Source organism: Hallella mizrahii (genome assembly GCF_009695775.1).
Lineage (GTDB): Bacteria > Bacteroidota > Bacteroidia > Bacteroidales > Bacteroidaceae > Prevotella > Prevotella mizrahii.
Map to the genome: position 1 here is coordinate 1 of NZ_VUNG01000006.1, position 57,671 is coordinate 57,671.

The window sequence follows — 57,671 nt, forward strand, 5'->3', positions numbered from 1 at the left end:
TTCTTGTGTACGAACATGATGCAAAGATAGCTTGCGCCACCCAAAAATCCAAATACAAAGTGTCACTTTATTGATTTTTAATGATTTACGGCCGTTAACGGCTATTAACGTGGAAAACAGGAAAAAGTTACCACTGACTGGACAACGGTCAGCTGGACTTTCACTACTACGTTCCCACACGACCGTCTGCAGTTCTGTTTCGGAAAGTTGGTGGGCTCTATCGACTTCGATGATCTCGTGCTGACAAAGGACGGATCTACGGACAATCTGGTTGCCAATGGCGATTTTGCTACTCCTTCTTTGAAGGGATGGAATTCTAACTGGAATGGTCCGACCTACGCTATCGTGAAGGTTGCCTCACCAACAACTGCTATCAAGTCTATCAATACGCAAGCCAAGAAGGCTCAGCAGCCGGCATACAATCTTAGCGGGCAGCGTGTCAATGAGAGCTACAAGGGTCTTGTCATTGTGGATGGCAAGAAGATGATGAGAAAGTAACTACGGAATGATATAAACAAAAAAGCCACTGCACATCTTGTGCAGCGGTTTTTTTTCTAAACGCACCATCTTCGATGGTATCGAAGGTAATTTGTAATCCTCCTTATTGAAATTAATTTGTTTTGCGGGGTTAGGGTGGGGATAAACCCCACCCCTACGGTGGATGACATCCACATACCCTGTTAACGTATTGGTGGGTTCGTAAGGGGGGGGTATCGAAGCTGCTGAAAAAGTCCTGACTACTATCAATTGGAAAGCAAAGTGCTTTGGGGTGGTTCATGTCCCTTTCAGGGACATGATACGGAGAAAAAAATTAGTTACTTGCAATCTGTAACATGTGAGAGACTTTTTCAGCAGCTTCGATAACCCCCACCCCTACGGTGGATGACATCCACATACCTTGTTAACGTATTGGTGGGTTCGTAGGGGTGGGGTTTATCCCCACCCTAACCCCCGGCATGGTAATTAACGCTTTGACTCCGAAAAAGTGACGAAAACAGGAAAAAACCGTTGCACATCAGGTGCAGCGGCTTTTTTAATCTTGCACAGCGGTCTCTTGTATGGTCGTTATTTCACGATTTTCTTACCACCTATTATATATATACCATGTGGCAGGGCGTTGAAGTCCTGACCGACATAGCGGCCGTCGAGCGTATAGATGCGCTTTGTTGCTGCTCCCGTATGCGCTATGCCCTTGATGCCTGTCGTGGTGTCGTGAACATAGTTAAAGGAGACAATACCCGTAGAGCTGTCGTAGGTGATGTTGCGGAGAGCCTTGTTGGTATTTTCGTAACCGCTGTTTCCAGTCTTATACCAGTGCCAGTTGGGACGGTAATGATCGTCGCTAAGCTCTGTGACGTTCAGCGTCTGTAAGCGGCTAAATGTGCCGGGGAAGAGATCACCACGCAGTAGCTCTATATAGTATGATTCTTTTTTCCCGTTTATTTCTACATTTCCTCCATTTTCTTTTAAGTCAGCTGATGCGCACAGGCTGTCAGCCGGTACGATCGCCATGCCTGGATAGCCTTCGATGTCATTGAGTCTGGTACCCATGTAGATGGTTCCGTTTGATGGCTCGTTGACGTGGTAGACCATCAGTCCTTCAGCATATTGATGTGTACTCCAACCTTTTTTCTGGATACTCTCCAGCATGAAGTACTCGTTACTGTTGTTTGGGTTGACAATCTTATAGGCAGTGCCACCCTGCTCTGTGGATGTAGACATCGTCACAGATTGACTCTGGTCGAGTGTCTGAATGTCTACCTGCCATCCCAACTGCTCTTTCTCCCATGCTGTGTAAGGGGTCGGGCAGCAGCCGCCTTTGTAGGTATATTCGCCGCCATCCATCAAATCCCAATACTCCATATTCTGGTTGTTCTTAGCATAACCGGAAGATGTGCCAACAGAAGGGTAGATATCAGGGAGACCCAAAGCGTGGCTGAACTCATGACAAGAGACTCCTACGCCGGCAATCATTGCAGAGTCTTCTGATGCTTTCAATCCACTGAGTTCACTGGCCATGCTGTACCAACGTATACGTTTGCTTACCAGTTTGTTTCCGCTTGCACTTCCTGTCTTAGCCCAAACCGTAGTGTTGGCACCACCGATGTTCTGTCCCAGTCCGGCATAGATGATATAAATACAATCTACGGTCGTGCCATCTTTACAGAACACCGTCGCATCTTTGATAGCCTCGTCGGATGCCTGGAGCTTATTGATAGCATCGTTGATGAGTTCATTGGGTTTTTCATCGCTTCCATTATTGCTGGTTCCTCCATAATAGGTTTCGTTCTTATCTAAGGTGACGGGGCCGTAGACTTTAAAAACGGGATTGAACGCTTTGCTGCTCATGGCTTGGAAGTACTGAGATACGGAACCATAGTTATACTGGTTGCCGTTTCCAAGATTCGCCTGCGTGGTTCCGTTGAAGAACTGCTCAAAGGCTTTTTGGGGTTTGTTGACGGAGAACTTCTGATCTTTGAACTCGACAAGGATGACAGGAATATTGATGGTACCTGTGTGAGGGACATAATTTGGCGACGTGCTCACAGCACGCGTCTGTCCATTCTTGCTGTTGCTGAGGCTTTCCATGTAAGTGCCGCACCGCTTCCGGGCGATGCTCTCAGCTTCGGGTGAGCCGAATACTGGCATGTCCATCAGGTTGCCATTCTTGTCAACAACCTTGGGAAGTTGCTGCTGTGCCATTCCTTGCACCGTCCACAGGCTGACAGCTGTCATTGAAAGCAGAAGTTTCTTCATTATCCTTGTCTTTTTTCAATTTCAATTGCAAAGTTAATTCTTTTTTCTTGTAGCGTCAAATTTTTGCTAAGTTTTTATGTATGAAACAGTTTCGACAATTATATGATACATATCATAAAGTCTGTTTGGACATTTCACCTTACCTTTGCAAAAATAAAAACTAAATCTATAATACACATGAACATCATTCCTTATTTCCGCCATCTTGGCTTGTTGCTGTTGGCACTGTGGCTCTTGCCCGGGAGCATGGAAGCGGCTCCTGATCCTAACTTCTATATCTTCCTCTGCTTCGGGCAAAGCAATATGGAGGGCAACGCCAAGATAGAACCACAAGATCTCACGGGTGTGGATCCGCGATTCCAGATGATGGCTGCCGTCGACGACCACAAGTTGGGACGTAAGATGGGGGAGTGGTATACTGCCACGCCGCCACTTTGCCGCGAGAATACAGGTCTTACTCCGGTGGATTATTTCGGACGTGAGATGGTAGCACGGCTGCCGAAGGACGTGCGCGTGGGCGTGATCACTGTGGCAGTAGGCGGATGTCATATCGAGACGTTTATGCGTGACTCGGTCGACAACTACGTCAAGACACGAGCACCTCAGTGGATGAAGGGTATGCTCGCCTGCTACGGCAACAATCCTTATAACCGTTTGGTGACCTTGGCACGCAAGGCTCAGCAGGTCGGCGTGATCAAAGGCATTCTGCTCCATCAGGGCGAGAGCAACACGGGAGATGTGCGCTGGCCCGAGAAGGTGGCGTGGGTCTATAACCAACTTATCGCTGACTTGCATCTGAAATCAGAAGACGTGCCCTTGCTCGCCGGTGAGGTTGTACGTGCGGACGGCCACGGACGCTGTGTGGCAATGAATGCGATCATCGACAAACTGCCTGAGACGATCCACACGGCACACGTGATCTCTTCCGAGGGCTGCACCAACGGTCCCGACAATCTCCACTTCGATGCTGCCGGCTACAGAGAACTTGGGCGGCGGTATGCTTATAAGATGTTGTCTCTGCTTGGCTATCCTGTATTCAAGAGTGTCGCAGTTCCGGCTGATGCCGTGACGAGCGAGACGGCAGAACCCGGCAATGAGTATCCGAAGATCGACAGCAGCCGACGTGCCTATTTCCGTCTGCACGCTCCTGCCGCACAGCATGTCGTGGCTGACATCTGCGGAAAGAAATACGATATGCAGCGTGACGAGACGGGTACATGGACGGGTGTCAGTGATCCGCTGCCGGTGGGATTCCACTATTATTTCTTCTGGGTAGACGGCGTGCAAGTGACAGATCCGGCTACTGACACGTATTTCGGATGCTGCCGCCAGGCCAGTGCCTTGGAAGTGCCGGAAGGATCTGAGGGCGACTACTATCGTCCGCAGCAGGGCGTGGCTAAAGGCCAGGTGCGCTCATTCCAGTATTATGCTGGTTCCACGCACCAGTGGCGTCGGGCAATGGTCTACACGCCGGCAGAATATGAACAGGGAAAGAAACGCTATCCGGTGCTCTATCTGCAGCATGGAATGGGTGAAGACGAGACTGGCTGGAGCCATCAGGGCAAGATGCAAAACATCATGGACAACCTGATAGCCGCTGGTAAGGCAGTGCCGATGATCGTCGTGATGGAGAGCGGCGACGTGAAAGCACCTTACCGTCCCGATAAGGATGGAGGCAACCAAGCCGGTCTGAGCCAGTATGGCGCTACGTTCTATCAGGTGCTCATCAATGATTTGATACCTACGATCGACAAGAACTTCCGTACAAAGACCGACCGGGACCACCGTGCAATGGCGGGTCTGTCATGGGGCGGGCACCAAACCTTCGACATGGTATTCACGCATCTCGACAAGTTCTCCTATTGCGGAGGCTTCAGCGGTGCCATCTTCGGGTTGGATGTCAACAAGACATACGATGGCATCTTCTCACGCCCTGACGAAGTGAACAGTAAGTTGCATACCCTCTTCCTCGGTTGTGGCAGTGAGGAAAACATGGGCACGTCGAAGCTGATCAAGGATCTCAGAGGCGCAGGCGTGAAGGTAGAGGACTATGTCTCGCCCGGAACAGCCCATGAGTGGCTGACCTGGCGCCGATGCCTCAAGGAGTTTGTAGTGAAGCTCTTTAAGAAATAGCGCACTTATTCGTGGTGGTAAGGCTCACCTTTGATGATCGTACAAGCCCGATAAAGCTGTTCGACAAAGATGAGTCTTACCATCTGATGACTGAAAGTCAACCGCGAAAGCGATATCTTGTCATTGGCGCGTGCGTATACTTCCGGTGAGAATCCATACGGACCACCGATGATGAATACCAGCCGTCGGGCTGTGTTCTGCTTGTGCAGCAACCAGTCGGCGAGTTCTATGGAGCGGAATTCCTTGCCATGCTCGTCAAGGAGCACCACTGTGTCGCTGTTTTGCAACTCTTGCAGGATCAGTTGGCCTTCCTTTTCTTTTTGTTGTGCCTCGGTGAGACTCTTGGTGTTTTTCAGTTCCGGAATGGTGCGGATCTCAAAAGGCATGTAGTGTGCGATGCGCTCAGTGTAGTCATTGATGCCCGCAATGAAATGTTTGTTTTGTGTCTTGCCGACGAGGATAAGGATGGTCTTCATGGTTATTCTCCTTTAGTGAGTGAAGCATCTTTGTCGCAGGAATCATTCTTTTCGAGGGTTGACTGATGCGCCTTGTCGTGCGTATCTTGCTCTTTGAGGCTTGAATATTGTGCCTTGCGTTTGGGATTCATGGGAAACCAGCCTTTCTCCACTCTTTTCTTTTGTTCAAAGAGTTCGCCGATCGACCACAGCAGACTGGCGCCAGTGACACCGACAATGGCTGAGAGTATGGTGTCGGCAATGCACAATGACGCGCCAATACATGCCAAACCGGCAATAAGAAACAGCCACCAGGGACGTGTGCCCCAATGGTATTCAGTCTTGATGACAACGGGATGGAAGACACCTATTATAATAAAGGTGCTGATAGCGAGAAGTAGTCCAGTGAAATGCATTCCTTTTTGTTTTGGTACAAATTTACAAATTTTTATCTGTAACGTGGCGTGTTTATCGCAAATATTTGCTATCTTTGCCCATAGAACTAATTATTTCTAACAAAGATATCATATCATGGAAAACAACGCAGCGCTCATAGCCCAATGTGAGGCTAAGGCAAAGGCATGGCTCTCGCCTTCGTTTGACGAGCAGACACGCAATGAAGTTCAGGCAATGCTTGACAATCCTGACAAGACACAACTCATAGAAAGCTTCTATAAAGACTTGGAGTTTGGTACCGGCGGACTGCGTGGTATCATGGGACCTGGCACCAACCGCATGAACATCTATGTTGTCGGTATGGCCACCCAAGGCTTTGCCAACTATCTGAAAAAGAACTTCAAGGATCGTGAACAGATCTCAGTGGTGGTCTGCCACGACTGCCGCAACAACAGTCGCCTGTATGCCGAGACAGTAGCAAACATCTTCTCTGCCAATGGCATCAAGGCTTATATCTTCGACGACCTGCGCCCAACGCCTGAGTGTTCCTTCGCTATCCGCTATCTAAAGGCCCAGGCCGGTGTGAATATCACGGCCAGCCATAACCCACGAGAGTACAACGGCTACAAGGCTTATTGGGAGGATGGCGCTCAGGTGCTGGCTCCTCACGACAAAGGTATTATCGACGAGGTGAACAAGGTGACAATCGATGACGTGAAGTTCCAACCCAACAAAGATCTCATTCAGATCATTGGCGAGGACATCGACGAGCCTTATCTGCGTCAGATCCGCACGATCTCTATCGACCGTGAGGTGATCCGTCGTCAGCACGATCTGAAGATCGTCTACACTCCGCTCCACGGTGCTGGTCGCGTGATGATTCCGCGTTCGCTGGCTTATTGGGGTTTTGACAATGTACACTGCGTTCCTGAGCAGATGATCAAGGACGGAAACTTCCCAACCGTCGACCGTCCAAACCCAGAGTTCGCCGAGGCGTTGACGCTCGGACTGCGTGACGCTAAAAAGCTCGATGCTGATATTCTCATGGCCTCTGACCCGGATGCAGACCGCGTCGGTATGGCTTGCAAGAACGATAAGGGTGAGTGGGTGCTGATCAACGGCAACCAGACCTGTCTGATCTTCTTGTGGTATATCATCACGAACCGCAAGGCTAAGGGCTTGCTCAAGCCGACGGACTTCATCGTGAAGACAATCGTTACGACAGAGGTGATCCGCAAGATCGCTGCAAAGCAAAACATCGAGATGCGTGACTGCTACACGGGCTTTAAGTGGATTGCCCGCGAGATTGCACTCTCAGAAGGCAAACAGCAGTATATCGGCGGCGGTGAGGAGAGCTACGGCTTCCTTGCTGAGGACTTCGTGCGCGATAAGGACGCTGTGTCTGCTTGCTCGCTGCTGGCAGAGATCTGCGCTTATGCCAAGGATCAGGGCAAGACGCTCTACGACATCCTCATGGGCATCTATCTCGAATATGGCTTCTCTAAGGAGTTCACCGTAAATGTGGAGCGTCCCGGAAAGAGTGGTGCTGAGGAGATCCAGAAGATGATGAGTGACTTCCGCGCTAACCCGCCGAAGGAGCTCGGTGGCTCTAAGGTAGTGCTGTGGAAGGACTATAAGACGTTGAAGGCTACTGCTGCTGATGGTAAGGTTACTGACCTTGTCATGCCGGAGGCCAGCAATGTGCTGCAGTGGTTCTGCGACGACGACACCAAAGTGAGTGTTCGTCCATCGGGAACAGAGCCTAAGATCAAGTTCTACATAGAGGTGAAGGATACTATGACGGATGCTTCACAGTATGAGGAACTGGACAAGAAAGGCATGAAGAAGATCGAGGCTATCAAGAAGAGCCTTGGTCTTGACAAGGACTAAGTATATTGCTTAGCTAACTCTAATTCCCCTTGCTGCTGATGTGTGGCAAGGGGATTTTTGTTGCGTGCTTGCTTTTGGTTTGACCGTTATTGTCATGTCCTATGTTTGTTGGGTATACTGACAATAATGGGCAGGGAATGCAATCTTTTTCTGCTTTCGTCATTGGGACACCCGAGTTCCAAGATTGGTGACTATATCGGTCCACTCATATGTTTTGCGGGGTTAGGGCGGGGTTCATCCCCGCCCTAACCCTCTTGTCTGTAATATTCTCACACCGAGAACACAGAGATCTCTACCCGTGAGAATGTTCACACAGATTCCACTCTCCACAGATCTTAACAGTCTCTCTGTGCTCTCCGTATTCTCTGTGTGAGATAAATCCAGTGCATTCATGCTTCGTTAATCTGTAATCTGTTAAATCTGTGTGAAAAAATCCTCCGTAACAAACAAAATCAATAATCCTGATGAGATCTGGACTATATATATGTTTTGTCCTTCTTAATGTCTTTATTGCGGATACACCATATTGGCATTTGTCATCTTCATGAGCACCTCGTCGAGGAACTTGCGTGCCTCCCATCGTGCCATCGGCAGGTCGTGGAGCAGGTAATTGCCGCAGTCGCGTGGTGCGGCCCCGGGGATTTCTCCTTCGAAGTCGGCGATGAAGCGGAAGGTGCGCTGCATGAGCGGCACGATGTCCTTAGGCTCGAGGTCACCGCGGAGCAAGAGATAGTTGCCCGTTAGGCAGCCCATCGGTCCCCAGTAGATCACGCGGTCCTTCCACTCCTCATCGTTTCTGAGGAAGGTGGCGGCGAGATGCTCGATAGTGTGCAGGGCACCGGCGTGGACAACGGGCTCGCGGTTGGGTTCTTTCATGCGTATGTCGAAGGTGGTGACCACCTCGTTGCCCACCTCGTCCTTGCGCGAGACGTAGATGCCGCGCAGGAGCTTTTCGTGGTTGATGGTAAAGGATGGAATCTTATTCATGTGTTTTTGTGTGTTTATGCTTTTGTCGTATCATTGCAGTCGGCGAGTTTTTTGAGAAAGTCGCGTGTCATCTCGAAGCTGCCCTCAGCCATGCGGTTCCAGAAATCGAAGTACTGCGAGGCATTGGTGTCCTTGAGCGGCACGTCGCTGATGATGCGGAACGAGATGAAAGGTGTCTTGTAGATGAAGCAAGTCTGAGCGATGGCACAGCTCTCCATGTCCACGGCAGTGGCATTGGGGAAGTGCTTCATGATGGCCTGCATCTTTTCGCGCTTGTCGACAAACCAGTCGCCGCTGACGGTGAGCCCCTTGACGACCTTGGTGCCCTCCGCCATCTTGATGCTCAAGGCGGTGTCTACGAGATCCTTGGGAGCCTTGAAGCTGGTGGGCATACCCATGACCTGACCGTAGGTGACGTCGTTGCCGCAGTAGACATCGTGGTAGACACATTCCGAGGCCACGACCACGTCGAGTGGGTTGAGCGCAACATCTGCACCGCCGGCGCAGCCCGTGGAGATGACTAAGTCAGGCGCGTAGTTGTCGATCATCTCCACGGCACCAATGGCAGCATTGACTTTGCCAATGCCACACTGTTGCATGATGATCTCGGTCTGACCAATATATCCCCGGATGAAATCCTTGTGATGATGACGCTCGGTCTGCGTCTCGTCGAGCAATGTCTTGAGTTGCGTGAACTCCTTGTCCATTGCGACAATGATGCCAATCTTTTTCACTTGTCGATGATTTTTGTTAGTCTCTGCGCTTGCAATATCGTGGGCGGGGGCAGAAATGCTGTGCAAAGTTACAAAAAAAAGGTATTATCACCACTTTTAACGCCTGCTTTTTAACTATCAGCGAAAAAATATGTAACTTTGCCCATAGAATAAACGTTTATAGAATATTATGTTATGGAAACATTGAAGAAGTGGTTGCCGGACATTCTGGCCGTCATTCTCTTTGCCGTCATCGGCTTTGTCTATTTCATGCCTGCTGACATCGACGGCAGAGTCCTTTACCGCGAAGACTCCTCGGCGGGCCGCGGACTCGGTCAGGAGAGTAAGCTCTATCTTGAGAAAACCGGCGAGCGCACCCGTTGGACCAATTCCGCTTTCAGCGGTATGCCCACCTATCAGGTCTCGCCGTCCTACACCTCGACCACTGTCTTGGGTAAGATGGAGGATGCCTACCACCTGTGGCTGCCCGAAAACGTGTGGTATGTCTTTGCCTATCTCTTGGGCTTCTACATTCTGCTGCGTGCTTTCGACTTCAAACAGTACCTCGCTGTGCTGGGCTCCATCCTCTGGGCTTTCTCCAGCTATTTCTTCATCATCATTGCCGCAGGACATATCTGGAAGGTCATGGCACTGGCCTATCTGCCGCCGATGATCGCCGGCATGGTGCTCAGCTACCGTGGTAAATATCTGTGGGGATTGATCGTCACGGCGATCTTCACTGCCTTTGAGATCAATGCCAACCACGTGCAGATGACCTATTACTATCTTTTCATCATCCTCTTCATGGTCATCGCCTGGCTTGTCATGGCCATCCGCGACAAGAAGTTGCCGCAGTTTGTCAAGGGCTCGGTGGTCTGCGCCGTCGGTGCCCTGCTCGGCGTGCTGATCAACATCTCCAATCTCTATCACACGTGGGAATATACCAAGGAGAGTATGCGTGGAAAGAGCGAGCTGGTAAAGAAAAACTCCAGCAACCAGACCAGCAGCGGACTCGACCGCGACTACATCACGCAGTGGAGCTACGGCATCGGCGAGACCTGGACGCTGCTCGTGCCCAACACCAAGGGCGGTGCCTCCGTGCCACTGGCGCAGAACGCCAAGGCCATGGAGAAAGCTGATCCTAACTTCATGCAGATCTATCAGCAGATGGGACAGTACTGGGGCGATCAGCCCGGAACGAGCGGCCCGGTGTATGTCGGGGCCTTCGTGCTGATGCTCTTCATCCTCGGATTGTTCATCGTGAAAGGCCCGATGAAGTGGGCTCTCTTAGGAGCTACCATCCTGAGCATCCTGCTCTCGTGGGGCCGCAACTTCATGGGCTTCACCAATTTCTTCCTCGACTACATCCCGATGTACGCCAAGTTCCGCACGGTGGCTTCCATCCTCGTTATCGCTGAGTTCACGATACCTCTGCTCGCCATGATGGCTTTGAAGAAGATCGTCGACGAGCCGGAGATCCTCAAGACCAAGATTCGTTGGGTGTGGGTGAGCTTCGCGCTGACGGGCGGCATTGCCCTGCTCTTCTGGCTGATGCCTTCGGTGTTCTTCCCCGACTATATCTCGGCGCAGGAAAACCAGGCCCTGGCACAGATCCCGGCAGAATATCTCGGGCCGCTGAAATCCAATCTGACGGCGATCCGCGAGTATATCTTCTCTTCCGATGCCCTGCGCTCGTTCATCATCGTGGCTCTCGGCATGGCACTGCTCATGCTCTATAAGTATAAGAAGCTCAACGCCAAGATGCTCGTAGGCTGTGTGACGGTGCTCTGCCTCGTGGATATGTGGCAGGTCAACAAGCGCTATCTCAACGATGGCATGTTTGTGGAGGCCAGCGTGCGCAACAGCGACCAGCCGATGACAGCCACGGACCGGCAGATCCTCAAGGACAAAGGACTGGACTATCGCGTGCTGAACCTCGCGTCGAACACGTTCAACGAGAACGAGACCTCGTACTATCACAAGAGCATCGGTGGCTATCATCCTGCCAAGCTGCGCCGCTATCAGGAGATGATCGACGCCTATATCGCTCCCGAGATGCAGAAGATGATGCCCGCCATCTCCAAGGCTGGCGGCGACATGACCAAGGTCGACGGATCGAAAGAGTGGCCGGTGCTGAACATGCTCAATGCCAAATACTTCATCCTGCCCTTGCAGAGTGGACAGACGGTGCCCTTGCAGAATCCTTATGTTCAGGGCAACGCGTGGTTTGTGGACAAGGTCGACTATGTCGACAATGCCAACCAGGAGATCGACCGCGTAGGTAAGATCGACTTGCACCATGAGGCTGTCGCCGACAAGAAGTTCAGCGAGCAACTCGGCAAAGCCGTCAAGCAGGACGGTACCTCCTTGGCGGTCATCAAAAGCTACGAACCCAACCACCTGACCTACGAGGTGAACTCCGACAAGGGCGGCGTGCTCGTGTTCTCTGAGATCTATTATCCCGAGTGGACAGCGACCGTCGACGGACAGAAGGCTGAGCTGGGACGTGTGAACTATATCCTGCGCGCCTTGAACGTGAAACCGGGCAAGCACGAGGTCGTCCTTGACTTCCATCCTGCTTCCATCCGCACGACCGAGACACTGGCCTACTGCTCTTATGGCATCCTCGCCCTGCTGATTGCGGCAGGAGCCTTCATGGCGCGCCGCAAGAACAAGGAGAAGGCATAATACATTTACCACCTTATTATATATAGCATATTGATCAGATCACTGTTTTTCGACATCGACGGCACCTTGGTGAGCTTTCGCACGCATCGCATCCCACAGGCTACTGTTGACGCACTCACAGAGGCGAAGACCCGTGGCGTGAAGATTTTCATCTCCACGGGTCGTCCCATACAGTTTATCACAAACCTTTCCCAGATCGAACATCTCCTCGACGGCTACATCACGACCAATGGCGCTTACTGCTTTGTGGGCGACCAAACGGTGTGCTGCCACCCTATCGATCCCGCTGACGTGCAGAAGATCCTGCAGGCTTGCGACCGTTTCGACCGGGCAGCCATCGTCGTTGGGCGGAAGACCATTGCCGTCTACAACCGTCAGCCTATCGTGGACAAGAGCTTCGGGGAAGGGCTGGGACTGACAGACCTCCACTTCGACGAGCTCAGCAATGTGTTCCGGCAGGACATCCTGCAGGTGACGCCTTTCATCACTGACGAGGAAGAGGCTCAACTCATGCCCATGATTCCCCACTGCGTCGGTGGCCGATGGACCAAGGAGTTTGTAGACATCACGCAGGAAAATGCCGACAAGGGCAAGGGACTCGTGGCCATGGCAGCCTATGAGCACTTCCGCATCGACGAGACAATGGCATTCGGCGATGGGGGCAACGACATTCCTATCATCCGGCAGGCCGGTATCGGCGTGGCAATGGGCAACGGCGGTGACAATGTCAAAGCGGCAGCCGACTACGTTACCGCGGCTGTCGACGATGAGGGCGTGAGAAAGGCGCTCATACATTTTGGAGTCATCAAAGGCTGAAAACAGCGCTTTAGAAATGTATATTCGTCGAAAATAACATGAAAACGATGTTTCTTTAAGAAAAAAACAGTAATTTTGCGAGTAAAATCATTAGATTAGGACATACATGGAAAAACTTGTTATCAATTCCTATGAGGAGTTTGCTGCTCACGAGGGACAACAATTAGGTATATCGGACTGGTTGCAGGTGGATCAGGACCGCATCAACCAGTTTGCTGACGCTACACTCGACCATCAGTGGATACACGTCGACGTGGAGCGTGCCAAGAAGGAAAGTCCCTATAAGAGCACCATCGCACATGGTTACCTGACCCTTTCGCTGCTGCCTCATCTGTGGGGACAGATCATCGAGGTCAACAACCTGAAGATGATGGTCAACTATGGCATGGACAAGATGCGCTTTGGCGTGCCCGTCATCACAGGCAGCCGCATCAGACTGAATGCCAAACTCGACAAGATCGAAAACCTGCGCGGTATCTGCAAAGCTTATATCGGCTTCAAAATAGAAATCGAGGGACAGCGCAAGCCTGCTCTGCAGGGTGAGGCACAGTTCCTCTATTACTTTGAATAACTATGGATCATTTACCAAAGGATCCGGCAATGCTGGTCTCAGCGGTGAACATGCTGTTGCGCGACGAAGAGTTTGATTCCCTGTCAGAACTCTGCTATTGCTTCAATAGTGACCCCGACCATCTCAAGAGCTATCTGCTGGATCATGGTTTTTCATGGAATGAAGACCAGAAACAGTTTAAGGAGTGCTGAGCTGTCCTCGGCAAATATGGACTGAAGAATTCAACGATTTCTTAATTCGGAATTATTTATGTGTGGAATAGTAGGATACATCGGCCAACGTCAGGCCTATGACATATTGATCGGTGGACTTCACCGCTTGGAATACCGTGGTTACGATTCTGCCGGTGTGGCACTGATCAATGCTGAGGACCAACTCAATGTCTACAAAGCCAAGGGCAAGGTTGCTGACTTGGAGACGGCGGCAGCCGGAAAGGACTGCTCTGGAACGGTGGGCATCGCCCATACTCGCTGGGCTACTCATGGTGAGCCCTCTGTGCGCAACGCCCATCCTCATGTGTCGGACTCCGGCAATCTCGTCATCGTGCACAATGGTATCATTGAGAACTATACCATCCTGCGCAAGCAGCTTGCCAAGAAGGGATTTACCTTTAAGAGTGACACGGATACCGAGGTGCTTGTGCAACTCATTCAGTATGCACAGGACAAGCACAAGTGTCCCTTGGCCGAAGCTGTGCGCCATGCGCTGAACAAATGTATCGGTGCCTACGCCATCGCCGTGCTCGACCGCCGCGATCCCGGCACGCTGGTGGTGGCACGCAAAGGATCACCGCTCGTCGTGGGCATCGGCAAGGACAATAGTGAATTTTTTGTCGCCTCAGACGCTACACCGATTGCCGGTTATACGCAAAACGTCGTATACCTCGACGATGAGCAGATCGCTGTGTGCCAGCCTGGCAAGGAACTAAAGATCATCGACTTGAAAAACAAGAAGGTGGATGTCAGCGTCAAGCAGATTGATATGGATCTCGACATGCTCGACCGTGGTGGTTTCCCCCATTTCATGCTCAAGGAGATCTTTGACCAGCCGCGTTGCCTGCGTGACTGCATGAGCGGCCGCCTCTTCGACGACAAGGTCATCCTTTCCGCTGTACGCAACAACCGCGCCCGGCTGCTCTCGGCAACACGCTTCATCATCGTGGCCTGTGGTACGAGCTGGCATGCCGGACTTATCGGCAAGCAGCTCATCGAGCACTATTGCAAGATTCCCGTGGAGGTGGACTATGCATCGGAGTTCCGCTACCGCGACCCCGTGATCCTGCCCACCGACGTGGTCATCGCCATCTCGCAGAGCGGTGAGACCGCTGACACGCTGGCAGCCATCAAGCTCGCCAAAGAGCGCGGCGCGTTTATCTTTGGCATCGTCAACGCTGTCGGCTCCAGCATCGCACGAGAGACCGACACTGGCATCTACATCCATGTGGGACCGGAGATCGGCGTGGCCTCGACAAAAGCCTTCACCGGTCAGCTCACCTGTCTGACGCTGCTCGCCCTGGCACTCGCCAACGCAAAGGGTACCGTAGACCACGATGAGTTCGTCAGTCTGACGAAAGAGCTGGGGCAGATTCCCGATAAGATCGATAAGCTGCTCAAGGAGAACGATTGCATCAAGCAGTTGGCTCGCACCTATACCTACGCCACCAACTTCCTCTACCTCGGTCGCGGATGGAACTATCCCGTGGCCTTGGAGGGAGCATTGAAGTTGAAGGAGATCAGCTATATACACGCTGAGGGCTATCCTGCTGCGGAGATGAAGCATGGTCCTATCGCATTGGTGGACAATATGATGCCAGTGCTCTTTGTGGCTACACATCACGAAGGATACGAGAAAGTGGTCTCCAACATGCAGGAGGTAAAGGCACGTGGCGGCCGCATCATTGCTGTAGTCACCGAGGGCGATACCGAGGTGCAAAAGATTGCTGATGAGGTGATCAATGTCCCATCGACATTAGCGCCATTGGCACCGCTGCTCACCGTGATCCCTTTACAGCTGCTCGCTTACCACATTGCCGTGGAGAAAGGATTGGATGTCGACCAGCCGCGCAACCTCGCCAAGAGTGTGACCGTGGAGTAGGGCAGAGCAACCACTCGCTTGCAACTCTTTGTGTTTATAAAAAAGCAATTTAGAATATGCAATATTTCATTGTTATCAACGACGTGCAGCAAGGTCCGTTCAGCATCGACGAACTGCGTCAGCGCAATATCACCTCTGACACGCTCGTGTGGGCAGAGGGCATGCCGCAATGGGTACCGGCCTGGCAGGTAGCGGAACTACGACCGCTCTTCTATGCCGATGCTCAGACGGCTCAGAGTACTGCTGCTCAGCAGACGCCGCCACCGCCTCCATACGGGATACAAAATGGTGCACAATCCTCCAACACTACGGGTGACAACTATCAGGGACCCGGTGCGGGAGATACTACGCAGCCGCCTTCTCAGCCGGGGAAAAACAACAGTAAGAAGGTGCTCACTTATGTGGGCATCGCACTTGCCATTCTGCTGCTGCTCATGGCGATTACCAATCCCTCTAAGGATGAGCACCGCCAGGTCATTAAAGACCATATCACTGCTGGGTTTAATCGGGGATTGAACGATGGCGATAACAGTGGATTGGCCTCACTGGCCTCTTCGATGATCTCGGCATTGGCAGGACCCGTCATCAACAATGCCATCGACAACCTGCTGCAATACCATAACTATGTCTTCTGGTCCACGACCACAATCGACATTCCGGGTGCCGGTGAGCAACGTACTTCCTTGGGCATCTTTGGAAAAGTATTCACCTCTGACGAGGCTACCATCGCTGAGGCTGTGGCAAAAGCCACGGATGACAAGGGCGACAAAGAAGACTCTACGTCTACAACCATCTTTACTGGTGGCGACAACAGCAGTGATGACGCAGGTGGTGATGTCACCCGGCAGGTCACCGACACCGTCGTGTCGATGGGCAACAAGGTCGGGCGTACGGTCGTGCGCCATGTCAGCAGTGTGGTCAGCAAGGAAATAAAAAAGGAAATCAACCAAAACGCCGACAGTGCGACGGTATCGGGAATCGACAAGATCATCAATGCTGTGGAGGATTTCCTCAAAGGTCTTTGATGTCTTTGTGCCTTGGTGACGCTTTATGATGTTACTTCGTTCCATAGATTTTCGTTCGTAACTATTCACCGAATACAGGTCGAAAGGCAGAAAAATAAAAAGATAATCCCCGCCTCTACGCCCTCACCGCATGCTGCGCCGTTAACAGGGTAATACTAGCAAAACGATTTGGATGCTATCCACCGAAAGGAATTTGCTGAATAGTTATGTTACTTCAAGATGGTTGCGGAATTGAGGGATAGTCTAAGTGATTCTAGGTAAAGTCAACATAAAATTCCGTTTGGAATTTTTCTAGCTGGCAAAAGGTCTTTCGCTGCGTAGGTTTTAATCATTCGCTACCTAGCGAAAGACCTTTTTCTATAGCATTACAACATTGGGAACATAGTTTCGACCCCACGAGAACATAGCTTCGACCCCACGAGAACATAGTTTCGATCCCACGAGAACATAGCTTCGACCCCACGAGAACACTGCTTCGACCCACCAAGAACATCGCTTCCCCAAATTTTGGCAAAAGTTCACAAAAACTGAGGACTGTATCAGAGCTGTTATTATATTCCTTCCCAAAAGTCTCATCCTTATCCTGTTGCTGCTGGGGCATGATATTTTCTTTGGTATCATCCATATGGTTATATAAGGCTTATTACAAGCAGCTTCCACACAGAGAGACATAGAAAACACAGCGAAGGCTTTGCCTTATTGAGTGTATACAGGGTGTGTACATGGGAAAAAAAGGAAGTAATTTTTCACGCTCATAATGCCATGAAATCCAAAAAAAATATGTAAGTTTGCAATATGAAATGGAAACTGAAAATTGATTGGCGCAAGGTCGTGCTGTTTCTCGTTATCTCAGCAGGACTGCTATATTTGACCCGCTCTGTGCTCATGGCGGCAGGAGTTATCATGCTGCTCTTCGTTGTTGACAGTCTGATCAGCGATTGGGAATACCGTCGCAAAACCCACGAACTGTTCAAGGACATCAGAGAGCAGCAGGAACAGAAAACCAAAGAGAAACAATCAGATGCCGACCGGAGACATTGAGAAAGCTATATCCATGGACCAACTTATACAACTCTATACCACATGGGCCGGGCAGGCTCCCGCCCATGTCGAGAAGCTTGCAGGAGCAGGCAGCAACAGACAATATTACCGGCTGACGGGATCAGACGGAAAGACCGTGATCGGCGTACTTGGCACCAGCAAGGACGAGGACCACGCCTTTGTGTACCTCGACCGGCATTTCACGCAACGCAAACTGCCGGTTCCCCGTGTGCTGGCCGTCAGCAGCGACGAGATGTGCTATCTCCAAACCGACTTGGGCAGCACGTCGCTCTTCGAGGCTATCCGTGGCGGGCGAGAGGCAGGTGGCAGATACAACCTTGCGGAGAAAGAACTGTTGAAGCGCACGATACGCCAACTGCCGAACCTGCAGATCCGCGGGGCCATCGGCTTGGACTGGAACAACTGCTATCCGCAACCTGAGTTCGACGAGGACAATGTGCTCTTTGACCTCAACTACTTCAAATACTGCTTCCTGAAACCCACAGAACTGGAGTTCCATGAAGTGAAACTTCAGGCCAGTTTCCGTCGCTTCGCCAAGGACTTGATAGCCGAACCGACGGAGAGTTTCATGTATCGCGACTTTCAGGCACGCAACATCATGCTTGACGCTGAGGGAAATCCGTTCTTCATCGACTTCCAGGGCGGTCGCAAAGGCCCATACTATTACGATTTGGCTTCGTTCCTGTGGCAGGCTTCGGCAAAGTATAGCTTCAAGTTGCGCCGAGATCTCATCGCGGAGTACTATCATGCCTTGAGCCATTACATCGAGGTGCCGTCGGTCCGCCACTTTGCCAGCAGGCTAAGCCTCTTCGTACTCTTCCGCACGCTGCAGGTGTTAGGTGCCTATGGCTTCCGTGGATACTTTGAGCATAAGCAGCATTTTATCGACAGCATACCTCCTGCCATACAAAATCTGCGTGACCTCCTTGCCCTGCGCGAGGATGTGTTGCCCTATCCCTATCTGCGTGAAGTGCTGACCGCTTTGGTCAACCTTCCGCAGTTTGCGCCTAAGAAAGACGAGATGCTGCCTCGAAAAGACGGTTTCAAGACCACAGACAGCAACATCTATCCCAAGAATCCGCAAGACGGACTGCCCACATTCTCGAAATACGATGGCAAGGGACCGCTCGTGGTGCGCGTGTATAGCTTCTCCTATAAAAAGGGAATCCCAGAGGATCCCTCGGGCAATGGAGGCGGCTATGTCTTCGACTGCCGTTCCACGCACAACCCCGGACGCTATGAACCTTATAAAAAACTGACGGGACTCGACGAGCCGGTGATTCGCTTCCTTGAGGACGACGGCGAGATCGTGGAGTTCCTGCAACATGTCTATGCCCTTGCCGACCATCATGTGGCGCGCTATATCCAGCGGGGCTTCACGAGTCTGATGTTTTGTTTCGGATGCACTGGCGGTCAGCATCGCAGCGTCTACAGTGCGCAGCATCTGGCAGAGCACATTCATGAGAAGTTCGGCATCGAGGTACAGATCGTACATCGTGAGCAGAACATCCGGCAAACCTTGGAAGCTGTGACAGACAAGTGACCCCTGTCTGTCGCACAGTGTCAACAAACTATCACGACAGTGCCTTGCCGCCCGCATGAGTGGCGGCCGCACTGCCGTCTACTGACAAATCAAATCTCAATAACAACTATAACTCTAAAGACAATCACCATGACAAAAAACTATCTGCTCCTCAGTCTTTTGCTCTGCTTAGGCTGGCATCAGACGCAGGCACAACCGTCAGGAGACAATCAAAGGGGTAGGGCAGACGTCACTTGCGCGTTCTCCTATTTTACCTATCAAGGCCAGGACCAGCGCTTCGCCACACCCTACGACCACAGCCGGCAGTATCTCAACCCGGTACGCTCGGGCTATTATCCTGATCCGAGTGTCTGTCGGGTAGGCAAGACCTTCTATATGGTCAACTCCTCCTTTGGCTCTTATCCCGGCGTGCCCATTGCTACCTCGCAAGATCTCGTCAGCTGGCAACCTGCCGGATATGTTCTTGACCGCCCGTCGCAACTGCCCTTGGCCAACCAGCCCATCGCACACGGAGGCATCTATGCACCGACGATCCGCTACAACAAACGCAACAAGACGTTCTACATGATCACGACCAACGTAGGACGCGGCAATTTCCTTGTCAAGACAAAGGATCCCTCCAAAGGCTGGAGCGACCCAATCTGGTTGCCGAAAGTGGTAGGTATCGATCCCGACCTGCTGTTCGACGATGATGGCAAAGCCTATATCGTGCACAATGCCTCGGTGACGGGGAAACAAGCCTACGAGGGGCAGACAGCCATTCGCCTCTTTGAGTTCGATGTCAAAGGCGACTCCACGCGGGGCAATTTCACGGAGATCGTCCGTGGTGGTACGCATGTAGAGGAGAAACCGATATGGATTGAGGGACCACATCTCTATAAACGGGGACACTATTATTACCTCATGTGTGCCGAAGGTGGTACGGCAGAGCACCATAGCGAGGTGATCTTCCGTGCCAAGAAGCCGCAGGGGCCTTGGGAGGAATACAGTGGTAACCCCATTCTTACCCAGCGTGATCTCGGTGAGGACCTTCTTGATCCCGTTACCTGCACCGGTCATGCCGACCTCGTAGAGGACGGTACCGGACAGTGGTGGGCTGTGTTCTTAGGCTGCCGTCCTTATGAGGGCAATCTCTACAACACAGGGCGTGAGACTTTCCTGCTGCCCGTCACTTGGAAAAACGACTGGCCTGCCATCCTCGAACACGGCAAGGCGGTTCAGACGTTCAACGCCAAGAAAGGTGTACAACTGAAGGTCCGCCCATCGCAAACGCCCGAGCAACTCGGCATCACGGGCAACTTCTCTTATACCGACCGCTTTGACAGCACAGCCCTGAACCAGCGTTGGACATTCGTCCGCAATCCGTCGGCATTCTATGCTACGGGAACCGGCGGACTTGTCATCAGCGGTTTGCCGACCAGCCTCTCTGTCAAAGAGAACCCCTTGGCTGTGTTTATACATCAGCAAAACGCCAGTTTCACGGCAGAGACCGAGATGACCCAGCAGTCCACAAGTGCCAAGACGGTAGCCGGCATGTTGCTCTTGCAGGGAGCCAACGCAAACATTGTCTTTGGAAAAACATTGCGTCACGGCAAACCTGTGCTTGTCTTGCAACGCACAGAGAAAGAGCCTGTGGTCATTGCCTCCGCGCCGATAGAGACGGGATCCGTCAAGCTTCGAGTTACAGGCGATGGACGTTGGTATTCGTTCTATTACCAGCCGCAAGGGCAGGACTGGAAAGTATTGGCCACAGGAGTCGATGCCAGTAACCTCAGCACTACCAAGGCAGGTGGATTCATCGGCACGCTCATCGGCTTGGGCATGTGCACTATCCGTGAATAGTCTTTTACCTCTCTAACTCTCTCCGGGGAGTTAGAGAGGCACTTGAAAAAATAATTTCCAGACTTCGTCAATGGGTCACCCTAAATCGAGAATAAGTTTTTGGAAAATAGTCACGTACAGACTTTAGCTCCTTGGGGAGCATAAGCATGGCCATGATTTTCTTTTTTCTTCATCATCTGGAGATGGCAAGGCAATATGAGTCAGGACAAAGACATTGACTGTCTGCCGGGCTGTTAAGGAGGGATATCATTCCATAATTCGTAATTGCGTCACCATCAATTGCTGAAATAAGCTTATAACTAACTGATAATCAATGATGACACTTCGTCCAACCAAAGATATGATGAAGTCAGGAATCTTTTACCTCTCTAACTCTCTCCGGGGAGTTAGAGAGGCATTGGAAAAATCATTTGTTGAGATAACAATCATCTATGAAATAAAAAAAGAGCTTCAAGCAAAAGCTTGAAGCTCTTTTTGTGACTCCGCTGGGATTCAAACCCGGAACCTTCTGATCCGTAGTCAGATGCTCTATTCAGTTGAGCTACGGAGCCAAACCCTAATTGTGTGCTAACTTAAGAAGTGACTCCGCTGGGATTCAAACCCGGAACCTTCTGATCCGTAGTCAGATGCTCTATTCAGTTGAGCTACGGAGCCATATCTTTTTGTAAGCGAGTGCAAAGGTACGACAATTATTTCATACTGCCAAACTTTTCATTGACTTTTTTCAAATTTTCTTTAATCTCTTGCTTTCTGCATACGATTTTACGCCTTGAGGAACGCCTTCCCAACCTATATAATAAGGTGTAGGCAAGATGAGAAAAAGGTATTCACAACTAAACATCTAACGACTATAGACAATCGTAATACTACAGATAAGAAACTATTGCTGTCCGATAAAAAATGTCAGGTAGCCAATTTTGAATTTCCTCTCTAAAAAAAGCGGGGAAAGCCCGCTGACTCTCCCCTAGAGTTTGCAATTTTGTATTGCAAACCCAAAAAATACAAACTCATGGGCAAAGGTACAACTAAAAAATTTCACCGTAGGGAACAATATTGTCGTATTTTATTGCTATCTTTGCCATGTCAAGTAGAATTGAGCTTCTTTTGTTTTGACACCATAAAGGTAGTGGAAATTCCGCATTTGACAAAACTCTGAGGAACTTATTGTCCTTCAGAAACTTATAAAATATATTAACAACAAATTAAGCATTTAGTTGCGGAATTAAGGCTATATATAAATAAGGTATTATTCCAGAAGCATGAATAAAAGAAAACATTTGAATATCTGTCTCGACATGAACTACCATCAAATACTTGAGAATATTTACATGGACATCCGTCCATATGCACAAGTGGGCAAGCAAGCCGACTACATTCCCGCTCTTGCCTCGGTAGACCCCGACCAATTCGGCATCTGCATCAACACACTGCAAGGCGATGAATATGCACTGGGGCAAGCCGACACGCGTTTCTCCATACAGAGCATTTCTAAAGTGTTCAGTCTTGCCTACTGCATGAGCATCCTTGGTGATAATATATGGCTGCGCATGGACAAAGAGCCATCGGGCACTGCGTTCAACTCACTCATACAACTAGAACTTGAGAAAGGCTATCCACGTAATCCCTTCATCAATGCCGGGGCCATCGTCATGTCCGACATTCTGCTCAGCCACCTCTCACATCCCCACGAAGACTACATCGCCTTCATCCGCGAGATCAGCCACAACGACACCATCAACTACAATGATGAGGTGGCGCGTTCTGAGGAAAGCCAAGGATACCTCAATGCGGCCATTGCCAATCTGCTGAAGTACTACCACAACATCGACAACGACATCGCCGACGTTCTGCATTTCTATTTCCTCACCTGCTCCGTTGAAATGAGCTGCAAAGAACTGTCGCAGGCATTTCTGGCCTTTGCCAACCATCGGCAGTCGTTCGACTATCATGGTGTGAGCCTCACCTCATCGCAAGTGAAGAGAATCAATGCCATCATGCAGACCTGTGGCTTCTACGACGAGGCTGGCGAGTTCTCCTACCTTGTAGGACTACCCGGAAAAAGCGGTGTGGGCGGAGGTATCGCCGCCATTTATCCATCCCGCTATTCCGTAGCGGTATGGAGTCCGCGACTCAACGAGAAAGGCAATTCGGTCATGGGAATGAAAGCACTTGAACTACTCACCACCGAAACGGAAGAGTCTATTTTCTAAGAGTGGATTGTGTTTTACTCAGCGAATGCAGGCCGAAAGGCAGAAAAAATAAAAAGGTAACGCTACAAAAGTATACTTCTAACGAATAACGACTTACTGACTTCTCCAGCGGTAGTGACATCATCCACCGTAGGGACGGGGTTTATCCCCGTCCTAACCCCCGTGACGGTAATCATTCCACCCTCCTGTGCCACATGTTTGTTTATCATTTGTGGGGTTAGGACAGGGATAAGCCCTGCCACTACGGTCTCACCACATGCGGTACCGTTAACAAGGTAATACTACCAAAACGATATGGACGCCAACCGCCGAAATGAATTCACAGAATGTCTTTTCCATTAAGAAGAGTCACTATTTGCTGCATGGTAGACGGTTAAATAGACCTTCGAATTCAACTATAATTTTCAAGCCGTTGATTATTAGATAGATAATATTGATAATCAAATAGAAGAAATAGACCTTTGATATTTGCTTCAATGATGATTATTGCGTAACTTTGTCGAAATTTAAGATTCATGAATAACAGGACTATCATATTTTTATTCGTTTTCGTTGCGCTTTTGATGACTGGTTGTAAGGAGAGGCACAACCAATCCATTGATGTCGCTTACCAATTATCGGCAACGGCACCGGACAGTGCTTTATCGGTACTGAATGATGTCAACCAGAAAAAACTTGGTAAAGCCGAAATGGCGCGATATGCGCTTGTCTACACAATAGCACAGGACAAGAGCGGGCTGGATGTTGACAACGACTCACTGTTAAGGACGGCCTATACCTATTATAATAATAGAGAGGATGACTCGCTCTATGCCAAGTGTGAATACTATATGGGCAAATACTACATGCTCAACGACAGCACAGAACTGGCTTTAGACTGTTTGCAGAAGGCAGCAGATGCTTCTGAAAAGAATGGGGACAGATACACGCAATGTATGGCATTGGAGAAATACTCTCGAGTGCTAAGGCAAACAAATCCTCGAAAGGCTGTAGAAGTGGCAAGGCATGCAGAAACGACATACGCAAGTATACCAGAAGCCTCAAAGTCAAATATAGTTTACACGAAACTAAACGTAAGTATGTGTTTACTTTTCGCAGATAGTGTAAACGAAGCGGAGAAGAAATGCAAAGAAGCCATGTCTGTAGCCTATGAGGTAAAAGATTCAGGCATTCTTTCTGATGTCTATCAGGACATGGCTTCTGTTTTGGCAGAAAAGAAGAACTACAAAGAATCTTTATGGTACTCCTATCAATCGTGCAAACTTGACAATGCAGATCAATCATCCAAAATGCTAAATCTGGCTTGGTCTTATCTGAATGCTGACTCAATTAAACAATGTAATGCCCTTCTGAACACAATACAAACAGAAAATCTCTCAGAGTTATACACAGCTTATTATATACGACATTTAGCTGCGATAAAGGAGCACGATTATTCTAAAGCTGTTTCATTGGCGGACTCAGCATATCACTATCTGGAGCAGATGTATGGCAATCAGCTGGATAGCAAACAAGAATATTATAATTCCTTAGTGAAAACAAAATATGAGGAGGGCATTGCTAAAGGTAAAACACGGGTCTTGTCTTGGCTCATAGTCATCGCATCCTTGCTCGGTCTGGCTATAATTGTATTTATTCTGCATTCTTACCGGCAATTTAAGTCAAATGCAAAATTCAAGCTAAAGACCGAGGAAGAAAAGTTGCTCCAAGAAGAAAAGATACACAATGAGGAATTGCATCACAAGGAGATTCAACTCTCCACAATGCGCAACTTCATTCTTAGGAGGATAGATACTGCCCAAAAGATTCAAGAATTGCGAGGCATCAAGACCGACAGCGTGCCGCTAACAGAAGAGGACTGGGAAGAAATAAGGCTGTTTGTAGATGGCGTCGAAGGCGACTTCGTTACCAGACTACATAGCACATTCCCCGACCTAAGCGATGATGACATTAGACTTATGATGCTTCTCCGTCTTAAAATGCCCACAAAGGCATTGGCTTTGATATATGGGATTAGCGAAAAATCGATCAAGCAAAAGTTGTTTGTCTATAAAGCTAAAGTAGGAATTAGCGGTGAAAAGACGTCTTTGCGTACGTTCATTGAAGCCTTTTAAAGTCTCTAACATTGCAGAAATAGACCTGGTATTTGGTGAGGAAAAGATAAGGACCTAATATACAACATGTTACAATTATAGCAAAATTAAAGAAATAGACCTCGTTTATTTGCAAGGCATCTCTAAAGTTCCTAACTTTGCAATAGAAACACGAAAATATTTTGATATGAAGAAGTTGTTTTTACTTTTTTCTATAGCAAATACTATATTGCTCCTTTTCCCAACAGCTCTGATGGCACAGCAGACGCATGTACTGGAGCCAAGCATCATGGAAGTGGCTTACCATGAAATATCCGGCAAATACAATGATGACTACGCGTTGCGTGTGGGAAAATCAATGAGCCAATATTTCAGTTATCATAAACTGCGCGACGACTCATTAAGCAGCAATGCACAGACATCCATGATCATTCTTCAGGAAATGCTTGATGAGGCAAACAACAGAAATGACGCCTCCAAGCAAAGGGCGAGTGGTCCGGACCACGGCGACTATTTCTATAGAAGCCAAGCCAACAATACCTTTGACACATATACCAGTTTTATGGGACAAGGGTATAAGATCACTGAACCCATACCCGTACAGGATTGGAACATCGTCACAGACAGCACACGCCAGATTCTTGGCTTCAACTGCTGCATGGCTACGACAACCTTCCGTGGCAGACAGTGGACGGTCTATTATACAGAGGACATTCCCGTGCCGTTAGGACCTTGGAAGCTGGGTGGTCTGCCAGGATTAATATTGTTTGCGGAAGTCAAAGGATTCATCACAATTGAAGCTTCTGGCATTAAGACCAAGAGTACATCGCCCGTCACTTTCTATAACTTCCTGAACAAAAAATACGAAGCCATTCAGCGAGACGCTTACATCAAAGAAAGAAGCAACCCCAAGGCATATCCCAAGAACACGATTGTAATCCCACAAATGGAACAGCAATGAAGATGTTGAAGATTATCTGTTTGCTCATCTTTCTGTCAGCCTTGTCAGTTTCTGCCCAGACTGTAGTCACAGGCAAAGTCGTCGATGATCACGGAGAACCTTTGCCTTCAGTCATTATCAAGCGATATACGCAGGGACATAAGTTGGGCGGATATGCCAGCAGTGGCAGCGACGGATCTTTCAGCATCAAAGCAGAGGCTGGTGATTCGTTGATATTCAGTATGCTTGGTTTCAAAAACCAGCACATTGCCGTCAGTAGCAACATGAAACCGCTAACGATCAGAATGAGCGACGGCGCAATAGAGCTGCGAGAGGTGAAGGTAAAGTCGGACAAAGTGCACGAGCATGGCGACACCATATCTTATATTGTAGGTGCTTACGCCAACGGCAATGACCGGAGTATCGGCGACGTGATTGCGAAGATGCCCGGTTTCGACGTGGACAAGTCAACAGGAAAAATCTCTTATGAGGGCAAGCCGATCAGCAAGTTCTATATAGAAGGTCTTGACATGCTTGGCGGTAAGTACGGTACAGCCACCAACACGCTGCCGCAGGGCGAGGTGGGCTCTGTGCAGGTCTTGCGCAACCATCAACCCATTCGAGTACTGGAAGATTTCACGTTTACGGACGATGCCGCCGTGAACATCAAGATGAAGAGCAGTGCCAAGACCCATTGGGTGACATCGTGGAAGGCCGGCGGAGGATATGGCAGCGCACACGACGGCTATGACAAAGGCAGATGGCTCTTCGAGGGATTCGGCTTGAGGTTGAAGTCGGACCTACAGACGATGCTGACCTACAAGACCAACAATACGGGTACGGATGTCAGCCGTGAGTCGACAAACCTATTCAGTCTTGACGAATTAATGGGTGAGCAACCTAAGAGTTTCATCCGGCTCTCCGTTCCCACAGCGTCAGGTCTTTCCCGTGAACGCAGTCTGCTGAACCGTAGCCATGCCTTTACGGCGAATGTCATGAAACGTATCAGCGAGGATTCACAGATAAACTTCCAACTTGTCTACAACAACGAGCGGGACAAGGCATGGGGAAGTCAACGGACGGAGTATGTCCTGACGGATGGCAACCGTATCATCAACAATGATCTCTCGTGGCGGTCGAACAGCAACAACCTTTATGCTCTGCTGAAATACGAGCATAACTCTTCGAAGAGCTATCTACGCAACTCACTCTCCAGCGACATGACGTGGCTGTCGCAGCATCTCAGTGAGACAGGTACGCACTCGCATGCTCAGCACTCACTGCTGCCGGTGTTTGACTTCCGCGATAATCTCTACGTCATCCGCCGGTATGGCAACACGCTCGTCTCCTTCTACTCCAACAACAGTGTTCAGCAGCGTCCTCAGCATCTGTATGTCGACTCCACCAAGCAGCAGAACTTGTTACAGCGGTTCTACTCCACCGACACGTATGCTTCCGGTGGATGGAAGTTGGGACTGCTTAGCCTAAGCATGAAGTTTGGTGTAAAAGGTTTGCTGCGCTACCTCACAGCCAATGCCTACGGCCTGCCGGACTCCATTGGCACGACAACCGGAAAGAGTCATTTTGGCTATGCCAAGCTATATGCCAGTCCGCAACTGGAGTACAACGCCAATGATTTCAAATTATCTCTTTCCGCACCTGTTGAAAGCTCGCATTACAAATACAGTGAGGACACAGGCAGAAACCGATTAGACATTTCTCCGTCGCTGCATATCCGTTGGGATGCCACCTCCCGGATCACCATGAACGTTCATGGCAGCTATAGCGTAGAGCCGCTGGACTTCAACCGCTTCTATGGCTCACTGATCATGCAGGACTATCTCTATCTTAACCAAGGCTATGCCGGATATGATGTAGCCAAGAGTAAGACGGTAAGCTATTCGCTATTTTACCGCAACAGCTTGAAGGGCACGCATTTCATGGGTCGCGTCTCCCGCTCGTTCGACACCACGCCGTATACCTTGTCGCGCGAGTTCTCCGGTGAATATATCATCATAGGAACGATTCCCGTCAAGACGAACAGCAACAGTTGGAACTCTACGCTGATGTATCAGCAAGGGCTGCCCTTCCTCAACGGAAAGTTCACCTTGCGCGGACTCTATAGCCACACGGACTCGAAGATGTATCAGGACGGTAGCGTTTCGCCGGCAAAATACAATGCACTCAGCACCAAGGCATCGCTGTATCTCTCCCCTTACACCGACATGTCCATCGACTATTCTGTACAATACGCCTACGACGACATGCTGCCCGAGAACGGCAACAGGTCTTCGTTCAACAACTGGCAGCACACGGCAAAGATCATCATACCCGCCGGCAAACTGCGTTTTACCCTCAAGGGTGAATATGACCACAATCAGCTGATGCCGTCGAAATACAAGGACATCTTCTTTGCTGACGCAATCATCGGACTCACATCCAGACATATCGACTATGAGTTGGGCCTGAGTAATCTGCTTAACGAGAAGTCCTATGTCCGTTCCACCGTTGCCAACCTCACAAAGATGCGCTCAGAGACCATCCTTCGAGGCCGGGAGTTATTACTGACACTTGTGTATAAGCCATAATATATGGAACTGAACTGATAAAACAAAATATGAGGAGGGCATTGCTAAAGGTAAAACACGGGTCTTGTCTTGGCTCATAGTCATCGCATCCTTGCTCGGTCTGGCTATAATTGTATTTATTCTGCATTCTTACCGACAATTTAAGTCAAATGCAAAATTCAAGCTGAAAACCGAGGAAAAAAAGTTGCTCCAAGAAGAAAAGATACACAACGAGGAATTGCATCACAAGGAGATTCAACTCTCCGCAATGCGCAATTTCATTCTTAGGAGGATAGATACTGCCCAAAAGATTCAAGAATTGCGAGGCAACAAGACCGACAGCGTGCCGCTAACAGAAGAGGACTGGGAGGAGATAAGACTGTTTGTAGATGGTGTAGAAGGCAACTTCGTGTCCAGACTACATAGCACATTCCCCGACCTAAGCGATGATGGCATTAGACTTATGATGCTTCTCCGTCTTAAAATGCCCACAAAGGCATTGGCTTTGATATATGGGATTAGCGAAAAATCGATCAAGCAAAAGTTGTTTGTCTATAAAGCTAAAGTAGGAATTAGCGGTGAAAAGACGTCTTTGCGTAAGTTCATTGAAGCCTTTTAGTGACTCCAAAATTGCAGAAATAGACCTACTTTATTGAATATAAATTATAATAGCTTAATATTTAGGATATTACAGAGACAATAGAAATAAAGAAATAGACCTGATTTATTTGCTTCATATCTCTAAAGTGGCTAAATTTGCAATCGAAAACCATAAAACGACTTTAATATGAAGATCGTCTAAAAAATAAATTTCAGAATGGGCATTATAATCTATGTTCTACATATCAAGACGGCAGTTTAGATATGGACTATCTGAACAGATGTTTAGAAGAACATTATAAAATGTCATCTTCTGTGATTAAACTTAATATAGACAAATGATGAAGAAATCTCTTCTAAACCTTATGCTTTGGTATGTTGCGTTTGGGTTGTTGTTTGCTGTTGTACATAATGAAATGTATGCTACGACAGTACATTCGCGTGTCATCATTGGTCATAATCATTTTGCATATATAGACTCTTTGGAACAAGATACCTTGAAAAAGGTGGAGCTTAATGAGGTCGTTGTCAAATCTAGTCAGAAGATTCATGAAATAAACAATGATGTTTATATTCCAACAGCATTGCAAAAGAAAGTGTCTATGGACGGCTATGACTTGCTCAGGAACATGGCAATTCCTCAACTGGACATTGACGCGATCACCTATGAGACAACCGTAAGGGGGAAAGCGGTGACCTTCGTTATTGACAATCATATTGTTACGAATCCCAGTGATGTCAAGACACTATCCCCTAACGATATTCTGAAAGTGGAATACGACGCCATGCCGACGGGAGAATATGCTCAATATGACTGCATTGTCAAGTTTACGACAAAGCGAAAAGATCGGGGCGGAAAGATCATGGCCAACGGGATGCATGGACTGAATAAGAATGTGGGGGATGGCAATGGCGTGGTAAGATTCTACAAGCAGAGATATGAGCATAGCCTGGCATATGCCGAGTCCCATTCCCATGACGAAGACTCTTATGCAGACCAAACCGAGCATTTTGTTTATCCGAATGGGGACGAACTGGAGAAAGGCCTTGTTTCCAACACTTCAAGTCATAAGAAGAGGAGTAGCAATCTGTTCTACAATTTTCACTATTATGGCGATTCCACGACTTTCAATGTGCGGTTAGGCTATCTGTTTCGCCGACCGGAGACAAGTGCTGGCTATCGGACCCGCTATCAAGGAGCTTTTGAAAGAACCACGACCTCATTGGAAACAAGCAATGAGTCTTCCTATTCGCCCTATTTGTCCTTCAGTAGCAGGTTTCAGCTAAGGGACAGCCAGCGACTGAGTTTCAGAGGATCTTTGGATTACTCCAACAACAGATTTGACTACCTGCTCAAGGAAGGGGCTTTCAATAATAGCAACTTCACGAAAGAGCACTACTACAGATTGGTCCTCGGGAGTAATTATACAAAGGTGATGGGCAAGAGCTGGACGTTGACGGGGGCTTTGTATAATTTCACAGAGAACTCAAGGATGAATTACCAGCTCAACCAAACGAAGGTGAAGGGTGGACTGACCTATTCTGAGACTTTGCTGGAAATGGGAGTCTCCAAACGCTGGCCGAAGATGTTCGCGTCTTTGGATGGCGGTATCAGCCAACTGGTATACAAGATTCGAGGAGACGCGAATAAATACCGTTATAGTCCACGCGTCTCGGCTACGGTGAAATACACGCTCACGCCGGGCCTCTACGTACAATATCGTGGCAGCTTGACGAACAGTTACCCGACAATGACGATGTACAACAACATCGAGCAGGACATCGACACAATTCAGAAAAGACGGGGAAATCCTAATCTGAAGCCCACGACCATCGTCTCCAACACACTGGATGTCAACTGCGATGTCGGCTCATGGTCGTTCTATGCCATGTATGACATGTTCATCAGTTGGAAAAACAATGCTGAGTTTGTCAGCTATGACAATGGCTATTTTATCCATTCGTTGCTGACGGAGGGTCATTATTATTACACCAATCCGGAGATAGGAGTGAGCTATTCGAAGAATGGCTTTCTGGTGAAGACACGTTTGGGTGCTGAGCACTATCAAGTGACCGGCAGAAATGGGCTGACGGATACGGAATGGTATAACAAGTCATCCATTTCGTATGCTATCAACGCCCTGAATATCGGCATGTATTACACAACCTACCGACATGGCGTTTATGCCACACTTGAGCAATGGTCCAACACTGCATTGTATGGACTGACGGTCTCTTACAAGTTTAAGGGTATTGGCTTGCAGGCCGGTTGCCAGAATCCGTTTACCGACTATCGTTCCCACAGTTCACTGCTCACGCGGGATTACAGCAAATTCCAATACCGCCTTGACAATCTCCGCGGGAAGTTCTTCTATCTGAAGGCATCCATATCCATGGACTTTGGTAACAAGAAACACGCATACTCTGATGTAGATACCGATAAAAGTATCAATTCTGCGATTATGAAGAATGGAATTAGTAATTAAAATATATCTTGTATGTAATTTCCTTTTTCAAGACAACATGCAATCTTGTCAAGAATCAGTTAGAATTAGGGAACTGACGAAAGTCATCTGCAATCATTTCCTTAGGGATAAAGACAAGAGTTACTCGTCTTTTGAGATATGTATGACAGTTTATGTCATATAAGATAAGAGCAGAGCGACAAATACTGTGCTCTGCTCCTTATATATCTGATTGCATGAAGTCGTTTACTTCTTCAGTTTGCTTTTGTAGGCTTTGTTCAGTCCAGCCACCACCTCGTTGGTGATGTCATAGGCTTTGTCGGCATAGAGCACGTTGTCGCCCTGCTTGGCAAAGATCATACCATACTTCTTATCCTTGTTGTAGATAGCCAAATAGTGCTGCAGAGAGTCGTGCAGTGCCTTGTTGTATTTGTTGGTCTCCTCCTGGAACTCACCGCTCAGTCGCTGGTTGAGTTGCTGCAGGTCATTGCTTTGTTTCTGCAGTCCGGCCTGTATAGCCTCAGCCTGCTCACGTGTGTATGCGTTCTGCTGTACTTTTTGCTGGAAGTTGGCAGCGGCGGCCTGCAGTTGTTGTTGTTTGCTGGCGAGCGTCTTTTGGATGTTGTTGCCCTTCTGCTCGAGGATCTTGCTATACTCCTTGCAGAACTGATACTGCGTCATGATGGAGTCTACCTCCACGAAAGCAATCTTGGAACTTGCGGCTTTCGTTGTTGTCTCAGGAGCCTTGTCGTCCATCTGAGGCTTGCTCTTGTCGCAGCTGACGAGCGTGAGAGCTGACATAGCCATCACGGCCAGCGTGCGTAATGCGTTTGTAGTTTTCATTGTCTTGTATTCTGTTTTGTTTTTAATTTCCGATAGCGTGCTGATCACATTGCCTGCGACTTCATGCGAGCCTCGCGGTCTTGGTCGATGACGCAATGAATGCCCTGCTTGCGTAGAGCCGCATTGTCGTGGATGTGCTGCGACTGAAACGAGCCGTTCTTCTTCAAGATGACGCGCGCACACAGCAGGATCATGGCAATAGCAATTATTAACACCGTGCAGAGTAATGTTTCTATCATTTTTTGTAATTTTGCAGTGCTTGCTTGCACAATTATAAGTGCAAAGATAGCACAATAAAGGCAAATGACAAAGAAAAAACACATAAACCTTATTAAAAAACGAACATCATGGCAGAATTGAAACCAGCTCGCGTGTTCGAGCAATTCGCAAAGATCAACCACATACCCCGCCCCTCGAAACACGAGGAACAAATGATCGCCTTCCTGAAGAAGTTTGGCGAGGATCACGGTTTGGAAACACTGGTCGACGAGACCGGCAACGTGCTGATCCGCAAACCGGCTACCAAAGGCTATGAGAACCGTCCTACCACGATTCTGCAAAGCCACATGGATATGGTCTGCGACAAACTCGTCGATGTGGACTTCGACTTCCATAAAGATGCCATTCAGACTTATGTCGACGGTGAGTGGCTCCATGCCAAAGGCACTACGTTGGGTGCCGACGACGGCATCGGCGATGCCATTGAGTTGGCCATCCTCGACTCCGACGACATCGAGCACGGTCCGCTGGAGTGTGTCTTCACCGTCGATGAGGAAACAAGTCTTGGCGGTGCCATCGGCATGAAACCCGGTTTCATGACCGGTAAGTATCTTGTCAACCTCGACTCTGAGGAGGAAGGTCAGATTTTCATCTCCTGTGCCGGTGGTATGTCGACAAAGGCTACCTTCCGCTTCCAGCGCGAGGATGCGCCTAAGGGCTACTTCTTCTTCGAGGGCAGTCTCAAAGGCCTCAAAGGCGGACACTCCGGCGACGACATCGAGAAGAAACGTGCCAACGCTATCAAGATCCTGGCCCGCTTCCTCTATATGGAGCAAAACAAGACTGACCTCAGACTGGCACAGTGGAACTCTGGCAAGATGCACAACGCCATCCCTCGCGACGGCAAGATCGTCTTCGCCGTTCCCGCTGACAAGAAAGAGGAGGTGAAGGCTGACTGGAACATCTTCTCCAAGGATGTTGAGGACGAGTTCCACGTTACGGATGTCAACATGGCATGGAGCCTGCAGAGTGCAGAGGCGCAGCAGGTGCTGCCCAAAGAGGTCAGCCGCAAACTGATAGCCGGACTTCAGGCTCTGGACAATGGCGTCTTCGCCATCTGCCAGGATCCGGCCCTGAACGATATGGTGGAGACTTCCAGCAATGTTGCCAGTGTGCATACCACCGACGACAGCGTCGTCTTCGTTGCCAGCCATCGCTCCAACGTAACAAGCAACCTTCGCAACATGGCCAACACGGTGCGTGCCGCCTTTGAACTGGCCGGTGCGGAAGTGGAGCAGGGCAGCGGCTACCCCGCGTGGAAGATGAACCCCAACTCCAAGATGGTGAAGGTGGCCGTCGATGCTTATAAGAAACTCTTCCATAAGGATCCCGTCGTTCGTGGCATTCATGCCGGTCTGGAGTGTGGCTTGTTCTCAGAGAAATATCCTGAGCTCGACATGGTCAGCTTCGGTCCTACGCTCCGCCACGTCCATACGCCCGACGAGTGCCTCCACATCCCCACGGTACAGATGGTGTGGGATCATCTGCTCGAAATTCTGAAGAATATTCCCGAGGAATAGTCTATGATCAGAACGTTGAAAACGACTTTGCTGCCTCTGCTGGCACTGGCCTTCCTGCTCTCGGGCTGTGGCGAGCGTCACGAGGCACGCAGTCTGGCTCGGGACTTCATGGAGGAGCACATGCCCATGCAGGACTATGAGGTGGTGCGCTGGTCGCGTCTCGACTCCACGTTCTTCGTCACGCCCGTAGCCTTAAAGGCTATGCATGCCGAGGCCGAGCACTCGAGGATCGTCATGCACCGCGTCAACTATCAGGGCTACACGCCCAAGTTGCTGTTCATGCACGGGTGGTTTGCCCATGATCGTGATACTGTCTCCCGCACGTTCTACTTCGACGACAAGCTTCAGGGCATCGTGGGAGTGAAGCGAAACTGATGACCTGCTGTCGAGACGGTATGTCTTTTTTATGCTCAATGCCCCGTCGCATCGTAACATACACGTGCCGATGCGTCGGGGCATTTGGCGTTTGATGGGTAAAAAAGGCTTGCAACCTTAGCGTATGAGAATGTGAGAGAAGCGAAAAACTGATGGCTCAAATGAAACAAATTGAAGCAGAAACTTGTAGAAATGATATCTTTTTATTATATTTGTACCCAATATACTCAAAAAGATAATTTCTAACTTAAAATCGTATTGATTATGAACATGGTTTCCGCTTTCCAGAAAGTTGTTTTTCACAACTATTGCAATTTCAACGGCCGTGCGCGTCGTCCCGAGTACTGGTGGTTTGCTCTTGACTCTTTCATCATTGGCATTGTGCTTGCTGCCATTAACGAGTGGGCGGTGTCGTCAGGTGATTTCGTTGCCATCGTGTTGACGAGTATCTTCTACTATGGCATCTCGTTGGCACTGTTGCTGCCGAGTCTCGGAGTAGCTTGGCGCCGTCTCCACGACATAGGTAAGGGTGGACAGTGGTACTGGATCTGCCTCATCCCCATCATTGGCTTCATTTGGCTCATCGTGTTGCTTTGCCAGCCGAGCGAACCGCAGGAGAACCGCTTCGGATCTGAGTTGGAAGAAGAATAAGAAATAAAAAACACAGCCCCGGAATCACTTCCAAGGCTGTGCTATCTTAATTGTGAAAAATCTAAAGATAAATTGAGCGACTCTCCGCTCAAAGTGTTATCACAATCTTAAAACCTAATAACTAAAAACCTAAATCTATTACTAACCTAAACAATCTATTAACCTTTTGACGATGCAAAGGTACTAAGTCCTTGGCAATCCCACAATTTATTTTCTACATAAAAACCGAATTTTGTTGTTTAATTGATTTATGTCAAATGCTGTGCGCGGTAACACTATAGGTAATTGTTATTAATACTTAAATCCCCAATAAATACTTTTATAAACTCTTGGCAGTAAGCGCAAAAAACACTAACTTTGTGATAGATAAAAAAAAGAAATGTAGAAGTAGTAAACGTCATTAAGTGACGTGTAACATAAGCAATAAGAAATTTTGATTTGTTTTAGTAGATTAGTTTTTAAGTAGTTTGTTTTTTGGGAATCGGTTGTCGTGAGACACCCGATTTTTTTTGTGTCTGACCACATCCTGCGTAGGTGGGGTGAGATTTGTCGGCTTTGTTATCCTTCGAAATGATATTTGTCCTTTAGCGCCTTGTAATCTTCTTGTGCCTTGTGAAGAAACTGCTGGTATTCGGCAGACTGAGGGTCGAAGGGGTGGTGCTCAAGGGCTTTGCGGATGGGGTGCCACTGCTCAAGGAAATGGAGCGTGGCAGGAGAGAAATAGGTGTCGGCCATGCGCTCGTAGATATAGCTGACAGCCTGCTCGGTGGGGTGGAGCATGTCTTGCTGATAGAATCGGTAGTCGCGGAGCTCATCGTTGACAATCTCGTAGGAAGGAAAATAGGCAACCGTCGGGTCATCAAACGTTTTGATGACCTGGTCGACAGCCAACAGCAGTGTGGCTTTGGACAGCTGACTGCCGTGATAGCCGTATTTTCGGTAGCGGATAGGACTCACGGTGAGCAGAAAACGCGTCAAGGGAAAGGAAGAGCGAATCTGTCGGATCGCCTCAGAAAGTGCATCGGCACACTGGCTGACAGTCAGCTGCTCTTCATGGAAAAGCTTTTGCGGCCGCTTCTGACAGTTATCCACGATCTCACCCGTGGCGATGAGCCGGTAGACGTGATTCGTGCCGAGCGTGAAGACAGCAGTACTTGGCTCATCAGTGCTGAAGGGCAGCTGACCGGCATCGCTAAGTCGCTTCACGGTATGGAGCACACTCACTGGATTGTACATCACACCGAAAGGATTGACCATCGCGCGGAATTTCTCTTCCTTGAACCGCTTGCCGATGTTGTCGGCAAAGCACGATCCCACGAAGAGCATCCGCTCGCAAGGATCGATCTGCCACGGTGAGGGCGAAATGGTGACGGGTGTGGTGAACTGCATGGCTGTGTTTCTTATCAAATCTTGTTGTCGGATTTTGCTTTCTCTAATATTGCCTTTAGGAACCGTGGTGTGTAGCCCAGTTTGCACTCGGCCACCTCTTCCGGCGTACCCTTGGAGAGCACCTGACCACCGCCACGTCCACCTTCCGGTCCCATGTCGATGATATAGTCGGCCAACTTGATCACGTCGAGGTTGTGCTCGATGATGATCACCGTGTTGCCACGGCTGACGAGTTTTTCCAAGACCGCCATGAGTATGCGGATGTCCTCGAAGTGCAGACCCGTTGTCGGCTCGTCGAGGATGTAGAGTGTCTTGCCTGTGTCGCGCTTGCTGAGCTCTGTAGCAAGTTTCACGCGTTGGCTCTCACCACCGGAGAGCGTCGTGGAGCTCTGTCCGAGTTTGATGTATCCGAGTCCCACGTCCTGCAGTGCTTTGATCTTAGGCAGGATGGTCGGCACGTTCTCGAAGAACTCTACGGCTTGGTTGATCGTCATGTCGAGCACGTCGGCTATGGACTTGCCTTTGTAGCGCACCTCCAGTGTCTCGCGGTTGTAGCGTTTGCCGTGGCACACCTCACAGGGTACATAGACGTTGGGCATGAAGTTCATCTCTATCGTCTTGTAGCCGTTGCCGCCGCAAGCCTCGCAGCGGCCGCCCTTGACATTGAACGAGAAGCGTCCCGGCTTATAGCCACGGATCTTAGCCTCGGGCAATTCCACAAACAGATTGCGGATGTCGCTGAACACGCCTGTGTAGGTAGCAGGGTTGGAGCGCGGTGTGCGGCCGATAGGACTTTGGTCGACGTTGACCACCTTGTCGATGTTGTCGATGCCGTCGATGCTGTCGTAGGGCATCGGCTTTTTGAGCGAACGGTAGAAGTGCTGCGAGAGGATAGGCTGCAAGGTCTCGTTGATGAGCGTGGACTTACCCGATCCCGATACACCGGTGACCACGGTCAGCGTGCCGAGCGGGAAGGAGACATCGATATGTTTCAGGTTGTTGCCCGACGCACCGTGGATGGTGATCATCTTGCCATTGCCTTTTCGGCGCTCGGCCGGAATCTCGATGGCGCGCTCACCATTGAGATACTGAGCGGTGAGCGTGTCGGTCTTGAGCATCTCTTCCGGTGTACCTTCGAAGACCTCCTCACCGCCTTTGCGTCCCGCCTTCGGTCCGATGTCGACAATCCAGTCGGCGGCGCGCATCATGTCCTCGTCGTGCTCGACGACGACGACGGTGTTGCCTTGGTCGCGCAGTTCCTTGAGCGAGTTGATGAGCCGCTCATTGTCGCGCTGGTGCAGTCCGATGCTGGGCTCGTCGAGGATATAGAGCACGTTGACGAGCTGAGAGCCGATCTGTGTAGCCAGACGTATGCGTTGGCTCTCACCGCCCGAGAGCGTTGCCGACTGGCGGTTGAGGGAGAGGTAGTTAAGCCCCACGTCGAGGAGGAACGACACGCGCGAGCGCAATTCCTTGATGATCTCGTGGGCAATGCGCTTCTTGCCTTCTTCGAGATGATCCTCGACCTGGTCGAGCCAGTCGCGCAGCAAGTCGATGTCGAGATTGCTGACCTCGCTGATGTCCTTGTCCCAGACACGATAGGCAAGGGCTTCTTTTTTCAGCCGTTTGCCATGGCAGGCGGGACACTCCTTGTCGGCCAGAAACTGTGAAGCCCATTTCTGTCCGGCTGCGCTGTCGTCGCTCTCGATGAGCGTACGCAGGTATTTCACGATGCCGTCAAAGGCCACGAAGTAGTCCGTTGAGGTGTGCACCTTGTCTTTGTCGATGCGTATCTCTTCGAGCGAGCCGTTCATCAGTTCGTCGACAGCGTCCTCGGGTATGTCCTTGAAAGGTGTCTTGAGGTTGCAGTCGTATTTGCTGAGTATCGACTCTATCTGCCAGAAGATCATCTGGTTCTTGTATTTGCCCAGTGGTGCGATGGCCCCTTGGTGGATGGAGAGAGTAGGGTCGGGTACCACCTTTTTCATGTCCACCTCGCTGACCACGCCGAGTCCTTTGCAGTGAGGACAGGCACCTTCTGGTGAGTTGAACGAGAAGATGTTCGGAGCAGGGTCGCCGTAGGACAGGCCCGTGGCGGGATCCATCAGTCGTTTGGAAAAGTTTCGGCACTCGCCCGTCTCCTTGTCGAGCATCATGATGGCACCGTCGCCCTGCCGCATGGCCGTGGCAATGGTCTGCGCCAGTCGCTCGCCGTCGTCGGGTCGGACGCGGAGCTTGTCGATGACCACCTCGATGTTATGGTTTTTGTATCGGTCGGTCTTCATGCCGCGTGCGATCTCTTTGATCTCGCCGTCCACGCGGACATAAAGGTAGCCTTTGCGGCGCAGGCTCTCGAAGAGCTCGCGGTAGTGGCCTTTGCGCTGGCGGACGAGGGGCGCAAGGATATACACTGCCTTGTCGGCATAGTCGTGGAGGATCATGTCGACGATTTTCTCCTCAGTGTATTTCACCATCTTCTGTCCGCTGAGATAGCTGTAGGCCGTACCGGCGCGTGCGTAGAGCAGTCTGAGGTAGTCGTAGATCTCCGTCGTGGTGCCCACTGTGGAGCGTGGATTCTTGTTTGTTGTTTTCTGCTCGATGCTGATTACGGGGCTCAGTCCCGTGATCTTGTCGACATCGGGTCGCTGCATGTTGCCCAGAAAATTGCGGGCGTAGGCCGAAAACGTCTCTATGTATCGGCGCTGTCCTTCAGCGTAGATGGTGTCAAAGGCCAGTGACGACTTTCCCGACCCCGAGAGTCCGGTGATCACCGTGAGTGAGCCGCGCGGAATCTTCACGTCGATGTTTTTCAGATTGTGGACGCGTGCGCCATAGACGTCGATCCATCCGTTCTGGAACTGAGGGTAGAGACTTCTGTCTTTCTTATTCATTGCTGTTGCTTGTCGTTTCTGAGTATCCGCGTAACAAGTTCACGTCACGCTTGATATGATAGTTTCGCCCGTCGGCACCTTTGGCCTTGACAAGCACGTAATAAACACCCTGCGCTACGTCCTTGCCGTGGAATTTGCCGTCCCATCCTCCTGCAGGGTCGTCCCAGGAGTATAGTTTTTGTCCCCATCGGTTGAAGATAGTGGCATGGAACTCCACGATGCTCTTGTATCCGCTCTTGGCCTGGTAGGTGTCGTTGATGCCGTCGCCGTTGGGCGAGAAGGCGTTGGGCATTTCCAGTTTGCTTTCCGCGATGGATATGGAGAGCGGTGTGCCCTCGCTCTGCCAGTAAGTATCGGTATAGGCGATGGTGTCATTGCCCTGCACAAAGGTGGCCCAGAGCTCCACGAGATGTGTGCCGGCCTTGGTGAACGTGTACTGCGTGTCGGTCTCATATCTGACGAGATAGGGATTGGAACGCTGGCCTTCGAGGTAGAAATGCCATTCATAGTGTGCGTTCCACCCTTCGGTATCGGTGGCATTGGCGTGGAAAGAGGCTGCCAGGGGAGCTTGGTCATCGGCAGAGGTCACGGTTTGCTCGTTGCCCTCGCTGTCGGTATAGGTAAACGATGGGGCGATGGCGGGTGTTGACTGTGCCAAGCTGAGCAGTGGGCAGGCCGTCAGGAGTGCGGAGATGATGATGTGAGTGATGTTCATTACGATAATCGGTTGATGCAAAGTTAGTGATTTTTATAGGAAATGAAGTGTAGATACGGATATTTTTTGTATTTTTGCAAATGATTATTCTTAGAAGTATTCATTCATACGATTATAAAAAGAAAAGATAGAAATGATTCAGCGTTTTTCAGGCAGAGCATCCCGTTGGTGGCTGCTTTTGCTGTGTCTGTTTTTTGTAGTGACGGTCCCTGCTTGTGCACAAGACACGTCCAATCATATCTATAAGGTGAAGAAGAGTGACACACTCTATGGCATCGCCCACTATCACGGCATCACCGTAGATCAGCTGATCAATGCCAATCCAGAGATGAAACTGCCGGGCTACCAGCTCCATAAGGGTGATCACCTCTATATACCTGCTCCCCAGAATGCTGCTGCTACAAGCAGCACGGTCAATACTCCCGTGACCTCAGGCACTACTTCCAAGCAGGGCAAGGTGCTGCGCGTGGGTGTGGCGCTGCCCCTGCACAATGTCGACGGCGACGGCAAGCGCATGGTCGAATACTATCGCGGCATTCTCTTGGCTTGCGACAGCCTGAAACGGGCTGGATATTCCATCGATATTCACTCTTGGAACCTCGATGCTACGGCTGATCCCACGATCATGACACACGACCCGGCAGCCGCTCAGTGCAACATCATCTTTGGTCCTCTCTATTCCGTACAGGTGCATGCGTTGGCTGAATTCTGCAAAGCACGCGACATCAAACTCGTCATACCGTTCTCCATCTCCGGTGACGACGTGACCAGCTATGCCCAGATCTTTCAGGTTTGGCAAAGCGACGACAAACTCAACAATAACGCCATCGAGGCGTTTCTCAAACGCTATAAAGACGCGCGTGTCGTGCTCATCGACTGCAACGACAAGACTTCCAAGAAGGGCAGCTTCACATTTGGCCTGCGCAACAGACTCTCCGCCCTTGGGCAGGAATATCGGGTGACGAACCTCAACAGCAGTCTGGACATGTTTGGAAAAGCCTTTGACATGAACCGCCTCAACGTGGTGGTGCTCAACACCGGGCGCTCGCCCGAGCTCAATCAGGCAATTGCCAAGCTGAGAACGCTGCGTGCCCAGCAGCATGGCTTGCGGGTGGCTCTCTTCGGCTACAACGAGTGGCTGATGTATGCACCGGGCAATGTTGATACGTTCTGCTCTTTCGATACCTGCGTGCCCTCCTATTATTATTACAACAGTATGGATCCGCGTACGAAAACTTTGGAGGCAGAATATCAGAAATGGTTCCACCAGCAGCCGATGTATGCTTATCCGCGATTCTTCCTCACTGGCTACGACCATGCACAGTTCTTCCTCCGTGGACTGGCCAAATACGGCAAAGCCTTCAAGGGTACAGTGGGACAGAGTACTTACCGGCCTTTCCAGACTCCACTCGTCTTTAAGCAGGTGGGAGACAAAGGCATGCAGAACGACAACTTCCAGCTGATCCATTTTGCAACCGGCGGTCGCATCGAGTCACTCACCTATTAACATTCGAAATCATCGCACATGAAGCACCTGCTTATACTATTTCTCTTGCTGGCTCTGCCCTGGTCGCTCTCAGCGCAGATCGGCGAGCATCGCAACACCCTGTCGGTGGGACCGACAGCGGGATGGAATATCACCAACATCAGGTTCACGCCGAAAGTAGAGCAGAAAGGCTTGGGAGGCTTTTCCGGCGGCGTAGCTCTGAGATACACCGTAGAGAAGTATTTCTCCACCATCTGCTCCATACAGTTGGAGATGAACTACGCACAGATGGGTTGGAAGGAGGATATCAAGGACATCAACGACAATCCCGTCATCAATGCCACAACGGGCGTCGCCGAAAACTACAGCCGTACCATCAACTACATCCAGGTGCCCTTCCTGGCACACCTGGCGTGGGGCAAGGAAAAGAAAGGACTCAACTTCTTTGTCAATGCCGGACCGCAGTTGGGTGTCTGCCTCAGCGAGTCGACAAAGAGCAACTTCGATTTCGACAAGCGCAACATGGCCGACCGCGTCAGCAGCGTCGTAGCCCAGGACACGATGAAGGTGGAGCACAAGTTCGACTATGGTATCGCGGCAGGTCTCGGTGTGGAGTATACCATCCCCAGGGTTGGACACTTCTTGCTTGAGGGCCGCTACTACTATGGGCTGGGAAATATCTATGGCGACACCAAACGCGACTATTTTGCGTCGAGCAACTATCAGACCATCAGCATCAGGCTGACTTATCTCTTTGATCTGAAGCACTAAAGCAAATCAGAGTCTCGTGAATTATTAACTACATAAATTTAATGCTATGTTTGAAAATCAACCCAAAGGGCTTTATGCCTTAGCCTTAGCCAACACAGGAGAGCGTTTCGGCTACTACACGATGCTGGCTATCTTCGTGCTCTTCTTGCAGGCCAACTTCGGATGGGGTGAGGGTCTGGCCGGTACGGTCTACTCCACGTTCCTCATGCTCGTCTATTTCCTACCGATCGTCGGTGGCGCCGTGGCTGACAAGATCGGCTTCGGGCGCTGTGTGACGCTCGGCATCCTTGTCATGTTCATCGGCTATCTGCTCCTCGCCGTGCCCGCCGGCAATGGCGTGGCTGCTATCGCGATGATGGCTGCCGCCTTGCTGCTGATCTCTGTCGGCACGTCGCTCTTCAAGGGCAACCTGCAGGTGATGGTCGGAAAGCTCTATGACGATCCCCGCTATGCTACCCAGCGTGACAACGGTTTCTCTATCTTCTATATGGCCATCAACATCGGTGCGCTCTTCGCTCCGACGGCTGCCGTGAAGCTCCATCAGTGGGCTATGGACTCGCTCCACGCTTCCGAGGCTTCGGCCTATCACTATGCCTTTGGCGTAGCCTGTGTGTCGCTGCTCGTCTCCATTCTCATCTATTATGGATTCCGTTGGACCTTCGCTTCGGTAGACAACACGGCCAAGAAAGCCGAGAACAAGGAAACCGTCGCCGAGAACACGGTGGCACAAGAGGAGACTCCAGAGGAGAAAGCTGATACTCACAGCCGACTCGTGGCTCTCTTCCTCGTTTTCGCTGTGGTCATCTTCTTCTGGATGGCATTCCATCAGAATGGTCTGACGCTGACCTATTTCGCGCGCGACTTCACGCAGACCTCCGCAACAGGTTGGGTGGGAATGCTCTTCGACGTGACTAATCTCGTGGCTGTCATCTTCATTGTCTATTCACTCTTTGGCCTGTTCCAAAGCAAGACGGGACGCGGTAAGATCATTTCCTTGGTCGTCATTCTGGCTGCTGTGGCTTATCTCGTCGTCCGTTATACCCATGAGGCTGGTGCCGTGAGCATCGAGGCTCCTATCTTCCAGCAGTTCAACCCGAGTTTCGTCGTGATGCTCACCCCGGTGAGCATGGGACTCTTTGGCTGGCTCGCCTCCAAACAAAAGGAGCCCTCTGCGCCTCGCAAGATTGGTTTCGGTATGCTTGTCGCCGGTTTTGCTTATATGATCATGATCTGTGCCTCTGTCGGACTGAGCTATAATCTCAATGACGCGCAGCGTGTTTCTCCTCTGTGGCTCGTGACGACCTATCTCGTGCTGACCTTTGCAGAGCTGTTGCTCTCACCGATGGGCATCTCGTTTGTCAGCAAGGTGGCTCCGAAAAAATATCAGGGTCTGATGATGGGATGCTGGTTCGGTGCCACGGCAATCGGCAACTTCCTCGTCCAGATCCCTGCTTATCTGTGGAAGGCAGTGCCACTGACGATGGTCTGGGGTGTGCTCGTCGCCCTCTGCCTTGCCAGCTTCATCTTCATTTTCTCTGTGATGAAGAAGTTGGAGAAGGTCTGCTAATAGACAGCAAGTGATTCTGCCGTAAGGCAGCTATCGTACTATACAATAAAAAGTCCCAGGCAACATGATGTTGTCTGGGACTTTTTTGTGGATGACCGGCTACGTTTTGTTGATAACATCAAAGATCCTTGAGCACATCAAGTAATTCGCTCGGGGTCAATGCTCCGTCAACCTTCTTACTCTCAAATACCATAAAGTATCTGTAGTCTCTTCCACATAGTCGCTCCCATTCTTTGCCGAGTTCTCTCTTTCGCGTCGAATCATCGTTGTCGAGGAAGTCGCCCTTTGTCTCGATGAGAACCGTCTTCCCAGATTTCATTCTGACTATGAAATCGGGATAGTGATTAATGAAGCCGTTGATGCAAAATCCATCTTGTCTCTCGGGATTGCGATGCCAGAAAAACACACTGTCAAGGTCAGCCACTGCATGAATCATTCGTTCCTCAAATCCGTTCACCTTTTCTTCTCTGGCATAGAGGCCCTTGTCAACGCCTACCAACTCTTGCTTGGCGAAAGTAACCTTATTCAAGAAAGTGTATTGTGGCTCTATGTCAATGATGCCTTTGGCAATCTGACTTTTGAATAAATTCTGGCGGTAACCAACCAAGAGATTGTTGATCTTGTCAACAATGTTGTTCTTAGCTTGATAAAGATGATCCCATAGGAACATGATCTGATCACCGTCGAAGGGACTAATGACTTTCTCCACATAAGCATTGAGCGCACTATGGGAGATAGAGTCGAGTCCACGCACAGATTCCACCTCTTTTACCAGTTTCTGTAATAATTGACGTTTTCGGCCTATGGGTGATAAATCAACAAAGTATTTCCTGATATCGTTGAGAATTTCGCTATTGTTCTTTCTCACCGGCACATAGTCGTCCTTACCACTTTTCTTAAGATCAATCGTGGTATCCTCCGGATTGCTGAAATCGAATTTGATGTTGGCATCTTGCAATTCCAAGTTGAACCCTTCGTTAAGCATGCTCTTGTCAAGCAGCATAGGGTCGTTATCATCATCACTAGATTTTTGATTAAAAATGCCGATTGGCTTTTTTACATACTTGATGAACATTGGTATGTTCATTTCAAAAGCAACATTGGAGTAGTCGTCATTTATTACGCTATACAGATTATCTCCTCCTATCGAAGCTAAAGGGTCGTGAGAAGTTTCTTGTTCTTGTTTTTCCGTCTTTTTGTCAAAATCATCACTTTGTCTCAGACTCTCCTGCTCAAATTGGTTGGTTTCGCTGTCATCATCACTTGCTGCATTAACTGATTGCTTGATGGCTTCGGCCTCATCTGGCGTCAGATGGAGCGAGCCGTCGTTCTCTTCATCTTCCTTTTGTTGATTGTCGTTTGATTCCGATCCGCCCGGCTCATTCATATCCTTCGCTTCATTCATCGTAGAGAATAAGTCTGGTGCTTCTTCTGGTTGTTGCTTTCTGATTATCTCGTCGGCTGTTACCTCGCGATAGTCCTTGCGACTATAGCCACACCTCTCCAACGACTGTATGATGCGCGTCACTGTGTCTTGAAACTCACTGCTGTTGGTGAACACATAGCTTAAGTTGAGCAGCTTTTCCGCATGGTTCTCTGTGTAGGGCAAGCGCAGGATGCGGCCCAGCACCTGCTCCACATCCACCTGACTGGTGCGGTTGGCCAGTGAGGCGAGGATATAGGCAAACGGACAGTCCCATCCTTCTTTCAGCGCATTCACCGTGATGATGTAGCGCACTTCACAATCACGCGACATCAAGTCTATGCCCTGCAGCTCGTCAATATTGGCTGTCTTGATTTTTACCTGCTCCTCGGGGATTTTGAGTTCTATGAGTTGTGCTTTTATCTTCTCGAAAGTCACGCTGTCGTCATCGTTACGTGGCTGTGACTGAAACAATACGATGGGACGGATGTAGCGTCCTCCGGCCTGCTCCATGATTTGAGCGTGGCGCTCAAGACTATTGCGCAAATGGATGGCACTGGCAATCACGTCGCCGGTGCTGTGGCGGTTTTCCACGATCACGGGCAGTTTCACCATGTTGGCCACCTTCAATTCCATGGCATCCACAAACGATATGACATTGCTGTTGTCGCGGGGTGTAGCTGTCAATTCCAGTATGAAGCGGGGTGAGAGGTTGCGGAGCATCTCCACACGCAGGTCAGCTTTGAAGTTGTGGCTTTCGTCAACAATCACCACAGGATGAAGACAGGCAAGCACTTGAATAAGGGCTGTAGGAGCCACTCCGTCTATTCTGGTAGCATTGACCTTATCGCGATATTCCAGGAAATTGCCGTTCTCCCGGTAGGCCAATGGCTTGCTTTGCTCGTCGCTTGCGTTCTTCTTGACTTTGATGTTCTCTATAAAAGAGGCCGCACTGAGCACGAGGATAGTAAGGTTGTCACGCACCTCATGCAAGTGGAGGCCTTGTCCGGCCAAAGCCGCCGTCTTGTCAATCACGTTCACCCTATGTCCGAACAAGGCATCAATGCGCTGACGATAGGGATGGTTTGTGTCTTGCAGTTTTTTCAAGGTCTGTTTCAGAATGATGTCGCTCGGTACAAACCAGCATACCACCTTGTTCACCATATCTGTCTTCTGTCGCTCCATGATGGTGCTCAGAGCATTGCAGGCAATGAACGTCTTGCCGCCGGCAGTGGGTACCTTCAGCGTCACACGCGGTGAACGGGGCACCGTGTTCACGTAAGGGCGTAATGCGTCGGTGACCCCTGCGTTAAGGTCCAGGCCTTTGTTCATCCAGTAGTTGGCGTATGCTGTTGACAGACTCTTTGAGTTGTTCAGCACGTCGATATAATCTTCCAAGTCGCGCAGGGTGCGCTGTTGATAGCTTTTCAGTTCCATAGACAAGTGTGGTTAGAATCGGTTGATGTCTCTCGGTATTTTCTTGAACACGATATTCAGCCTCCGCAGCATCTCTTGCGACAGTGAGCAGGTGTCGGCATAGATTACATAGCTGTCGGCCTTCTTCACGACTTTATCCAAAGTCTCCAGCGACAGACAAGTCTGTCGGTCTTGCTCATAGAAGAAAAAATATCCTGTGCCGTCTTTATAGTCGAGAAGATAAGGATACTCTGCGTCGCGTCGGCGTGTGAGCGGGTCGTGGGTCTCTGTGTAATAGATGTATTGTCGGATTTTCTCTTCGCCCACCTCCTCGTTGATGTTGCCGTCATCGGTGAAGAGCCGCTGCCCCAGTTCATAAAAGTCGAACTGTCCGCCCAATCCATCGCGCTGCCCTTTGATAGCCTTGCTGCCGACCACAGAGAGTGTGTTGTCAGAAAGCTGCATCTTCACGCTGTCATAGTCAGACCGAAACATCTCCATCACGTTGTTGGCCTCGCCGAGCCATCTGCCCATTTTCTTCAGTGCGGTTACAGTGAGTTTCTTGGCATAGAGCGTCTCCTTCTTTGTGCCTTGGTAGTCGTAGCCCGTCATTACCTTGCGCACGCGTCCGGCGGTGATGCGTTCGGCATAGTCCATCAGTTCCACGAGGATGGTCTTGCGCATGCCGTGGTCGCGCTTGTTCAGCCGAAGGGCGGCGTGCATGGTGGTTCCACTTCCGGCAAAGGCATCTAAGATGATACTGTCCTCATGGGTCGCTATCTGGAGAATGTGTTCCACGAGCCGTGTAGGCTTGGGCGTGTCGAATGGAGACTTGCCGCCGAAATATTCCTTCAGTTCTTTCTTTGCTTCGTCTGTATGGCCTACTTCAGTATGAAGCCAAAGATTAGTAGGCAGTTTCCCCTCTACATTACTAAGATATGTCTTTCGACGGATGCCTCCCTTTCCTCCACTTGTGAAATAGAATCTCGGCCACTGTCCCCGGTTGTACACGGCTTGTGCTTTTTCCCTTGAAACGTCGAGAGGTTCCTTCAGCATGATGGCCTTCACCTCAGGCCGCACCTGTTCCTTGGGCACGCCGCATACCTCCGCCCGGCGCCCGTCGTCGTGCAGGTCGCGCAACTCGTAGGGGCACCAGCCTTCCATATAGCTCAGCATTGCGTTTTGCTCATAGCGCCAGTGTGCCCCCTGGTAGGGATAGATCAGCTCGCCCGTAAAGGGATGTTGGATGGCATATACCATTCCCTGGTGGGTAGCGGCATCGGAAGCGAATGCGTCAGAACTTGTCCATGGCATTGTGTCGTTGTCAGGGTTCTTGTACTTGCTGTCCATCTCTTCCGTGCGCTCCAATTTGTTGGGTTGCCATCCCGGTCTCTTGCTAAAAGCCATCAGGTGCTCGGCCTCGGTGGGGATGCCCTTGGCATCGTTACGGGGCGAATATGCTTTCTGCCAAATGATGTCGCCCACGAAGCATTGCCGGCCGAATATCTCGTCCATGATAAGCCGCAGGTGGGCACATTCGTCGTCACCGATGCTGATGAAGATGGCCCCGTTGTTGGAAAGCAGCTGGCGTAGCAGCGTCAACCGCGGATACATCATACACAGCCACTTGTCGTGACGCGAGAGGTCTTCGCCCTCGGCTCCCACTACTTGATTGAGCCAACGACGTATCTGCGGGTCGTTGACATTGTCGTTATATACCCACTTCTCGTTGCCTGTGTTGTAGGGAGGATCGATATAGACACAATCTACCCTCCCCTCATACTCAGGTAGCAGAGCCTTCAGCACCTCAAGATTGTCACCATGGATAATCTTGTTCCCGCTGAATGTTTCAGAGGTGTCATCGGGCTGCTCTGCCCTGAACCCGTATTGATGTTCCAATGTACGGAAAGCCACGTCGTGGTGATGGCTCACCACCTTCTCTTTCCCAATCCACTGAAGTGTAGGCATATCTCAAATTTCGTTTGTCAATGGTTATCATTCACAAAATTACAAAATTTCCCACAAATACCAAAACAAACGATTAAAAGCTTCTTTGATTGCATAGTGCTTTCCCAATGCTATATGTGAATATTTTCTTGATATTCGCTTATATTCTTTATTCCGCGTAGCGGAGCGTTAACTCTAAAACAACTTGCACTTTTGAAGACCATAATATTCATGTCCTTCACAGATGTTCAGATAGTCTATAAAACAATAATCCCGGGCAACACGGTCGTTGTCCGGGATTACAGTATAGTGGAATAGGGTAGGGGCCCCCTTTAGTTCTTGAACGAGTGGACAGGGGCAGGAATACGTCCGCCGCGGTTGACAAGTCGCTCGGAAGAGAAGGTGTTGACCGGCATGATGGGTGCGTGTCCAAGCAATCCGCCCCATGAGATGCTGTCGCCGACACGCTTGCCAATGACTGGTATGACACGTACGGCGGTGGTCTTCTGGTTGACCATGCCGATAGCAGCTTCGTCGGCAATGATTCCCGAGATCGTGGTGGCGGGAGTGTCGCCGGGGATGGCGATCATGTCGAGTCCCACCGAGCAGACGCAGGTCATGGCTTCGAGCTTCTCGATGTTCAGTGCTCCGGCATTGACAGCGTCGATCATACCCTGATCCTCGCTGACGGGGATGAAGGCACCAGAGAGTCCGCCGACATAAGAGCTGGCCATGATGCCACCTTTCTTCACCTGGTCGTTGAGCAATGCCAAGGCAGCTGTAGTGCCCGGTGCTCCCGGCTGCTCTACGCCGATACATTTCAAGATGTCGGCTACGGAGTCTCCCACGGCTGGTGTCGGTGCCAAACTGAGGTCGATGATGCCAAATTCGGCACCCAAGCGTCGGCTGGCCTCCTGAGCCACATATTGTCCTACACGTGTAATCTTGAAAGCTGTCTTCTTGATGGTCTGGCAGAGCGTCTCGAAGTTCGCCTCACGTCCACCATTTTCACGGGCGCGGCGGTCCATCTGCTCCAATGCATATTTTACTACACCAGGACCGGAAACACCGACATTGACAACGGCGTTGCCCTCGCTTACGCCATGGAAAGCACCAGCCATGAACGGGTTGTCGTCAGGCGCATTGCAGAAAACCACGAGTTTGGCAGGACCAATGCACAGACGGTCGGCACTGGCCTCGGCAGCCTGACGCACGATTTCGCCCATGAGTTTCACAGCGTCCATGTTCAGTCCGTTCTTTGTGCTGCCCACGTTGACACTCGAGCAGACAAGGTCGGTAGTGGCCAAAGCCTGCGGAATAGATCGGATGAGCAACTCGTCGGCGGGTGTCATGCCCTTGCTGACAAGTGCGGAGAAGCCACCGAGGAAGTTGACACCCACAGCGGCGGCGGCACGGTCCAGTGTCTGGGCGATCTTCACGAAGTCGCCTGTCGTATGGCAGCAGGAGGCACCGATGAGTGAGATAGGTGTCACGCTGATGCGCTTATGTACAATGGGAATGCCGATCTCGCGCGAGATCTCTTCACCCGTGCGTACCAGGTCGTGGGCCAAAGTAGTAATCTTGTTGTATATCTTCTCGCAACATGCGTCCACACTGTCGTCAGCACAGTCCAGCAGGCTGATGCCCAAGGTGATGGTGCGCACGTCGAGATTCTCCTCTTCAACCATTCGGTTGGTCTCGAGAACTTCAGAAAGGTCTATCATTGTCTTATTCCTCCATGATTAGATGCGGTGCATCTGGTTGAAGATTTCTTCCAATTGTATCTTTGTCTGTACGCCAATGCTCTTTCCGATCTCGGTTAGCTCATTGCTTACTTGCTCAAAGGTTTTCTGTGTATCGGTTACGTCAACAATCATCATCATGTTGAAGAATCCGTCAACGATGGTTTGCGTGATATCAAGGATGTTCACCTGGTTGTCGGCGAGATAGGTGCATACTTTGGCCATGATGCCTACAGCATCCTTGCCAACTACCGTGATAATAGCTTTTGTCATGTCTTAAAATATGTTATAGATTATATATCTTGTTTGTGATAATCATGTTAGCCCCTTGCCTCCATGGACTTGGGCTCTTCGATGTAGCTGTCTTTGAATCCGAGGAAATAGAGCACGCCGTCGAGTCCAAGACTGTTGATGCTCTGCCGGGCACCGGCCTGCACGCGCGGCTTGGCGTGGAAGGCAATGCCCAGTCCGGCCTCGGTGATCATCGGCAGGTCGTTGGCTCCGTCGCCCACGGCGATCGTCTGCGCGAGGTTGACTTTCTCTACCTGTGCGATGAGCTTGAGCAGTTCTGCTTTGCGCTTGCCGTCGACAATGTCACCGACATAATGTCCGGTGAGTTTCCCGTTTTCGCCTATCTCCAACTCATTGGCATAGACATAGTCGATGCCGAACTTGCGTTGTAGGTATTCGCCGAAATAGGTGAAGCCACCGCTGAGTATTGCGATCTTGTAGCCACAGCGCTTGAGCACAGTCATCAGTCGGGGCACGCCCTCGGTGATGGGCAGATGCTCGGCAATGTCCTGCATCACGCTCACGTCGAGTCCTTTCAGCAGAGCCACGCGCTCGGTGAAACTCTCTTTGAAGTCGATCTCGCCACGCATGGCCCGCTCTGTGATTGCCTTGACCTTGTCACCGACGCCTGCCCGCTCTGCCAGTTCGTCGATACACTCGGTCTGGATGAGCGTGGAGTCCATATCAAAACAGATCAGACGGCGCATGCGGCGGTACATGTCGTCGCGCTGAAACGAGAAGTCGATACCCATGCCCTGGGAAAGCTGCATCAGCTCAGCCTGCATGCGCTGACGGTCTTCCGGTGTGCCACGAAGCGAGAACTCGATGCAAGCCCGTACGTTACGCTCGGGATGCATGATGCTTGGACGTCCCGTGAGTCGGATGATGGAGTCGATGTTCAGCCCTTGTGCTGCTACAATTTTTGCAGCCCCGGCAATGTCACGTGCTGAGAGTGAGCGTCCGATGACGGTAAGGATATAGCGGTTCTTGCCCTGGCGGCTGACCCAGTCTTCATATTCTTCGTCAGTAACCGGAGAAAAGCCAATGTTTACGCCGAGCTCGTTGGCCTTGAAAAGCAACTCTTTCATTACCTGACCCGACGACCGGTCATCGATGCGAATGAGTATGCCCAGAGAGAGCGTGGCGTGGATATCAGCCTGGCCAATATCCAGCACCGTAGCGTCGTAGTTAGCCAGTATGTTTGTGATCTGAGCCGTCAGTCCGGGGCGGTCTTGTCCCGTGACACTGATGAGTATCTGCTCTTCTTTGTCGTTTGTATGATAGTTGTTGTTGCGAATGTCGTTGTCAGTGTTATCCATGTTTACTTCATCAAACTGTTATGCTTGTTTCCCAGCGCGCCGTAGACGACTTTTTCCACGAGAGGCTTACTTGTCTCTTCTGTAAGTCCGTGGCCAAGCCGTCCATAAATAAACGGCACTTCCAAGCCTTTGATACAATAATGAGTGATATCAGCCACGAGATCCACGTTGTCAATGTCGAATTCCCCGTCAGCCTTTCCGTCAGCGTAAACCTTACGGAAAAGTTCTATCTCATCCTCGTCGAAATTCTTGCGCACTTTCTCTACTGTCCAGATGTTGCGGAAGAACTCTGCACGCAGGTTACCGTTGCGCACCACAGTTTCCTTGATCATGCTCAGGTGAGTATAGATAAGCTCCACAATCTTGTCCTGCGGACGAATCTTCTTCGCCGCAACCTCGTCGAGCTTGTCGCTCAATCGTTCCAACTCCGATTCGATCACCGCATAGTAGACATCCTCCTTGCGGTTGAAATAAGTATAAAGCGTGCGGCGGCCTTTGCCCGAGGCCACGGCAATGTCATTCATCGTCGTGCCGGCAAGTCCGTTCTTGGCGAAGAGCTGTCTCGCCACATCCACTAATTTCTGCCTTGTCTTTGAGATTGACATGTTATTTCTGCTGTTTCGTGCGTTCTGATGTTGCACATTTATAATCTATGTGCAAAAATAACTGATTTTTCTGAGATAGCAAAATAGTAAGAGCGATTTATTATTCTTTGCCTTATTTTCTTATCATTTTGTTTTTCCACAGCCTCCTTTCGGCAGGGCTTGCGTCACTATTCTGCAATACAGACAGCAAGACCATTCTGCCATATATATAATAATGTGTACCATTCTTTGATAATCACGTGTACCGCTCTAATTCTTCTCTATTGTATCGTTATTTGTTAATAAGTGATAATTATAAGCAGATTCTCTCAGAAATATTTGGAGGTTTCAGATAATCGTCGTACCTTTGCAGTCGCAATTGAGAAACAAACATATTCTCAATCAGTTTACATCGCGGAGTGGAGCAGTTGGTAGCTCGCCAGGCTCATAACCTGGAGGTCGCACGTTCGAGTCCTGCCTCCGCAACAATAACGTCCGAAGTCGTTGACAATCAACACTTCGGACGTTTTTCGGTTTATATGCCGGACAGTTTTCAGACGACACTTTTCAGTGGCATTGGTTGCGGAGAGCGAACAATGTAAAAAATGTCTCACTTAGACAAAGAGCTTATTTCATCAAAATGTATTGTACAGTTTACCCTTCCGAGGCTTCACAAGGGTAAGCAGTGGTATGTTGACTTCTTCGCCTACGACCCGGCAAGGGACAAAAAATAGTATGTGGCGGATAAATGGTTCGCATCACTGACCTGCTGACCTTGTTGTTCGGTAAAGGTGAGCGTGGTCTCTTCTTGTCCTACAAGTGCGGTCATTGCCGTTATGACCGCTGTAATCCATTGTGGTTTCGTTTTGTGACAGGCATGCTTGATAGTTTTATTTACGAATTCGAGATTCGGTTCAAAATTACGCAAAAATATAGAACCATGAAATAGACAGGCGAATGTCATTTCCCTATAAAATAAAGCGCCGGGAAAGCACTTTTGCTTTTCCGGCGCTTGTTGTCTTCACGCAGAAAAAGGATTATTCCCAAAGTTTATCGTTGTCGGTGCTGAACATCGAATTGGATTTGCTGCCGGCCTCTTCTTCATTGTCAGCTTCTGGCACATTTTTGGCATCTGTTTTAATGGAATCGGAACCGGCCAAGATTGTTTTTTGCTTTTGGAGACTTTAGATTGCTGTTGATGTTCTCGCGGCTATTTTTTCTCACGGATACCTGCTCTCACAATGCTATTGCTTTAGAGTCTCGCATCCGTGTAGATCTGTGAACTCTGTGAGAAATAAGTAACTCTGTGAGAATGGTCACACAGATCTCTACAAATATATCTACTTGATTTGTTGATGATCCCTTCATGGGCATGGGACGTCCTATCCACGAGCTATTTTTTAAATTCTTCGCTACGCAAAGAAGATAGGGTTTAACAGCAAAACGATTCTCAAAACTGTTATATTCTATACAATACAATAGCACCTGATGTTCATGAATAATACTCGTTGACTCTATCTATCAGGACCAATTCTATAATTCTCAAATTCTTGAGGATAAATCTTCTTGATTCCTTTGCATGAGTCTTGCAAAATCGTTAACTTTGCAATATCGGTTATTACTTTGTTACAAAAAGGAGATTCTACTATGAAGAAAAGACCATTCCGATTTTTTCCATTGGCTTTTGCTGCCTTCTTCGCGATGTCAGCGCAGGCTGAGGAACATCCGCTGTGGCTGCGGCATTGCGCCATCTCGCCCGACGGTGCGCAGATTGCCTTCTGTTATAAAGGCGACATCTTCACGGTGCCTGCCGCTGGTGGACAGGCACGACAATTGACCTCAAACGCTGCCTACGACGGCAATCCCGTCTGGAGTCCTGATGGACAGTTGATCGCATTTATGTCCAACCGTCAGGGGAGCATGGACATCTATGTCATGAATAAAGAAGGAGGCACGCCCAAACGACTGACAACGGACAGCGGCGATGAGACGCCAATTTCCTGGCTTGACAACAGTCACGTGCTCTTCTCGGCGGCACTGTGGGATGAACCGAAGTCCATCATCTTCCCGTCGAAGCAATTTCCGCAGGTCTATGAAGTCGACGTCAACGGCTCACGACCGGTGAAGTTCTCCGACATCACCATGGAAGACATGAGCCTCAACGCCAAAGGACAAATCCTTTATCACGACAAGAAAGGCTATGAGGACACGTGGCGGAAACATCATACTTCCCCCATCACACGTGACATCTGGCTCGACGACAATGGTAAATTCACGAAACTGACGTCGTTCAAGGGCGAGGACCGCAACCCGGTGTGGAACAGCCAGGGCGATGGCTTTTGGTATTTGTCCGAACAGGACGGTACGTTCAACGTCTATCAGCGCACTTTGAATGGCAATCAAGCAGTGCAGCTGACCCATTTCGCAGGCAATCCGGTGCGTTTCCTCTCAGCGTCGGGAAACGGCAAGCTCTGCTTCTCACAGAACGGTGAGCTGTATACGCTTCTTCCCGGGCAGCAACCGCGGAAGGTCAACGTCTCGATCGTCGCCGACACTAACGACAAGGAGCTACTGCGCCGTACGCTGACGGGGGGAGCCACGGAGTTTTGTCTCTCACCTTCGGGCAAGGAGATAGCCTTTGTCGATCATGGCGATGTCTTCGTTACCTCCACAGACTATAAGACGACAAAACAGATTACAGATACCCCCGAGCAAGAACGCAACATCTGTTTTTCCCCCGACGGACGTTCGCTCGTCTACGCTTCTGAGCGCAACGGACTTTGGCAGGTGTATCGGACAAAGATCAAGGATGACAAGGAAAAACTCTTTACCTATGCCGGAGACCTTACGGAGGAGCAACTCGTGAAGAGCAACCGGACTTCGTTCTTGCCAAAGTTCAGTCCCGACGGCAAGACGGTGGCGTTTGTCGAAGACCGTGGCACGCTGAAGACCATCGATGTGAAGAGCCACAACGTCAAGACACTGATGGACGGAAAATATATCTTCTCTTACTCTGATGGCGACATCGACTATCAGTGGAGTCCCGACTCCCGTTGGATCATCACTAACTATATCGGCAAGGGCGGATGGAACAATGCCGACGTGGCTCTGGTGCCGGCTGACGGTTCGCAAAAGATCGTGGATCTCACGGAAAGCGGATACAACGACGGGGCGGCACGCTGGGCTTTGGGTGGTAAAGCCATCGCCTTCGCATCCGATCGTGCCGGGTATCGCAGTCATGGCAGTTGGGGTGCTGAACAGGATGTCTATCTGATGTTTCTGGATTTGGATGCTTACGAGCAGTTCCAAATGAATAAAGAAGAGAAGGAACGCTTCGATGAAGCACAGAAGGAGAAGAAAAAGGAAGAAGACAAGGATAAGGATAAGAAGAAAAACAGAAAAGGCAAAAAAACACAGAAAAATGACCAAAAGGATGCCAAAGCAACCCCTTTGCGCTTTGACACGGAAAACTGTCGTGACCGCATCGTGCGGCTGACGGTCAACTCGACGGATCTTGGTGACTTCATTCTTTCGCCCGGCGGTGATACGCTCTACTATGAGGCACGCTATGAGGATGGCTATGATCTTTGGAAACACGAGATGAGGGAAGGAAAAACCACGCTCGTAATGAAAAAAGTCAATGGCGGATACCTGCAGGCCGACAGTACCTTCAAGCATCTTTTCGCCATGAGTGATGGTAAAATCAAAAAGATAGATCTGGCAAAGAGTGAAATCAAGAACGTGGAGTTTGAGGCGCGCTTCAATGATAAACCTTATCAGGAACGCCGCTATCTGTTTGACCATATCTGGCAACAAGTGAAGGATAAGTTCTATGATCCCAAGCTTCATGGCATCGACTGGCAAGGCTATCGCGACAACTATGCCCGCTTCCTGCCGCATATCAACAATAATTACGACTTCAGTGAGATGGTCTCGGAGATGCTCGGTGAGCTTAATGCCTCGCACACAGGCTGCCGTTACTATCCCAGCGGCCCTTCGTTGCAGACGGCTGAACTGGGACTGCTCTATGACAGTCACTATCGTGGAGATGGGCTGAAGGTGGCTGAGGTGATCAAGCGTGGTCCTTTTGCCGTGAGAAATACGGGGGTCACAGCGGGATGTATCATCGAGAAAATCGATGGGCAACGGATTCTCCGTGACTCGGATTATACTTCCCTGATGGACGGGCGGGCCGGTAAGGAACTGCGCGTGAGCGTTTATAATCCTAAGAATGGCAAACACTTCGACGTACAGGTGCGGCCGATCTCGCGCGAGGCACAACGTGAACTGCTCTATAAGCGATGGGTGGATCACAACCGTGAACTGGTCGACTCGCTGTCACATGGGCAGCTGGCTTACGTGCATGTCAAGGCAATGGACAGCGAGAGCTTCCGCACGGTATTCAGCGAACTGCTCAGTGACAAAAACCGCAACCGCAAGGCTGCCATCATCGATGAGCGGCACAATGGAGGAGGATGGCTCCACGACGATCTCTGCACGCTGCTCAGTGGGAAGGAATACCAGGAGTTTATCGCTCACGGCAAATATATAGGGCGTGACCCTTGGAATAAGTGGGTGAAGCCTTCCTGTGTGATGATCTGCGAGGACGACTATA

43 protein-coding genes and 3 tRNA genes (1 of these 46 running past the window's edge) are annotated in these 57,671 nt (G+C 50.0%); 27 read left to right on the forward strand and 19 right to left on the reverse strand.

The genetic code is table 11. The features are described from left to right. The first annotated feature begins 207 nt into the window (after window positions 1-207). Entirely contained in the window at window positions 208-498 is a 291-nt protein-coding gene (locus FYJ73_RS03995; RefSeq protein WP_154533425.1) for a hypothetical protein, read from the forward strand. A 567-nt stretch (window positions 499-1,065) separates the two neighbouring features. On the opposite strand, the gene FYJ73_RS04000 is transcribed toward FYJ73_RS03995, so the two are convergent. Continuing rightward, window positions 1,066-2,757, reverse strand: coding sequence for a M6 family metalloprotease domain-containing protein (locus tag FYJ73_RS04000; protein WP_154533426.1), 1,692 nt, complete (start codon window positions 2,755-2,757; stop codon window positions 1,066-1,068). 246 nt (window positions 2,758-3,003) lie between these two features. Here FYJ73_RS04000 and FYJ73_RS04005 point away from each other — a divergent pair, with 246 nt between their 5' ends. Continuing rightward, a complete protein-coding gene (locus tag FYJ73_RS04005; protein WP_235899226.1) occupies window positions 3,004-4,890 on the forward strand; it encodes a sialate O-acetylesterase in 1,887 nt (628 codons plus the stop codon). A 5-nt stretch (window positions 4,891-4,895) separates the two neighbouring features. Here the strand turns inward: FYJ73_RS04005 and rlmH are convergent, their stop codons facing one another. Both rlmH and FYJ73_RS04015 read right to left on the reverse strand, forming a co-directional pair. Continuing rightward, window positions 4,896-5,366 (reverse strand): 23S rRNA (pseudouridine(1915)-N(3))-methyltransferase RlmH, encoded by a 471-nt coding sequence (gene rlmH / locus FYJ73_RS04010; RefSeq protein ID WP_154533428.1) that lies wholly within the window; start codon window positions 5,364-5,366, stop codon window positions 4,896-4,898. 2 nt (window positions 5,367-5,368) lie between these two features. Further along, a complete protein-coding gene (locus FYJ73_RS04015) occupies window positions 5,369-5,761 on the reverse strand; it encodes a DUF4491 family protein (protein WP_154533429.1) in 393 nt (130 codons plus the stop codon). A 115-nt stretch (window positions 5,762-5,876) separates the two neighbouring features. Between FYJ73_RS04015 and FYJ73_RS04020 the strand changes: the two genes are divergently transcribed. Next, entirely contained in the window at window positions 5,877-7,631 is a 1,755-nt protein-coding gene (locus FYJ73_RS04020; protein WP_154533430.1) for a phospho-sugar mutase, read from the forward strand. Window positions 7,632-8,138: 507 nt separating this feature from the next. On the opposite strand, the gene FYJ73_RS04025 is transcribed toward FYJ73_RS04020, so the two are convergent. Continuing rightward, a complete protein-coding gene (locus FYJ73_RS04025; protein WP_154533431.1) occupies window positions 8,139-8,618 on the reverse strand; it encodes an S-ribosylhomocysteine lyase in 480 nt (159 codons plus the stop codon). Window positions 8,619-8,632: 14 nt separating this feature from the next. After that, window positions 8,633-9,352: a 5'-methylthioadenosine/adenosylhomocysteine nucleosidase gene (locus FYJ73_RS04030; protein WP_336509570.1), complete on the reverse strand. Its 720-nt coding sequence runs from the start codon at window positions 9,350-9,352 to the stop codon at window positions 8,633-8,635. A gap of 174 nt (window positions 9,353-9,526) precedes the next feature. Here FYJ73_RS04030 and FYJ73_RS04035 point away from each other — a divergent pair, with 174 nt between their 5' ends. The 10 genes from FYJ73_RS04035 to FYJ73_RS16120 all read left to right on the forward strand — a co-directional run bounded on the left by FYJ73_RS04035 (window position 9,527) and on the right by FYJ73_RS16120 (window position 21,438). Beyond that, the gene (locus tag FYJ73_RS04035) at window positions 9,527-12,019 is read left to right on the forward strand and encodes a YfhO family protein (protein ID WP_154533432.1); all 2,493 of its coding nucleotides are present in this window, start codon (window positions 9,527-9,529) and stop codon (window positions 12,017-12,019) included. A gap of 27 nt (window positions 12,020-12,046) precedes the next feature. Beyond that, entirely contained in the window at window positions 12,047-12,835 is a 789-nt protein-coding gene (locus tag FYJ73_RS04040) for a Cof-type HAD-IIB family hydrolase (protein ID WP_336509573.1), read from the forward strand. A 106-nt stretch (window positions 12,836-12,941) separates the two neighbouring features. Beyond that, entirely contained in the window at window positions 12,942-13,406 is a 465-nt protein-coding gene (locus tag FYJ73_RS04045) for a MaoC family dehydratase (RefSeq protein WP_154533434.1), read from the forward strand. 2 nt (window positions 13,407-13,408) lie between these two features. Then, window positions 13,409-13,597 (forward strand): DUF4250 domain-containing protein, encoded by a 189-nt coding sequence (locus FYJ73_RS04050; RefSeq protein ID WP_154533435.1) that lies wholly within the window; start codon window positions 13,409-13,411, stop codon window positions 13,595-13,597. Window positions 13,598-13,655: 58 nt separating this feature from the next. After that, on the forward strand, window positions 13,656-15,500 hold the full coding sequence (gene glmS / locus FYJ73_RS04055; protein WP_154533436.1) for a glutamine--fructose-6-phosphate transaminase (isomerizing): 1,845 nt from the start codon (window positions 13,656-13,658) through the stop codon (window positions 15,498-15,500). 56 nt (window positions 15,501-15,556) lie between these two features. Then, window positions 15,557-16,525, forward strand: coding sequence for a GYF domain-containing protein (locus FYJ73_RS04060; RefSeq protein ID WP_154533437.1), 969 nt, complete (start codon window positions 15,557-15,559; stop codon window positions 16,523-16,525). A 795-nt stretch (window positions 16,526-17,320) separates the two neighbouring features. Next, complete coding sequence (locus tag FYJ73_RS04065; protein ID WP_154533438.1) at window positions 17,321-17,566, forward strand: hypothetical protein; 246 nt, start codon at window positions 17,321-17,323, stop codon at window positions 17,564-17,566. A gap of 13 nt (window positions 17,567-17,579) precedes the next feature. Further along, window positions 17,580-19,130, forward strand: coding sequence for a RapZ C-terminal domain-containing protein (locus tag FYJ73_RS04070; RefSeq protein WP_154533439.1), 1,551 nt, complete (start codon window positions 17,580-17,582; stop codon window positions 19,128-19,130). A 129-nt stretch (window positions 19,131-19,259) separates the two neighbouring features. Continuing rightward, window positions 19,260-20,972 (forward strand): glycoside hydrolase family 43 protein, encoded by a 1,713-nt coding sequence (locus FYJ73_RS04075; protein WP_154533440.1) that lies wholly within the window; start codon window positions 19,260-19,262, stop codon window positions 20,970-20,972. Window positions 20,973-21,312: 340 nt separating this feature from the next. Next, the gene (locus FYJ73_RS16120; RefSeq protein WP_262885114.1) at window positions 21,313-21,438 is read left to right on the forward strand and encodes a hypothetical protein; all 126 of its coding nucleotides are present in this window, start codon (window positions 21,313-21,315) and stop codon (window positions 21,436-21,438) included. An 11-nt stretch (window positions 21,439-21,449) separates the two neighbouring features. Here FYJ73_RS16120 and FYJ73_RS04080 read toward each other — a convergent pair. Together FYJ73_RS04080 and FYJ73_RS04085 are read right to left on the reverse strand one after the other, a co-directional pair. Next, window positions 21,450-21,523 (reverse strand) — tRNA-Arg (locus FYJ73_RS04080). A 29-nt stretch (window positions 21,524-21,552) separates the two neighbouring features. Beyond that, a tRNA-Arg gene (locus FYJ73_RS04085) sits at window positions 21,553-21,626 on the reverse strand. A gap of 641 nt (window positions 21,627-22,267) precedes the next feature. Here FYJ73_RS04085 and FYJ73_RS04090 point away from each other — a divergent pair. The 6 genes from FYJ73_RS04090 (at window position 22,268) to FYJ73_RS04115 (ending at window position 31,868) form a co-directional block, all read left to right on the forward strand. After that, the gene (locus FYJ73_RS04090) at window positions 22,268-23,182 is read left to right on the forward strand and encodes a glutaminase (RefSeq protein ID WP_154533522.1); all 915 of its coding nucleotides are present in this window, start codon (window positions 22,268-22,270) and stop codon (window positions 23,180-23,182) included. A 515-nt stretch (window positions 23,183-23,697) separates the two neighbouring features. Beyond that, on the forward strand, window positions 23,698-25,296 hold the full coding sequence (locus FYJ73_RS04095) for a hypothetical protein (protein WP_154533441.1): 1,599 nt from the start codon (window positions 23,698-23,700) through the stop codon (window positions 25,294-25,296). A gap of 166 nt (window positions 25,297-25,462) precedes the next feature. Continuing rightward, window positions 25,463-26,236: a GLPGLI family protein gene (locus tag FYJ73_RS04100; RefSeq protein WP_154533442.1), complete on the forward strand. Its 774-nt coding sequence runs from the start codon at window positions 25,463-25,465 to the stop codon at window positions 26,234-26,236. Window positions 26,237-26,238: 2 nt separating this feature from the next. Then, complete coding sequence (locus FYJ73_RS04105) at window positions 26,239-28,803, forward strand: carboxypeptidase-like regulatory domain-containing protein (RefSeq protein WP_206081680.1); 2,565 nt, start codon at window positions 26,239-26,241, stop codon at window positions 28,801-28,803. Between the two features lie 64 nt (window positions 28,804-28,867). Then, the gene (locus FYJ73_RS04110) at window positions 28,868-29,401 is read left to right on the forward strand and encodes a hypothetical protein (RefSeq protein WP_206081681.1); all 534 of its coding nucleotides are present in this window, start codon (window positions 28,868-28,870) and stop codon (window positions 29,399-29,401) included. A 565-nt stretch (window positions 29,402-29,966) separates the two neighbouring features. Further along, window positions 29,967-31,868 (forward strand): TonB-dependent receptor, encoded by a 1,902-nt coding sequence (locus tag FYJ73_RS04115; RefSeq protein WP_154533444.1) that lies wholly within the window; start codon window positions 29,967-29,969, stop codon window positions 31,866-31,868. Window positions 31,869-32,093: 225 nt separating this feature from the next. Here FYJ73_RS04115 and FYJ73_RS04120 read toward each other — a convergent pair whose 3' ends face one another. Continuing rightward, window positions 32,094-32,690: an OmpH/Skp family outer membrane protein gene (locus FYJ73_RS04120; RefSeq protein ID WP_154533445.1), complete on the reverse strand. Its 597-nt coding sequence runs from the start codon at window positions 32,688-32,690 to the stop codon at window positions 32,094-32,096. A gap of 44 nt (window positions 32,691-32,734) precedes the next feature. Continuing rightward, window positions 32,735-32,929: a hypothetical protein gene (locus tag FYJ73_RS04125; RefSeq protein WP_154533446.1), complete on the reverse strand. Its 195-nt coding sequence runs from the start codon at window positions 32,927-32,929 to the stop codon at window positions 32,735-32,737. A gap of 108 nt (window positions 32,930-33,037) precedes the next feature. On the opposite strand from FYJ73_RS04125, the gene FYJ73_RS04130 reads away from it, so the two are divergent. The 3 genes from FYJ73_RS04130 to FYJ73_RS04140 all read left to right on the forward strand — a co-directional run bounded on the left by FYJ73_RS04130 (window position 33,038) and on the right by FYJ73_RS04140 (window position 35,515). Next, entirely contained in the window at window positions 33,038-34,489 is a 1,452-nt protein-coding gene (locus FYJ73_RS04130) for an aminoacyl-histidine dipeptidase (protein ID WP_154533447.1), read from the forward strand. A gap of 3 nt (window positions 34,490-34,492) precedes the next feature. After that, on the forward strand, window positions 34,493-34,864 hold the full coding sequence (locus tag FYJ73_RS04135) for a hypothetical protein (RefSeq protein WP_154533448.1): 372 nt from the start codon (window positions 34,493-34,495) through the stop codon (window positions 34,862-34,864). A 264-nt stretch (window positions 34,865-35,128) separates the two neighbouring features. Next, entirely contained in the window at window positions 35,129-35,515 is a 387-nt protein-coding gene (locus FYJ73_RS04140; protein ID WP_235899222.1) for a DUF805 domain-containing protein, read from the forward strand. A gap of 558 nt (window positions 35,516-36,073) precedes the next feature. Here the strand turns inward: FYJ73_RS04140 and FYJ73_RS04145 are convergent. The 3 genes from FYJ73_RS04145 to FYJ73_RS04155 are packed head-to-tail and all read right to left on the reverse strand — an operon-like array spanning window position 36,074 to window position 40,510. Further along, entirely contained in the window at window positions 36,074-36,904 is an 831-nt protein-coding gene (locus FYJ73_RS04145) for a GSCFA domain-containing protein (protein ID WP_154533524.1), read from the reverse strand. Between the two features lie 14 nt (window positions 36,905-36,918). After that, window positions 36,919-39,795 carry an excinuclease ABC subunit UvrA gene (gene uvrA / locus FYJ73_RS04150; RefSeq protein WP_154533449.1) on the reverse strand — a complete coding sequence of 959 codons (2,877 nt, stop codon included), beginning with the start codon at window positions 39,793-39,795 and terminating at the stop codon, window positions 36,919-36,921. Continuing rightward, complete coding sequence (locus tag FYJ73_RS04155; RefSeq protein ID WP_154533450.1) at window positions 39,788-40,510, reverse strand: T9SS type B sorting domain-containing protein; 723 nt, start codon at window positions 40,508-40,510, stop codon at window positions 39,788-39,790. Before FYJ73_RS04155 ends, uvrA begins: the two co-directional genes overlap by 8 nt. Before the next feature lie 133 nt (window positions 40,511-40,643). Here FYJ73_RS04155 and FYJ73_RS04160 point away from each other — a divergent pair, with 133 nt between their 5' ends. From FYJ73_RS04160 to FYJ73_RS04170, 3 genes are read left to right on the forward strand one after another with little or no spacing between them, the layout of a single operon-like run. Beyond that, complete coding sequence (locus FYJ73_RS04160) at window positions 40,644-42,017, forward strand: LysM peptidoglycan-binding domain-containing protein (protein WP_154533451.1); 1,374 nt, start codon at window positions 40,644-40,646, stop codon at window positions 42,015-42,017. Between the two features lie 18 nt (window positions 42,018-42,035). Beyond that, window positions 42,036-42,767 carry a porin family protein gene (locus FYJ73_RS04165; RefSeq protein ID WP_154533452.1) on the forward strand — a complete coding sequence of 244 codons (732 nt, stop codon included), beginning with the start codon at window positions 42,036-42,038 and terminating at the stop codon, window positions 42,765-42,767. 46 nt (window positions 42,768-42,813) lie between these two features. Next, a complete protein-coding gene (locus FYJ73_RS04170) occupies window positions 42,814-44,334 on the forward strand; it encodes a peptide MFS transporter (RefSeq protein WP_154533453.1) in 1,521 nt (506 codons plus the stop codon). 118 nt (window positions 44,335-44,452) lie between these two features. Here FYJ73_RS04170 and FYJ73_RS04175 read toward each other — a convergent pair whose 3' ends face one another. The 6 genes from FYJ73_RS04175 to FYJ73_RS04200 form a co-directional block, all read right to left on the reverse strand. After that, entirely contained in the window at window positions 44,453-47,194 is a 2,742-nt protein-coding gene (locus tag FYJ73_RS04175; protein WP_154533454.1) for a DEAD/DEAH box helicase, read from the reverse strand. A 12-nt stretch (window positions 47,195-47,206) separates the two neighbouring features. Beyond that, the gene (locus FYJ73_RS04180; protein ID WP_154533455.1) at window positions 47,207-49,141 is read right to left on the reverse strand and encodes a site-specific DNA-methyltransferase; all 1,935 of its coding nucleotides are present in this window, start codon (window positions 49,139-49,141) and stop codon (window positions 47,207-47,209) included. 311 nt (window positions 49,142-49,452) lie between these two features. Further along, on the reverse strand, window positions 49,453-50,844 hold the full coding sequence (locus FYJ73_RS04185) for a PFL family protein (protein ID WP_154533456.1): 1,392 nt from the start codon (window positions 50,842-50,844) through the stop codon (window positions 49,453-49,455). Window positions 50,845-50,862: 18 nt separating this feature from the next. Beyond that, on the reverse strand, window positions 50,863-51,135 hold the full coding sequence (locus FYJ73_RS04190; protein ID WP_154533457.1) for an ACT domain-containing protein: 273 nt from the start codon (window positions 51,133-51,135) through the stop codon (window positions 50,863-50,865). Window positions 51,136-51,182: 47 nt separating this feature from the next. Then, complete coding sequence (gene serB / locus FYJ73_RS04195) at window positions 51,183-52,472, reverse strand: phosphoserine phosphatase SerB (RefSeq protein WP_154533458.1); 1,290 nt, start codon at window positions 52,470-52,472, stop codon at window positions 51,183-51,185. Window positions 52,473-52,474: 2 nt separating this feature from the next. Next, window positions 52,475-53,077, reverse strand: a complete 603-nt coding sequence (locus FYJ73_RS04200; protein WP_154533459.1) for a TetR/AcrR family transcriptional regulator — start codon at window positions 53,075-53,077, stop codon at window positions 52,475-52,477. Between the two features lie 392 nt (window positions 53,078-53,469). On the opposite strand from FYJ73_RS04200, the gene FYJ73_RS04205 reads away from it, so the two are divergent. Then, window positions 53,470-53,542 (forward strand) — tRNA-Met (locus FYJ73_RS04205). A gap of 551 nt (window positions 53,543-54,093) precedes the next feature. Here FYJ73_RS04205 and FYJ73_RS16125 read toward each other — a convergent pair. Then, on the reverse strand, window positions 54,094-54,216 hold the full coding sequence (locus tag FYJ73_RS16125; RefSeq protein ID WP_262885115.1) for a hypothetical protein: 123 nt from the start codon (window positions 54,214-54,216) through the stop codon (window positions 54,094-54,096). 487 nt (window positions 54,217-54,703) lie between these two features. Here FYJ73_RS16125 and FYJ73_RS04210 point away from each other — a divergent pair, with 487 nt between their 5' ends. Further along, a protein-coding gene (locus tag FYJ73_RS04210; protein ID WP_206081682.1) for a S41 family peptidase crosses the window boundary here: on the forward strand, window positions 54,704-57,671 show its 5' portion. The gene runs 278 nt beyond the window's last position; the window shows 2,968 of its 3,246 coding nt (coding positions 1-2,968); its start codon is at window positions 54,704-54,706; its stop codon lies off the right edge, out of view.

Coding starts and splice junctions, on each gene's coding strand:
- rlmH (WP_154533428.1), bottom strand. CDS start 5,366: ATGAAGACCATCCTTATCCTCGTCGGCAAGACACAAAACAAACATTTC.
- FYJ73_RS04125 (WP_154533446.1), bottom strand. CDS start 32,929: ATGATAGAAACATTACTCTGCACGGTGTTAATAATTGCTATTGCCATG.
- FYJ73_RS04075 (WP_154533440.1), top strand. CDS start 19,260: ATGACAAAAAACTATCTGCTCCTCAGTCTTTTGCTCTGCTTAGGCTGG.
- FYJ73_RS04105 (WP_206081680.1), top strand. CDS start 26,239: ATGTTGAAGATTATCTGTTTGCTCATCTTTCTGTCAGCCTTGTCAGTT.
- FYJ73_RS04130 (WP_154533447.1), top strand. CDS start 33,038: ATGGCAGAATTGAAACCAGCTCGCGTGTTCGAGCAATTCGCAAAGATC.
- FYJ73_RS04045 (WP_154533434.1), top strand. CDS start 12,942: ATGGAAAAACTTGTTATCAATTCCTATGAGGAGTTTGCTGCTCACGAG.
- FYJ73_RS04200 (WP_154533459.1), bottom strand. CDS start 53,077: ATGTCAATCTCAAAGACAAGGCAGAAATTAGTGGATGTGGCGAGACAG.
- FYJ73_RS04050 (WP_154533435.1), top strand. CDS start 13,409: ATGGATCATTTACCAAAGGATCCGGCAATGCTGGTCTCAGCGGTGAAC.
- uvrA (WP_154533449.1), bottom strand. CDS start 39,795: ATGAATAAGAAAGACAGAAGTCTCTACCCTCAGTTCCAGAACGGATGG.
- FYJ73_RS04120 (WP_154533445.1), bottom strand. CDS start 32,690: ATGAAAACTACAAACGCATTACGCACGCTGGCCGTGATGGCTATGTCA.
- FYJ73_RS04060 (WP_154533437.1), top strand. CDS start 15,557: ATGCAATATTTCATTGTTATCAACGACGTGCAGCAAGGTCCGTTCAGC.
- FYJ73_RS04015 (WP_154533429.1), bottom strand. CDS start 5,761: ATGCATTTCACTGGACTACTTCTCGCTATCAGCACCTTTATTATAATA.
- FYJ73_RS04005 (WP_235899226.1), top strand. CDS start 3,004: ATGGAAGCGGCTCCTGATCCTAACTTCTATATCTTCCTCTGCTTCGGG.
- FYJ73_RS04000 (WP_154533426.1), bottom strand. CDS start 2,757: ATGAAGAAACTTCTGCTTTCAATGACAGCTGTCAGCCTGTGGACGGTG.
- FYJ73_RS04155 (WP_154533450.1), bottom strand. CDS start 40,510: ATGAACATCACTCACATCATCATCTCCGCACTCCTGACGGCCTGCCCA.
- FYJ73_RS04135 (WP_154533448.1), top strand. CDS start 34,493: ATGATCAGAACGTTGAAAACGACTTTGCTGCCTCTGCTGGCACTGGCC.
- FYJ73_RS04145 (WP_154533524.1), bottom strand. CDS start 36,904: ATGCAGTTCACCACACCCGTCACCATTTCGCCCTCACCGTGGCAGATC.
- FYJ73_RS04095 (WP_154533441.1), top strand. CDS start 23,698: ATGAATAACAGGACTATCATATTTTTATTCGTTTTCGTTGCGCTTTTG.
- FYJ73_RS04160 (WP_154533451.1), top strand. CDS start 40,644: ATGATTCAGCGTTTTTCAGGCAGAGCATCCCGTTGGTGGCTGCTTTTG.
- FYJ73_RS04180 (WP_154533455.1), bottom strand. CDS start 49,141: ATGCCTACACTTCAGTGGATTGGGAAAGAGAAGGTGGTGAGCCATCAC.
- FYJ73_RS16120 (WP_262885114.1), top strand. CDS start 21,313: ATGATGAAGTCAGGAATCTTTTACCTCTCTAACTCTCTCCGGGGAGTT.
- FYJ73_RS04170 (WP_154533453.1), top strand. CDS start 42,814: ATGTTTGAAAATCAACCCAAAGGGCTTTATGCCTTAGCCTTAGCCAAC.
- FYJ73_RS04190 (WP_154533457.1), bottom strand. CDS start 51,135: ATGACAAAAGCTATTATCACGGTAGTTGGCAAGGATGCTGTAGGCATC.
- FYJ73_RS04070 (WP_154533439.1), top strand. CDS start 17,580: ATGGACCAACTTATACAACTCTATACCACATGGGCCGGGCAGGCTCCC.
- serB (WP_154533458.1), bottom strand. CDS start 52,472: ATGGATAACACTGACAACGACATTCGCAACAACAACTATCATACAAAC.
- FYJ73_RS04020 (WP_154533430.1), top strand. CDS start 5,877: ATGGAAAACAACGCAGCGCTCATAGCCCAATGTGAGGCTAAGGCAAAG.
- FYJ73_RS04140 (WP_235899222.1), top strand. CDS start 35,129: ATGAACATGGTTTCCGCTTTCCAGAAAGTTGTTTTTCACAACTATTGC.
- glmS (WP_154533436.1), top strand. CDS start 13,656: ATGTGTGGAATAGTAGGATACATCGGCCAACGTCAGGCCTATGACATA.
- FYJ73_RS04175 (WP_154533454.1), bottom strand. CDS start 47,194: ATGGAACTGAAAAGCTATCAACAGCGCACCCTGCGCGACTTGGAAGAT.
- FYJ73_RS04065 (WP_154533438.1), top strand. CDS start 17,321: ATGAAATGGAAACTGAAAATTGATTGGCGCAAGGTCGTGCTGTTTCTC.
- FYJ73_RS04185 (WP_154533456.1), bottom strand. CDS start 50,844: ATGATAGACCTTTCTGAAGTTCTCGAGACCAACCGAATGGTTGAAGAG.
- FYJ73_RS04035 (WP_154533432.1), top strand. CDS start 9,527: ATGGAAACATTGAAGAAGTGGTTGCCGGACATTCTGGCCGTCATTCTC.
- FYJ73_RS04100 (WP_154533442.1), top strand. CDS start 25,463: ATGAAGAAGTTGTTTTTACTTTTTTCTATAGCAAATACTATATTGCTC.
- FYJ73_RS04090 (WP_154533522.1), top strand. CDS start 22,268: ATGAACTACCATCAAATACTTGAGAATATTTACATGGACATCCGTCCA.
- FYJ73_RS04025 (WP_154533431.1), bottom strand. CDS start 8,618: ATGAATAAGATTCCATCCTTTACCATCAACCACGAAAAGCTCCTGCGC.
- FYJ73_RS04165 (WP_154533452.1), top strand. CDS start 42,036: ATGAAGCACCTGCTTATACTATTTCTCTTGCTGGCTCTGCCCTGGTCG.